The organism is Nostoc sp., from assembly GCF_035638895.1.
In the GTDB taxonomy this organism is placed as follows: Bacteria; Cyanobacteriota; Cyanobacteriia; order Cyanobacteriales; family Nostocaceae; genus Nostoc.
The window spans coordinates 1-50,079 of record NZ_DASQZC010000268.1; the positions used below are offsets into that span (position 1 = coordinate 1).

General features: G+C 40.8%; 48 protein-coding genes and 1 pseudogene. 19 read left to right on the forward strand and 30 right to left on the reverse strand.

Translation table 11 applies throughout. The features are described 5' to 3' along the window. The first annotated feature begins 289 nt into the window (after positions 1-289). Positions 290-1,645, forward strand: coding sequence for a UDP-N-acetylmuramoyl-tripeptide--D-alanyl-D-alanine ligase (locus VE944_RS12915; protein ID WP_324977577.1), 1,356 nt, complete (start codon positions 290-292; stop codon positions 1,643-1,645). Between the two features lie 155 nt (positions 1,646-1,800). On the opposite strand, the gene VE944_RS12920 is transcribed toward VE944_RS12915, so the two are convergent. The 8 genes from VE944_RS12920 to VE944_RS12955 all read right to left on the reverse strand — a co-directional run bounded on the left by VE944_RS12920 (position 1,801) and on the right by VE944_RS12955 (position 8,812). Then, complete coding sequence (locus VE944_RS12920; RefSeq protein ID WP_324977579.1) at positions 1,801-2,136, reverse strand: hypothetical protein; 336 nt, start codon at positions 2,134-2,136, stop codon at positions 1,801-1,803. Positions 2,137-2,340: 204 nt separating this feature from the next. Next, positions 2,341-2,742 (reverse strand): fasciclin domain-containing protein, encoded by a 402-nt coding sequence (locus VE944_RS12925; protein ID WP_324977581.1) that lies wholly within the window; start codon positions 2,740-2,742, stop codon positions 2,341-2,343. A 174-nt stretch (positions 2,743-2,916) separates the two neighbouring features. Continuing rightward, on the reverse strand, positions 2,917-4,233 hold the full coding sequence (gene trmFO / locus VE944_RS12930) for an FADH(2)-oxidizing methylenetetrahydrofolate--tRNA-(uracil(54)-C(5))-methyltransferase TrmFO (protein WP_324977583.1): 1,317 nt from the start codon (positions 4,231-4,233) through the stop codon (positions 2,917-2,919). Between the two features lie 180 nt (positions 4,234-4,413). Then, complete coding sequence (locus VE944_RS12935; RefSeq protein ID WP_324977661.1) at positions 4,414-5,151, reverse strand: Uma2 family endonuclease; 738 nt, start codon at positions 5,149-5,151, stop codon at positions 4,414-4,416. Positions 5,152-5,267: 116 nt separating this feature from the next. After that, positions 5,268-6,095, reverse strand: a complete 828-nt coding sequence (locus VE944_RS12940; protein WP_324977662.1) for an Rpn family recombination-promoting nuclease/putative transposase — start codon at positions 6,093-6,095, stop codon at positions 5,268-5,270. A gap of 131 nt (positions 6,096-6,226) precedes the next feature. Then, positions 6,227-6,997, reverse strand: a complete 771-nt coding sequence (gene panB / locus VE944_RS12945) for a 3-methyl-2-oxobutanoate hydroxymethyltransferase (RefSeq protein ID WP_324977585.1) — start codon at positions 6,995-6,997, stop codon at positions 6,227-6,229. Positions 6,998-7,103: 106 nt separating this feature from the next. Next, the gene (locus VE944_RS12950; protein WP_324977587.1) at positions 7,104-8,207 is read right to left on the reverse strand and encodes a ligand-binding sensor domain-containing protein; all 1,104 of its coding nucleotides are present in this window, start codon (positions 8,205-8,207) and stop codon (positions 7,104-7,106) included. A 356-nt stretch (positions 8,208-8,563) separates the two neighbouring features. Further along, positions 8,564-8,812, reverse strand: coding sequence for a hypothetical protein (locus VE944_RS12955; RefSeq protein ID WP_324977589.1), 249 nt, complete (start codon positions 8,810-8,812; stop codon positions 8,564-8,566). A 204-nt stretch (positions 8,813-9,016) separates the two neighbouring features. Here VE944_RS12955 and VE944_RS12960 point away from each other — a divergent pair, with 204 nt between their 5' ends. The 7 genes from VE944_RS12960 (at position 9,017) to VE944_RS12990 (ending at position 14,187) form a co-directional block, all read left to right on the forward strand. Next, the gene (locus VE944_RS12960; protein ID WP_324977591.1) at positions 9,017-10,447 is read left to right on the forward strand and encodes a form I ribulose bisphosphate carboxylase large subunit; all 1,431 of its coding nucleotides are present in this window, start codon (positions 9,017-9,019) and stop codon (positions 10,445-10,447) included. 100 nt (positions 10,448-10,547) lie between these two features. Continuing rightward, positions 10,548-10,955 (forward strand): RuBisCO chaperone RbcX, encoded by a 408-nt coding sequence (rcbX, locus tag VE944_RS12965; protein WP_190913739.1) that lies wholly within the window; start codon positions 10,548-10,550, stop codon positions 10,953-10,955. A gap of 46 nt (positions 10,956-11,001) precedes the next feature. After that, entirely contained in the window at positions 11,002-11,340 is a 339-nt protein-coding gene (locus VE944_RS12970; RefSeq protein WP_324977594.1) for a ribulose bisphosphate carboxylase small subunit, read from the forward strand. Positions 11,341-11,530: 190 nt separating this feature from the next. Beyond that, positions 11,531-12,154 carry a GDSL-type esterase/lipase family protein gene (locus tag VE944_RS12975; protein WP_324977596.1) on the forward strand — a complete coding sequence of 208 codons (624 nt, stop codon included), beginning with the start codon at positions 11,531-11,533 and terminating at the stop codon, positions 12,152-12,154. 60 nt (positions 12,155-12,214) lie between these two features. After that, positions 12,215-12,442 (forward strand): type II toxin-antitoxin system Phd/YefM family antitoxin, encoded by a 228-nt coding sequence (locus VE944_RS12980; protein ID WP_324977598.1) that lies wholly within the window; start codon positions 12,215-12,217, stop codon positions 12,440-12,442. Positions 12,443-12,572: 130 nt separating this feature from the next. Continuing rightward, complete coding sequence (locus VE944_RS12985; RefSeq protein ID WP_324977664.1) at positions 12,573-12,821, forward strand: type II toxin-antitoxin system VapC family toxin; 249 nt, start codon at positions 12,573-12,575, stop codon at positions 12,819-12,821. A 91-nt stretch (positions 12,822-12,912) separates the two neighbouring features. Continuing rightward, positions 12,913-14,187 carry a RuBisCO small subunit-like domain-containing protein gene (locus VE944_RS12990; RefSeq protein ID WP_324977666.1) on the forward strand — a complete coding sequence of 425 codons (1,275 nt, stop codon included), beginning with the start codon at positions 12,913-12,915 and terminating at the stop codon, positions 14,185-14,187. Between the two features lie 277 nt (positions 14,188-14,464). Here the strand turns inward: VE944_RS12990 and VE944_RS12995 are convergent, their stop codons facing one another. Both VE944_RS12995 and VE944_RS13000 read right to left on the reverse strand, forming a co-directional pair. After that, positions 14,465-14,761 (reverse strand): hypothetical protein, encoded by a 297-nt coding sequence (locus tag VE944_RS12995; protein ID WP_324977600.1) that lies wholly within the window; start codon positions 14,759-14,761, stop codon positions 14,465-14,467. A 12-nt stretch (positions 14,762-14,773) separates the two neighbouring features. Further along, on the reverse strand, positions 14,774-15,241 hold the full coding sequence (locus VE944_RS13000; protein WP_324977602.1) for a VOC family protein: 468 nt from the start codon (positions 15,239-15,241) through the stop codon (positions 14,774-14,776). A gap of 76 nt (positions 15,242-15,317) precedes the next feature. Between VE944_RS13000 and VE944_RS13005 the strand changes: the two genes are divergently transcribed. After that, positions 15,318-15,791 carry a DUF4385 domain-containing protein gene (locus VE944_RS13005; RefSeq protein ID WP_322647719.1) on the forward strand — a complete coding sequence of 158 codons (474 nt, stop codon included), beginning with the start codon at positions 15,318-15,320 and terminating at the stop codon, positions 15,789-15,791. A 365-nt stretch (positions 15,792-16,156) separates the two neighbouring features. Here the strand turns inward: VE944_RS13005 and VE944_RS13010 are convergent, their stop codons facing one another. The 3 genes from VE944_RS13010 to VE944_RS13020 form a co-directional block, all read right to left on the reverse strand. Beyond that, the gene (locus VE944_RS13010; RefSeq protein ID WP_324977606.1) at positions 16,157-17,176 is read right to left on the reverse strand and encodes an aldo/keto reductase; all 1,020 of its coding nucleotides are present in this window, start codon (positions 17,174-17,176) and stop codon (positions 16,157-16,159) included. A 372-nt stretch (positions 17,177-17,548) separates the two neighbouring features. Continuing rightward, positions 17,549-17,884 carry a cytochrome c6 PetJ gene (petJ, locus tag VE944_RS13015; RefSeq protein ID WP_324977608.1) on the reverse strand — a complete coding sequence of 112 codons (336 nt, stop codon included), beginning with the start codon at positions 17,882-17,884 and terminating at the stop codon, positions 17,549-17,551. A gap of 55 nt (positions 17,885-17,939) precedes the next feature. Continuing rightward, a complete protein-coding gene (locus tag VE944_RS13020) occupies positions 17,940-18,164 on the reverse strand; it encodes a hypothetical protein (RefSeq protein ID WP_229482699.1) in 225 nt (74 codons plus the stop codon). Between the two features lie 188 nt (positions 18,165-18,352). Between VE944_RS13020 and VE944_RS13025 the strand changes: the two genes are divergently transcribed. Continuing rightward, positions 18,353-19,153, forward strand: coding sequence for a histidine kinase (locus VE944_RS13025; RefSeq protein WP_324977611.1), 801 nt, complete (start codon positions 18,353-18,355; stop codon positions 19,151-19,153). A gap of 803 nt (positions 19,154-19,956) precedes the next feature. Here the strand turns inward: VE944_RS13025 and VE944_RS13030 are convergent. The 4 genes from VE944_RS13030 to VE944_RS13045 form a co-directional block, all read right to left on the reverse strand. After that, positions 19,957-20,148 carry a YqaE/Pmp3 family membrane protein gene (locus VE944_RS13030; RefSeq protein WP_094353212.1) on the reverse strand — a complete coding sequence of 64 codons (192 nt, stop codon included), beginning with the start codon at positions 20,146-20,148 and terminating at the stop codon, positions 19,957-19,959. 129 nt (positions 20,149-20,277) lie between these two features. Then, the gene (locus tag VE944_RS13035; RefSeq protein ID WP_324977614.1) at positions 20,278-20,673 is read right to left on the reverse strand and encodes a phage holin family protein; all 396 of its coding nucleotides are present in this window, start codon (positions 20,671-20,673) and stop codon (positions 20,278-20,280) included. A 276-nt stretch (positions 20,674-20,949) separates the two neighbouring features. Beyond that, positions 20,950-21,291: a 2Fe-2S iron-sulfur cluster-binding protein gene (locus tag VE944_RS13040; RefSeq protein ID WP_324977616.1), complete on the reverse strand. Its 342-nt coding sequence runs from the start codon at positions 21,289-21,291 to the stop codon at positions 20,950-20,952. Positions 21,292-21,304: 13 nt separating this feature from the next. Further along, complete coding sequence (locus VE944_RS13045; protein WP_324977618.1) at positions 21,305-23,464, reverse strand: Tex family protein; 2,160 nt, start codon at positions 23,462-23,464, stop codon at positions 21,305-21,307. A gap of 538 nt (positions 23,465-24,002) precedes the next feature. Here VE944_RS13045 and VE944_RS13050 point away from each other — a divergent pair. The 7 genes from VE944_RS13050 (at position 24,003) to VE944_RS13080 (ending at position 33,149) form a co-directional block, all read left to right on the forward strand. After that, positions 24,003-24,257, forward strand: a complete 255-nt coding sequence (locus tag VE944_RS13050; RefSeq protein ID WP_324977620.1) for a hypothetical protein — start codon at positions 24,003-24,005, stop codon at positions 24,255-24,257. Positions 24,258-26,214: 1,957 nt separating this feature from the next. Then, the gene (locus tag VE944_RS13055) at positions 26,215-26,628 is read left to right on the forward strand and encodes an EamA family transporter (RefSeq protein WP_324977622.1); all 414 of its coding nucleotides are present in this window, start codon (positions 26,215-26,217) and stop codon (positions 26,626-26,628) included. Positions 26,629-26,631: 3 nt separating this feature from the next. After that, a complete protein-coding gene (locus tag VE944_RS13060; protein WP_324977624.1) occupies positions 26,632-26,988 on the forward strand; it encodes an EamA family transporter in 357 nt (118 codons plus the stop codon). An 85-nt stretch (positions 26,989-27,073) separates the two neighbouring features. Further along, positions 27,074-28,378 (forward strand): NAD(P)/FAD-dependent oxidoreductase, encoded by a 1,305-nt coding sequence (locus VE944_RS13065; RefSeq protein ID WP_324977626.1) that lies wholly within the window; start codon positions 27,074-27,076, stop codon positions 28,376-28,378. A 39-nt stretch (positions 28,379-28,417) separates the two neighbouring features. Next, a complete protein-coding gene (locus tag VE944_RS13070) occupies positions 28,418-29,245 on the forward strand; it encodes a glycosyltransferase family 2 protein (RefSeq protein ID WP_324977628.1) in 828 nt (275 codons plus the stop codon). Between the two features lie 848 nt (positions 29,246-30,093). Then, entirely contained in the window at positions 30,094-31,566 is a 1,473-nt protein-coding gene (locus VE944_RS13075; protein ID WP_324977630.1) for a TldD/PmbA family protein, read from the forward strand. A gap of 242 nt (positions 31,567-31,808) precedes the next feature. Continuing rightward, positions 31,809-33,149 (forward strand): TldD/PmbA family protein, encoded by a 1,341-nt coding sequence (locus VE944_RS13080; protein ID WP_324977632.1) that lies wholly within the window; start codon positions 31,809-31,811, stop codon positions 33,147-33,149. A 69-nt stretch (positions 33,150-33,218) separates the two neighbouring features. Here VE944_RS13080 and VE944_RS13085 read toward each other — a convergent pair whose 3' ends face one another. The 5 genes from VE944_RS13085 to mgtE all read right to left on the reverse strand — a co-directional run bounded on the left by VE944_RS13085 (position 33,219) and on the right by mgtE (position 38,807). Beyond that, complete coding sequence (locus tag VE944_RS13085; protein WP_324977634.1) at positions 33,219-33,659, reverse strand: pentapeptide repeat-containing protein; 441 nt, start codon at positions 33,657-33,659, stop codon at positions 33,219-33,221. 203 nt (positions 33,660-33,862) lie between these two features. Beyond that, positions 33,863-34,855, reverse strand: a complete 993-nt coding sequence (locus VE944_RS13090) for a pentapeptide repeat-containing protein (protein WP_324977636.1) — start codon at positions 34,853-34,855, stop codon at positions 33,863-33,865. 71 nt (positions 34,856-34,926) lie between these two features. After that, complete coding sequence (locus VE944_RS13095; RefSeq protein WP_324977639.1) at positions 34,927-35,817, reverse strand: hypothetical protein; 891 nt, start codon at positions 35,815-35,817, stop codon at positions 34,927-34,929. 498 nt (positions 35,818-36,315) lie between these two features. Continuing rightward, positions 36,316-37,356, reverse strand: coding sequence for an aspartate carbamoyltransferase catalytic subunit (locus tag VE944_RS13100; RefSeq protein WP_324977641.1), 1,041 nt, complete (start codon positions 37,354-37,356; stop codon positions 36,316-36,318). A gap of 98 nt (positions 37,357-37,454) precedes the next feature. Next, positions 37,455-38,807, reverse strand: a complete 1,353-nt coding sequence (gene mgtE / locus VE944_RS13105; protein WP_324977643.1) for a magnesium transporter — start codon at positions 38,805-38,807, stop codon at positions 37,455-37,457. 444 nt (positions 38,808-39,251) lie between these two features. Here mgtE and VE944_RS13110 point away from each other — a divergent pair, with 444 nt between their 5' ends. Then, entirely contained in the window at positions 39,252-39,389 is a 138-nt protein-coding gene (locus VE944_RS13110; RefSeq protein WP_324977645.1) for a hypothetical protein, read from the forward strand. A gap of 346 nt (positions 39,390-39,735) precedes the next feature. Then, positions 39,736-40,530 carry an LmeA family phospholipid-binding protein gene (locus VE944_RS13115; RefSeq protein WP_324977647.1) on the forward strand — a complete coding sequence of 265 codons (795 nt, stop codon included), beginning with the start codon at positions 39,736-39,738 and terminating at the stop codon, positions 40,528-40,530. Positions 40,531-40,699: 169 nt separating this feature from the next. Here the strand turns inward: VE944_RS13115 and VE944_RS13120 are convergent, their stop codons facing one another. The 8 genes and pseudogenes from VE944_RS13120 to VE944_RS13155 form a co-directional block, all read right to left on the reverse strand. Then, on the reverse strand, positions 40,700-42,091 hold the full coding sequence (locus VE944_RS13120) for a UDP-glucose dehydrogenase family protein (protein ID WP_324977649.1): 1,392 nt from the start codon (positions 42,089-42,091) through the stop codon (positions 40,700-40,702). A gap of 147 nt (positions 42,092-42,238) precedes the next feature. Further along, complete coding sequence (locus VE944_RS13125; protein WP_324977651.1) at positions 42,239-43,189, reverse strand: UDP-glucuronic acid decarboxylase family protein; 951 nt, start codon at positions 43,187-43,189, stop codon at positions 42,239-42,241. Positions 43,190-43,756: 567 nt separating this feature from the next. Further along, a complete protein-coding gene (locus VE944_RS13130) occupies positions 43,757-45,895 on the reverse strand; it encodes a cation:proton antiporter domain-containing protein (protein ID WP_324977652.1) in 2,139 nt (712 codons plus the stop codon). A gap of 147 nt (positions 45,896-46,042) precedes the next feature. Further along, complete coding sequence (locus VE944_RS13135) at positions 46,043-46,699, reverse strand: HAS-barrel domain-containing protein (RefSeq protein WP_324977654.1); 657 nt, start codon at positions 46,697-46,699, stop codon at positions 46,043-46,045. 116 nt (positions 46,700-46,815) lie between these two features. Then, positions 46,816-47,013, reverse strand: coding sequence for an NAD(P)H dehydrogenase subunit NdhS (locus VE944_RS13140; protein WP_324977656.1), 198 nt, complete (start codon positions 47,011-47,013; stop codon positions 46,816-46,818). Positions 47,014-47,101: 88 nt separating this feature from the next. Then, the gene (gene rodA, locus VE944_RS13145; RefSeq protein ID WP_324977657.1) at positions 47,102-48,415 is read right to left on the reverse strand and encodes a rod shape-determining protein RodA; all 1,314 of its coding nucleotides are present in this window, start codon (positions 48,413-48,415) and stop codon (positions 47,102-47,104) included. A gap of 173 nt (positions 48,416-48,588) precedes the next feature. Continuing rightward, complete coding sequence (locus tag VE944_RS13150) at positions 48,589-49,659, reverse strand: Mrp/NBP35 family ATP-binding protein (RefSeq protein ID WP_324977659.1); 1,071 nt, start codon at positions 49,657-49,659, stop codon at positions 48,589-48,591. A gap of 254 nt (positions 49,660-49,913) precedes the next feature. Then, positions 49,914-50,079, reverse strand: a pseudogene (locus tag VE944_RS13155) (SRPBCC family protein); the annotation flags it as partial.

Sequence of the window (50,079 nt, forward strand, 5' to 3'; positions counted from 1 at the left end):
TGCTTCACCAGAAGGCAAAATTAGAAGACAAGGAAATTTTATTATTTCCTACTAATCTAGACCCTAATGAACTCTCAAACTCTTTTAACTAAAATGGGTTGAGTAGACTATTTTTCAGACATCTTGGCAACAAATGAATTAACTAGAGAGGCGTACCTATATAAGTACGCCTTTATTTGAATAGCCAAAAAAACTCTTTTTCAAGAATCGCAAATCTTGTGGTTCAATGCAGTATTATGTCATAATTATTCGATTTTATAATTTTGAACAATAAAATTGTAAATTACTTATGCATTGTTCTGCCACCCTAAATCAACTGGTTGAAGTTCTTTTGGCCAGTTCTGTAAACTTATCTGAAAATGCTTTAAAACAAATTAGTTACGGTATACAAACAGATAGCCGTACCCTGAAGCCGGGTGAAGTATTTCTAGCTTTACGAGGCGATAAGTTTGATGGACACGAATTTGTACAAACTGCGATCGCAAAGGGTGCAATAACTGCAATTGTGGATTTTGAATACGAAAATCCGGGACTTCCTGTCTTACAAGTAAAAGACACCCTCAAAGCATATCAGAAAGTTGGCAGATGGTGGCGCGATCGCTTTAACATCCCTGTAATTGGTGTAACAGGTTCTGTAGGTAAAACTACAACTAAAGAATTAATTGCGGCAGTTTTAGGAACAAAGGGGCGAGTTCACAAAACTTTTGGAAATTACAATAACGAAATCGGTGTCCCGAAAACTCTCCTAGAACTTGGTGCAGAAAATGACTACGCCGTGATTGAAATGGCGATGCGGGGTAGGGGACAAATTGCCGAACTGACGCAAATAGCACGTCCAACAATTGGAGTGATTACCAATGTGGGGACGGCACATATTGAATTACTAGGTTCGGAAGAAGCGATCGCTGAGGCAAAATGTGAGTTATTAGCCGAAATGTCTGCTGATAGTGTGGCAATTCTCAACCACGACAATGCTTTATTAATGGCCACAGCAGCAAAATTTTGGCACGGAGAAGTTTTAACTTATGGCTTTTCTGGTGGGGATATCCAAGGGCAATTAATTGATAACGACACTGTAGAAGTTGCCGGAATCCAACTACCTCTACCTTTACCTGGTCGTCACAATGCAACAAATTTCTTGGCAGCTTTAGCGGTGGCAAAGGTGTTGGGAATCGATTGGGCAAACCTCAAAGCAGGTGTAATAGTGGATATGCCCACAGGGCGATCGCAGCGATTTACCTTACCAAACGATGTGGTAATCTTAGATGAAACTTATAATGCTGCACCAGAAGCTATGATAGCAGCATTGCAATTATTGGCAGACACACCCGGAAAACGGAAGATTGCTGTATTAGGTGCAATGAAAGAATTGGGAGAGCGATCGCAGCAGTTGCACCAGCAAGTGGGAGAAACAGTGAAAAATTTGAATTTAGACGGCTTGTTGGTTTTGGTAGATGGACAAGATGCCGAAGCGATCGCTATTAGTGCCGAAGGTATCCCATCGGAGTGCTTTGCAACTCATGCTGATTTAGTAGCTAGATTAAAGACATTTGTGCAAGCAGGCGATCGTTTATTATTCAAAGCCGCTCATTCCGTGGGACTAGATCAGGTAGTCAATCAGTTACGTGCAGAATTTTCCAGATGATACCGCTAGAAACCCAACGTCTCATATTGCGAGACTTTGTAGAATCAGATTGGCAAGCGGTTCATCATGACTTTTGACCCTAATAGCGACAACCGAAGAACCGTCTACGCACTAACGAGTTGCAGAAGTAGTGCTATCAAGACTATGTGTAGATTTCAGGCGTTGTTGGAAAGACTAGGGTTATTACTGTAGCGTCTTTGAAAAAGAATTGCTGCTAAATTCGTCACTAAACAGGTGATTGCTAGCCACAGCAAGATATAAGTAGGAGCCATCACCACGCCAATCTGAAACCAAGTATATACGTGCAATATCATTACAGAAGCGAAAAAGCTAGCAATTCCCGCAGATTGCCACACTTGATACGATGGGCGACGTAAGGCTACCAGGCTGATCGTTAAAATTGTGACAAGTAAGTTCGCTGGTACGAGAAATGCACAAATACTAATGCAGTTGCCACGAGAGAACTCAGCTATAGTGTTTAAATCGAGCATTAATTTGTTGGGATAGGTGTTAGCGTTTTAAGAATTTATTGTATTTTAAAATAACGAAATCAAAATTAATAAATATATGAGTGAGTAATCACATTGCAAATATAACATAAATTAAACTATTGAGTTGCGTTTTGATACTCCCAATAGTTAGTTAATTATAAAGATTTTGGATAAGTAGGGTGGAAAATAACCACCCTAGCTGAATTAACCCGGTAAAATCACCGTATTGATAACGTGTACCACACCATTATCAGCTTCGATATCTGCTGCTAAAACTGTGGCATTTTTAACTTCAAAACCATCAGAAGAACTAATTTTAATGGGTGAACCTTCCACAGAATTAACCGTACCGAGTTCTGCCAAATCAGCCTTTAGCAGCTTTCCTGGCACGACATGATACTTTAATATCCGCGTTAACTGGGGAATATTCTGTAACAAAGTTTGGATAGTTCCCGGCGGTAACTTGGCAAAAGCATCGTCATTTGGTGCAAAGACAGTGAACGGCCCAGGACTTTTTAATGTTTCTACTAAACCCGCAGCTTGTACAGCTGCCACCAGTGTTTTAAAAGACCCAGCCGTAACTGCAATATCAACAATATCAGCCATATATCTTACCTAGAATCTCTGCAAAAGATTTTAAAGGATAATAAACCTATTTGAAGTTTTATTAAACAAAATAAATTTAAAATCAGGCGTTAAAGAAGAGGCAGGGGAGCAGGGGGGACAAGAGGTGAGAACTTGCAACAAGTTTTCTTCCCAATACCCCATGCCCAATGCCCATTAATTATGATTAACTTTCCAGTTTGCTAAATCAGTTAAAGAGCGATCGCGGTAACGTCCATAACGCTCCTGCTTACTTTTGATTTTCGCACCCAGTTCGGGAAAAATCCCAAAGTTGGGCGGCATTGGTTGGAAATGCTTTGGCGAAGCGGAACTAATAAATTCCAATAACGCACCCATCATTGTTGTTGGTGGTAAAACCAAAGCATCTTTACCCAAGGCTAGCCGCGCTGCATTAATTCCCGCCAAGCAGCCACCCGCAGCCGCAGCAGTGTAGCCTTCAGTACCAATCAACTGTCCAGCAGCTAACAATGTTGGACGCTCTTTAAATTGCAGAGTTGGATGCATTAGCTGAGGAGCATTAATAAAAGTATTGCGGTGCATTACTCCCAATCGCACAAACTCGGCCTTTTCCAAACTGGGAATTAGCTGAAATATTCGCTTTTGCTCACCCCAGCGCAGGTTAGTTTGGAATCCTACCATATTCCACAGTTGACCGGCTTTATCTTCTTGTCGTAACTGCACCACAGCATAAGGACGTTCCCCGGTGCGAGTATCTGACAATCCCACTGGCTTTAGAGGGCCGTAGCGCATGGTATCTTCCCCACGCTGTGCTAGTTCTTCAATGGGTAAACAAGCTTCAAAAAATTTCGCCGTTTCCCGTTCAAAACCCTTGAGTTCTGTTTGTTCCGCTTTACAAAGTTCTTCTCGAAACCTTAAATACTGCTCTTTATTCATTGGGCAGTTGAGATAAGCTGCTTCGCCTTTGTCATAACGTGATGCCATAAAAGCAACGTCACGGTTAATCGATTCTCCTACAATAATCGGACTAGCCGCATCAAAAAAGCTGAGGTATTCCATCCCCGTAAAGCGCTGCAAATCCTCCGCTAAGTCGCGACTCGTTAAAGGCCCAGTTGCCAAAACCACAATTCCTTCAGGAATCGCAGACACTTCACCCCGGCGAAATTCAATTAAAGGATGATGTGCTAAAGTTTGAGTCAAATCTTGGCCAAATTGTCCTCTGTCTACCGCTAGCGCCCCACCAGCAGGTACGGCGTGTTCATCAGCTTTCGAGATGACAATAGAGCCAAGTTGGCGTAACTCTTCGTGCAATAATCCAGCTGCGCGATCGCTTGCCATTGCTCCAAAGGAATTACTACACACTAATTCTGCCAAATGTTCTGTATGATGAGCAGGGCTGAAGCGTTTTGGACGCATTTCATGGAGAATTACCGGTACTCCAGCTTGGGCTATTTGCCACGCTGCTTCTGTCCCAGCTAGTCCACCTCCAATTACTTGTATCGGTTGTTGTTCCATAGTTATATTTTTAGTTCCCTTATCATAAGTATCCATCAGCATCACAGAAGTAAAATTAAATAAAAAGTCATGCTGACTATATAATCAGCGTAAAACATGGTGGAGCAACAACACTAGATAATCTTTGCTATGCCTGGATTTTTCGTAACTTTGAAACAAGAATTGATTTGGAGTCAACAATTATAAATTATCTGTATCAATTCCTTTTTCTCTGAGTTTCGCTAACAATTCTTGATAGCGATCGCGCTCTTTTTCTAATTCTTGTGAAGCCGCTTTTAATTCTTGTAAAGCCGCTTCCTTTGCTTGACGTTCCCCTTCTGCGCGTTGGCGTTCTTGTTGCCGTAACTGGTCAATTTCTAAGGGGCTTAAAAACTTTTGTCCGGTGGGAGAAACAATTTCCAGGGTATCTGGTGTCAGTGTAAAACGGATTCCCAAACGCGGACTTACCCAGCCATTCATCTCTTCGATAACTTCAAAACTATCCCCAGAACTGAGTAAGCCATTTAAATCGTTCTTATCAGGATCATAAATATAATATTCTTCCACGCCATAACGTTGGTAAAACTGCAATTTTTTAGTCATTTCTTTGAGGGTATTACCTGGCGATAGAATTTCAAATACTACCTGTGGAGGTATATTCTCTTCATTCCATTGTAAATAGGAACTCCGTTTTCCTTTTGGTCTGCCAAAGACTACCATCGTATCAGGCGCTTGTTTAATATTAGGGTTTCCTTGAACTGGATACCAAAACAAATCTCCGGCGATAAATACATCAGGTTGTAATGCAAATAGGATTTCTAAATTTTCTTTAATTTTGACAATCCATGCAAATTGTTCTGTATTATCCGCCATTGGCTGTCCGTCCCTTTCTGGGTAGATGACTTCGATGGTGGTTTCTGGTGTAACTTGTTGTACCATTGCTGCACCTTCAAGTATGGGGTTTTTAGCTGAGATTTCTAGTTGAGATAGCGATCGCGTTAATCTAAAATGCTTAGATGCAAAAAGGCTTGTCGCCAAACATCGCTTGTCTGAATTTATTCATTTAGAGGCGTTTGCTGTATTGCTTGCTGGACTTGTGCAACATCCAAATCTAACGCCTGTGATATCTGTTCCGCACTTAAACCTAGTGCTAGCAGTTTAGGTACAGCTTCTAACTTTGCCTCAAAACGACCTTCTTGTTTACCTTCTTCCTTGCCTTCTTGTTTACCTTCTTGTTTAGCTTCTTGATAAACCCGTGTTTGCTTCAACTCACTTAACCCAAACATCGCTTCTATCTCCTCTCGACTTATGTTAGGCAATTTATAAACTAAGATTGTCTCTATTAATTCTAGTAATTGTTTTTGTGGTAGTTGCAGATTTACCGCTTGTTTAGTACGGTTAATTAGTTCTCTGGCCGTAATAATAGTTGTATCTTCATTTTCAATTACTAATTTTAAGGTAGCAATGCCTATTGGTAGTGATGCAGCTTCGCCTAATTCATCCAAGTAAATTATACTAATACGATTGCTGTTGAAGAATTCGTGGCAATCTTGTCGTTCACCAGTATCTATATTCCTTCTGGGATAAATCACCACTCCTCGCCAAGAATTTTTAGATTTTTTTTGCCGCAAATAGAGAAATACTTCTGAAACTAGGCGCAAATAAATATCTGAGTCTGGTTGAAATTGAACTTCAACGAAATAAATCAGATTTTCTTCGTCTTGAGTGGGAAGAAATACACCATCTATTCTAAAGGCAGTTTGTTTGATTTCAACTGAAGAGAATTGATAGGTATTTGCAGTTTCAGGAGGATTCCCAATGAGTTCAAAGAAGATACTGGGAAATTCTTGAAATAAACGATAAAATATGCTGTCAGTTTTCACTCTGGATGTTAAGGCACAATTTTGAACTTCAGCAAGTTTATAATGTGCTGCTCTCTGATTGCATAAATTATCCCAGATGGAAAAGTAGCTATTTGGCAGCTTCTTGTATTTTTTGATCGTAAATTCCATACTTATGGAAATTTCCGATCGCGCACTTCCACGGCATAATCTTGCACGGCTTTGGTAATCGTTTCTCGCAAGTTTGTATAAACTTTGGCAAATGGTGGATGCTTGTCGGTAAGTCCGATTACATCTGAGGTAACTAAAACCTGTCCATCGCAGTGAGTTCCTGCACCGATACCAATTGTCGGAATTGTGAGTTTTTGTGTAATCTGCATTGCTAAATCTGCGGGGATATGCTCTAAAACAAGAGAAAATACACCAGCTTGTTCCAGAGCGATCGCTTCAAGTAAAATCCTCTCACTCGCTTCTTGAGTTTTCCCTTGTTGTCGCAAACCGAGTTGATGTACTGATTGCGGTGTCAAACCGACATGACCCATTACCGGAATTCCAGCTTGAACCAAACGAGCGATAGTTTCTGCGATCGCTGGATAGCCACCTTCCAATTTTACCGCTTGAGCGCCCGTTTCCTTGAGTACCCGCCCAGCTGAGTGCATCGCTTGCTGAAGACTTTCTTGATACGTCAAAAATGGTAAATCTACCACAACTAATGCGCGTTTAACCCCACGGCGCACAGATTTGGCGTGGTAGATCATCTCATCCAAAGTTATCGGCAGTGTTGTTTCATACCCTAGAACTACTGCCATAGAGTCACCCACAAGGATTAAGTCTACACCAGCTGCATCGATGAGTTGAGCGATCGCATAATCCCAGGCCGTCAAAGCTACAATTGAACGTCCCTGTTGTTTCCATTGAATTAATTGCTGGGTAGTGATTGCCATTTTTCTAGGTGGGGAGTAGGGAGTAGGGAGTAGGGAGTAGGGAGTGGGGATTAGGGATTGGGGAATTTCACCACTCCCCACTCACCAATCCCCACTCCCTATTTCCTCATTTAACAGCGTGACTGAAAGCAATATGGGGTTTTGCACTGTCGGTTTTAGGCATTAACCAAGCTAGACCTTCACTAGTGCCAATCCATAATTTATTAGCGATGTCAGGTGCAAGGGCAAGAACCCGACTAGAAGGAAGTCCAGCAACTTCTGCATCTAACACAGCTCCTGTATTTGGATTTAATCGTAACAAACCATTGTTAGTCCCAACCCAGACACTACCATCTTTAGCAAAACGTACCGCACTCACGTCACGCCCACGCAGGCGAGTTACAGAACGCAACACTGCACCAGTTTTTGGGTTAATAACTAGCAAATTATTTGGCATCCCCGCCCAAATTAATCCTTCTGGACTTATAGCTAAAGCTTGGACAGTCGTCCCTGGTAAATCCGCTATCCGCTTCATAATCGCAGCACTAGCAGTATTTACCCGTACCAATCCATCAAGTGTACCAACCCACAGTTGACCTTCAGCATCTAAAGTCATGGTGTTAGCGCTGACACCAGGCAGATTTTTTAATGTTGTCATAATCAAGCCTTGGTCGGGACTAATTAGGGCTAAACCGCTATCGGTTCCAGTCCACAAATAACCCCGTTTGTCAACTAACAATGACAACACCCGTTTGGAAGGCAGAAATAAATTCTGCGCGGTGATTTCACTAGTACGGGGGTCTACTCGGAACAGTCCATCATAACTTCCTACCCACAAACGTCCTACTTTATCTTGGGCTAAAGCACCAATAGCAACATTTGGTAAACTAACACGAGAAATAATCTTGCCGGTTTTAGGATCAATCCGCGATAGTCCTCGCCAAGAACCTACCCAAAGATTGCCAGTAATATCTCCCAGTAAGTTACCGACACGATAATCAGTTTTTGGCGAATTTTCTTGCACTCCTCGCTCATCGGGCAAAAGTTCTACTCGCGGTGGCGGTGCAGAAGATGGGTAAGCAGGAGTTACATCAGATGAATTAATATCAGGGGTTTTTTGTGCCCATCCTATACTTGGCACTATCAACCCCAGCAAGATAGAAGTAGTCAATAAACTAGTACGCTTGCAAAACAATACCACGGTGACATTTCCTTTGGAGACAGTACCCATAGCCGTTACCTAAACTGGCTTTGGGTTAGTTCCAGTGTTCCCTTAGTCAGGATTTTTTAAACATTGGGGATTGGGGAATAGGGAATAGAGACTAGGGAATAGGAAATAAATATTTAGAATACTTTCTTATTACCCAGTCCCTAATACTCATTCCCCAGTCCCCAAACACTATTGATGACACCTTGTAAAGCATCTGTAACAAAATGTTAAATCTTTATGTAATAACAAAATTAAATATATAAGTTAAAAACTTTCAAAGAATAACTTATCGAATTATTGATATATTGTGGAATAAGTTACAAATTACGTGGTGTGCAATTTTTTATCTTTACGCTCACGACTCTGCTAAATCTCTGTCAAGTAAATTCTTTTCTAGTATCTTTTCCATCAACGGAAAAGATATAGGGAGTGTAGAGGCGGGAATGTGTGCCAGCCAGCCCAATCCCCTGAATATCCCGATTTGTAGGGGAATTATCTAAATCAAGCCGCAAAAAGCGGAAGTTTTGGTGAAATTGAGAAGGTTTAGTTGGGTGCGAAGAAGAGGTAAAAAAGAATTTTGATTCGTAGGAAGAGGAAACAGTAGAAGCGCTAAGTCGTGTACCCATAGAATGGGATAACACTGGTGAGGAGGGCTACCACCGCTACCAAAGTGTCAGCCGCAAAAAAACTGCTACCCTTTGCCAAAAACAACCCTTAACAAAAATTTTTACCGTTCTTTTCTCCGATGAAGGGGGAAAAATCGGGTGAGGGGAAGTTGCACAAAACGTGATTTGATAATTAACAAGAGTGATTTCAGGGAAGGATAAAATATGTCTTACGCTCAAACGAAGACTCAGAGCAAATCTGGGTATCAAGCCGGGGTTAAAGATTACAGATTAACTTATTACACACCCGATTACACACCAAAAGATACCGATCTTCTAGCTGCGTTCCGCATGACACCCCAGCCTGGTGTTCCTCCCGAAGAAGCAGGTGCGGCTGTAGCGGCTGAGTCTTCCACAGGTACTTGGACAACTGTGTGGACAGACTTGCTCACCGACCTCGATCGCTACAAAGGTCGTTGCTACGATATCGAACCAGTTCCCGGTGAAGACAACCAATATATTGCCTACGTTGCCTATCCTTTGGACTTGTTTGAAGAAGGTTCTGTAACCAACGTATTAACCTCAATTGTAGGTAACGTATTTGGTTTCAAAGCTCTGCGGGCACTGCGTCTAGAAGATATTCGCTTTCCAGTAGCTTACATCAAGACCTTCCAAGGGCCTCCTCACGGTATCCAAGTTGAGCGCGACAAGTTAAACAAATACGGTCGTCCTTTGCTGGGTTGTACCATTAAGCCCAAATTGGGTCTTTCTGCTAAGAACTACGGACGCGCTGTATACGAGTGCTTACGCGGTGGTTTGGACTTCACCAAAGACGACGAAAACATCAACTCGGCACCATTCCAAAGATGGCGCGATCGCTTCTTGTTCGTTGCTGAAGCTATCACCAAAGCTCAAGCAGAAACCGGTGAAATCAAAGGTCACTACCTAAACGTGACCGCTCCTACCTGTGAAGAAATGCTGAAACGGGCTGAGTACGCTAAAGAACTCAAACAGCCCATCATCATGCATGATTACCTAACCGCAGGTTTCACCGCCAATACCACATTGGCTCGTTGGTGCCGCGATAACGGTATCTTGCTACACATTCACCGTGCTATGCACGCTGTAATTGACCGTCAAAAGAACCACGGTATCCACTTCCGTGTATTGGCTAAAGCCCTACGTTTGTCTGGTGGTGACCACATCCACACCGGTACAGTAGTAGGTAAGTTGGAAGGTGAGCGCGGCATCACAATGGGCTTCGTTGACCTATTGCGTGAAAACTACATTGAGCAAGACAAGTCTCGTGGTATTTACTTTACCCAAGACTGGGCTTCTCTACCTGGTGTAATGGCAGTTGCTTCTGGTGGTATCCACGTATGGCACATGCCTGCACTGGTAGAAATCTTTGGTGATGACTCCGTACTACAATTCGGTGGTGGTACTCTGGGACATCCTTGGGGTAACGCTCCTGGTGCAACAGCTAACCGCGTCGCCTTGGAAGCCGTTGTTCAAGCTCGTAACGAAGGCCGCAACTTGGCTCGTGAAGGTAACGATATCATCCGCGAAGCTGCCAAGTGGTCTCCTGAACTAGCTGTTGCTTGCGAACTGTGGAAAGAAATCAAGTTCGAGTTTGAAGCAATGGATACCGTCTGATCTGAGTTAACGGTTAAGAGTTAAGAGTTAAGAGTTAGGATTTGCATTAATTCATAACTCATAACTCATAACTCATAACTCTTCAGGGCTGGGGTCAAGCATGAATCTTAAGCAAATTGCGAAGGACACAGCCAAGACTCTCCAAAGCTACCTGACTTATCAGGCTCTAAGGACAGTATTGGCACAGCTAGGCGAAACGAATCCTCCGTTAGAACTTTGGCTGCATAACTTTTCTGCTGGCAAAATTCAGAATGGTGAATCATACATTGAGCAACTGTTGCGAGAGAAACCAGATTTGGCTTTGCGAATCATGACTGTCAGAGAACACATTGCGGAAGAAATCATCGAATTTTTACCGGAAATGGTTCGCACTGGCATTCAGCAATCCAATATGGAGCAGCGTCGCCAGCATTTAGAACGCATCACACGAATAGACACATCTAGCCCCAGTCTGCAACCAGAACAGCAAACAACTTCAGATCCGAATTTAGATAACTTATCTAATTAGTTCGGTCAACCTAGTAGTCAAAATCGCAACCCATTATCAAAAAGCTATGCAAACTTTACCAAAAGAGCGTCGTTACGAAACCCTTTCTTATCTGCCACCTCTGACTGATGCTCAAATTGCCAAGCAGATTCAGTACATTTTGAATCAAGGTTATATTCCAGCAATCGAGTTTAACGAAACTTCTGAGCCAACAGAATTATATTGGACAATGTGGAAGTTGCCTTTGTTCGGTGCTAAATCTACTCAAGAAGTATTGAGCGAAGTTCAAGGATGCCGTTCTCAATTCAGCACCAGCTATATCCGTGTTGTGGGTTTTGACAACATCAAGCAGTGCCAAATTCTCAGCTTTCTTGTTCACAAACCCAACAAAACCAACAGATACTAAGGCTAGCGTTGCTCTAAGTAATTAGTTGATTATAAATAGGAGAGGTAGAATTATCTGCCTCTCCTATTTACTAGGTTTGTTTTTAAACGCAAAGGAACGCATTCGCAAAGCGTCTCGTAGAGAAGGAAAACGCAGAGAATAACTTGAGCACCCCTTTGTGTAAACCTCTGCTTTTTTTTAAATATAATAAATGGAATTACAGCATCTGCCGGAAGTAAGAATTTGTTTTGTTGGTGACTCCTTCGTTAACGGTACTGGCGATCAAGAATGTCTTGGTTGGACAGGGAGAGTATGTGCTAATGCTAATAAAAAAGGTTATGAGATTACCTACTATAATTTAGGAATTAGGCGTGATACGAGTACTGATATATCAAAGCGTTGGTTACAGGAAGTATTACTGCGATTACCCAAAGAATATGATGGCAGAGTTGTGTTTTCTTTTGGATTGAATGACACAACATTAGAAAATGGTAAAACTCGCGTGGATTTGCCAGATTCTATCAAAAATGCCTATGAAATTTTAAGTGAAGCTCAGAAGTTATATCCTGTTTTGATGGTTGGTCTAGCACCCTACGCAAAAGAAGAACCTCAAAGAAAGCAGATAACTATAGATTTATCCAAACAATATACTTTGATTTGTAAGGAATTAAATATACCTTATTTAAACATTTTTCCGATATTAGAAAAATCAAACATCTGGATTAATGAAGCAAGAGCTAATGATGGTGTTCATCCTAGAGCAGGCGGTTATGCAGAATTTGCTCAAACCGTGGAAAATTGGGACGCTTGGTTAAATTGGTTTCCTCTCACTTAATCGAACATTCAAAGTTAGGATGGTGGTAGCACCTTATTTTTATATCTAAAGGTAGTTATTATGCAGCAAATTAATTTAGCTGAAGCATCTCAAAACTTACCCGACTTAATTGAAGCAGCACTCAGTGGTGAGGAAATTATTATCATCAAAGATAATCAACCGTTGGTGAAGTTGACTCCTGTGCCGCAATTTAAACGCCGCCGTCAATCTGGAAGTGCAAAGGGTTTAATTACAATATCTGATGACTTTGATGAACCACTGGAAGATTTTAAGGAATATATGGAATGATATTACTGTTGGATACACATACTTTTATTTGGTATGTGACTGACAATTCAAGACTTAGTAATCAAGTACTAGAGTTCATCAATGATGAGAATAATGAGAGCTAAGTATAGCTAGTCTATGGGAAATTGCTATTAAGCAAAATTTAGGGAAGCTTAGTTTTAATCAGCCATTTGATAAATTTATCACACAGCAACTCAACCTCAACGATTTTAGGTTACTCGATATCAAAATTAGCCATATTACTGTTGTTGCCACACTACCTTTACATCACTGTGACCCATTTGACCGAATTTTAATTGCACAAGCACTCGCAGAAAATATATCTATACTGAGTGCTGATAAAATTTTTGATGCATATCCAATAAGACGTTTATGGTAGGTGGCGTTGCTTTTCTACCAAAAGATAAATAAACAGTCATCACCAAAAAAACTTAACATTACTTTAAGCAGTGCTAGGCAAAGATAATTTTATGGGTTACTACATCGCTCCTCGGTTTTTAGACAAATTGGCTGTCCACATCACCAAAAACTTTTTAAAGCTTCCCGGCGTGCGAGTCCCGGTGATTTTAGGTATTCACGGACGCAAAGGAGAAGGCAAAACATTTCAATGTCAATTAGTCTTCGAGAAAATGGGTATCGAGGTTACTAACATATCTGGCGGCGAATTGGAAAGTCCAGATGCAGGAGATCCAGCGCGGTTGATTCGGCTGCGCTATCGGGAGACAGCAGAACTGATCAAAGTACGCGGCAAAATGTGTGTACTGATGATTAACGATTTAGATGCAGGGGCTGGACGCTTTGATGAAGGCACTCAATATACTGTAAATACGCAGTTGGTGAATGCCACACTGATGAATATTGCTGATAATCCTACAGATGTGCAGTTGCCTGGAAGCTATGATTCCACGCCTTTACATCGTGTACCGATTATTGTCACAGGTAATGATTTTTCCACTCTCTATGCACCGTTAATTCGGGATGGGCGGATGGAGAAATTCTACTGGGAACCAGACAGAGACGACAAGGTGGGAATTGTCAAAGGGATTTTTGAACCGGATGGACTGTCACAAAAGGAAGTTGAACAGCTAGTTGATACATTTGTCAACCAGTCCATTGACTTTTTTAGCGCTTTGCGATCGCGCATTTATGACGAACAAATCCGCAACTACATCCATCAAGTAGGTTTTGAGCAGGTATCCTTGAGTATCGTTAACAGCGTTGAAGGGCCACCAGAATTTAAAAAGCCAGATTTCAGGCTGTCTCACTTAATTGAGTCTGGTAACTTCCTCGTTAGTGAACAAAAACGGGTGGAAAATTCCCATTTGGTTGATGATTACAACCGACTCAATCGAGGTAGAAATTCTCAATCTACACCACCTGCTCCTGTAACACCAATTAATCAGCCGACAAGCAATGGTGCAACTCAAGAAGTAAAAACTAATGGATTCCAGAAGCAGGAAGCATCGAGTCCACATTTGACCCTAGATACACAAGCTCAAATTAGGCAATTATTGTCTCAAGGTTACAAAATTAGCATTGAACACGTAGATGAGCGCCGCTTCCGCACAGGTGCTTGGCAAACTTGTGCTCATAGCCACATTGATGCCGAGTCTGATGCAATCTCAAATTTGGAATCAACTCTGACAGAATATAGCGGTGAGTATGTGCGTTTGGTTGGCATCGATCCAAGAGCCAAGCGCCGGGTGGTGGAGACGATTATTCAACGTCCAAATGGAAAAAATTAGTCATTAGTCATTAGTAAAAGAAAGTGGGCGGAAAAACTAATGACTATGAACTATAGTCATTTTCAATCCGGTGAGGTACAGCTATACAAATAGAACTAATCCCCTTCCCGCCTTGGGAAGAGGGTTAGGTCTGTATTGAACCTTTATGGCGATCGCCTCACTCGCTACGAATTTGACGCTCCTAGGTCGCTAACGTAATTCGTAATTCCCGATAAAAGACAGGCATTTACTGTGGACTATTAATTAGGAATTATTCGCTTACAGCAATTTTTTGGTATCACTCTATTTTTTTGGGAATGAGACTGGCGCTTTTTGTTACACTATCCCAAACAATCCAGCTAATAGAATGATCTAAATCATCGGGGCTATTGGAAACTTTAAAATATAGCTTTTCTATACCTTTTGTTTCAATAGCAAAGTCGGCATTTTGAGCATAAACGACTATAAAACCTTTATCTCGTAAACAATACATTGCCCAGCCTTTCAATGATTGCTTGTATGGTTCGTGTGGAATTGGTGGTTTTGTGATTGTGTCTTCAATTAGTTTAAATATTTGCGTGATTTTCGCGGTCATAGTAGATTTAAGTTAACTAGCTTCTGGATCACAACGAATTTCAATCATAAAACCATCTGGATCGTAAAAATACACACCTCTACCAGTAGGGCGAGTGACTGGGCCATGTGCGATCGCTATTTTATTTTCTCTGATCACTGTCACCGCGCGATCAAATAACTGTGGATCGATGTCAAAAGCTAAATGGTACGCTCTGGTGAAGGTCTTTTCTGGATCTGGATTTGGTGGTGATAATTCTGGTTCCCCAAATAAATCCAGAATTGTACCATCCGGGGTGATGAAGTTGGCTACTTTCCCAGATGCTACAAGTTCCACCAGGGTTGCGGGTACTTCGTCGCCTGTGAGTTCATGCAAACCCAGGATAGTGCCATAAAAGTAGCGCGAGGCTTGCATATCGTGGACGTTGAGGGCAATGTGATGCACTTTACGCAGATTTCCTGGCGCAAGGACACTGTTCACGGATTGGGTGCTAGATAGCATAATAGAACAAAATCTCAATACTTAGATAGAAGTTGAACTTTGTTTTAAAGTTTATTATTCATAATAAAAATCTATCATGGCTTTTGATTATTCTTTAGACTTTAAAAATATTGATTTTCGCCAACATCCTGAACTCTATCGTGTTGGGAAGGGTGAGCAGGGTGTACTTTTGGTTGAACCATACAAGTCAGAAATTCTTCCTTACTGGCGGTTCAAAACTCCTGATATTGCTAGAGAGTCAAGTGAAAAAATCTACGAAATGTTTCTTGATTATTTAGAGAAAGATGATTTTATTGGCGCGGATATGGCACGAAAGTTTATCCAAATGGGCTATACTCGCTCTCGCCGTTATGCTAATCATAAAAGTGGCAGGAAGTATAAACAAAATTCTGAAACTTCAGATTCTAAAAAAGAAATTCTCCCCTACGAAGTTGACCCAGTTAAAGCGGAATCAGCAGCAATATTTAAAGCCAAGTGGGTAGAAGCAAAGACAAATGAGAAATATCAAAAGCTTTTAGCCAAACATAAGCAGATGTATGAGCTAGAGTAAAACACTATAGCAATCCGATAGCGTTCGCGTAGCGTCTCCCCTTGGGAGAAGCGGTAGCAAGTCAGACGCTCCTGCGTCGCTAACGCTGCGCTATCGAGCGTCTTTGATTTGTGAATCACTCGTAGAGGTAAGGGACTGGGAAGAAGGAATAAAGGTGTACTGAGTTTTGTTCAAAAATCAAATATGAGTTCTATATTAACTTTCAATTGAGCGGCTTTCGGAGAGTGTATTACGTGAATGAACCTCTGAGCTTCGCCAATGAACCTCTGAGCTTCATCGATGAACCTCTGAGGTTTGCGAATGAACCTCTAAGCTTCGTCGATAAACCTCTGAGGTTTGCGAATGAACCTTGGGGAGTAACCTGCTTATCGGCGATATTCGTCGCCACAATCGCCGATTAGCTGGTACAAATCCCGTGATTGGCGAGATACTGCATTGATGCGATCGCGATCGTCAGCATCTAAACTAAAACTAAATACTTTGGCGTTATCTTCTATATGTTCAGATACACCAAGTTTTGCACCAACTATCACACCGCCCACAGTTGGCTGATCTAAAATGTAACGCACTGCTACGTTAGAAATGCTTACCCCATGCTTATTAGCAATTTCCTTCAGAATAGCCAGCAACTCTTGAAATAATCGCCAACCACCCCAAGCATCGATCATATTTTTATATTTTTTCAAACTAGCAGTGGATAAATCAAATCCTTGCGGTTCCGGTTTTCCCAAATAGTTTTCTGATAACAAACCGCCGCACAGTGTACCGTAAGTAAAAAGCTTTATGTCATGCTGTTGACAAAACTGCACCATATTAACTTCGGGACGGCGGTCAACAAGGGAAAATTGCACTTGGTTAGAAACAATTTTGATACCTGCTTCGGTAATCAGCTTCAAGTTTTCTGTGTCAAAATTAGTTAAACCTAGATGCTTAATTTTACCCTCAGTCTGAAGTTCTGCCATATATTTTAGGGCATCCAGGTAATTTTTATCCTGATATTCCCACCAGTGGAATTGCATCAAATCTAACGATTCCACATTCATCCTTCTCAGGGAAATATCAATATTTTCCTCGACAAGTTTTTTCGTCATTTTGCCAGGACGAGGTACCCATTTTGTAAAGGCTTGTACCTGAGATAAAGCATCTTTACCACGAGTGTCAATTAGTTGACAGCGAAACTCACCAATAAAGTCTTCTGCGGGGCCATAGTGGTCTGCTAAATCCCAAGTAGTGAAGCCTGCATCTACATATTTGAACATAGTCTCAATAGCGGCTTGGGGATTGATCCGTCCGTGTCCGCCGGAGACTTGCCACATCCCATTTAAGATCCGGCAAATGTTCAAATCAGGAGTGAATTGGAGACGGCTAGCTGCGGGTAAGTTCATTTTCAAGTTTAGGAGTGAGAAGAGACGCGATTAATCACGTCTGTACAGGAGTGAGAAGAACGAAGAATTAGCGAGTTCGTAAGCACCTTATTAGAGGATGTTTGAAAAGCATTTTTGGTAACATTTAAGCTCTCGGAAAGCTAAACCCCCGCGACTTTTTCCCTACAACAAAATGGGGATTTCAAAGACTCACGACCTTTGGAGGAAAGGAATGGAAGCGGGGTTTTGAGTATCCTTTACAACTTTTCAAACAACCTCTTACAACATTCTTAGACTTTATACTTTCTTAAGAACCATTTATAACAGCGATAATCAATAACTCTTAAATCTTAACCCTTAATTCCTAACTTTGAACTCCTAACTCCTAACTTTCTAACGCCAGTCTTTTTCAGCTTGTTCAAGAACGTAAGCAGCAACATCTTGAATTTGCTGTTCAGTAAGGCGTTCTTTGTAGGCTGACATATTATTTTTACCATTGGTAACTATAGATGTAACTGCCTCTATTGAATCCATACCATACTTTTTCAGCGCTTGCATTTTGAGATTTTTACCTCGCCTGATGATGTTGCTGCCGTTAATATGACAACCAGCACATTGAACACCAAATATTTGTTCACCGTTAACTGTGTCTGCTGCACTAGCAGGTAAAGTAAAAGTACTTATTAATAACAAAAACGTTACTAATACTAATGTAAGTAGTCTTTTCAATTAACTTCTCCTGGTTTTGACATACTGGTTACAGAGATTAGTGTCAGAACTAATACTACAAGGATTCAAAGTCAGTTGTAAATCCAGCAAAATTTGCACAATCTTCTTGAAAAGCTTCTGCATCGCTAACATCCTCAATTTTATAAGACATGATGCGCGTCCCATCTGGCATTTTTTTGGAACCAATCAATTCACCTTGATATTTCTCTGCGATCGCTTTAAATTCAGTACCATAAAGCTTCCAGGCATCGGCTGAACAAGTAATATTTACTCGCCACATATTTGCATCTCAATTACTACTAACAATTAATCATCTCACGAATGGGCAATATGCTACACATCACCTCCTTAGGGTTATTATTTTCTATCTAAAGGAAGTACCGAGCCTTCTCAGGCTACGCCATAATGTGGGTATGGGAACATGTCTAGAAAATATTATCCAAAATAGTTAAACCCTAAGAGTTGAAAATGCCTAACAATATCAAACAACAAATTCAAGAAGACCTGCAACAAGCTAAAGAAACCGGACAATTAAGAACTGAGCGGATTCGAGAAATTGTGAAATCCGCAGTTTCTCAAGTAGCTTCTGAATTTAAACAAGGTTCAAGTGAAGTTCGTAATCTTGTTAAAGATGCTGTTTCTGCTGTAGTTGAAAACTTCCAAGAAAAAGGTGGCGAACTCAAAGATGAAGTGACAGCTTCTATTGAAGGAGCGCTGGAAGGGATTAATAGCAAAAGACACGAAAGCATTGCTCAAACTCAGACAGATATAAAGAAGCTACAGGCTCAACTAGATGGTGAAGAAGAACAACTCCAGCAAGAGGTTGATGTAATTTTGGCAGAGATTGAAGAGACGAGTAAGGAAAAACCTGCTAGTACCAAAACTGCAATTAATTCTGCTATCAATTCCCTTAAAGATAGTGAAGAAGCAGGATTGTTAAAGAAACGTTATGCCCAACTGCAAGCGCAGCTAGCGATTGTCCGAGCTAACTTAGCTGCACGCTATGGCGGACGTAATATGGAGGTTCAAGATTATCTAGACGAGGCTAAACACTGGTACGATAAAGCTCGTCCTCAAGCAGAATCTATGGCTGTGCAGGTAGAAGAGAAGCGATCGCAGCTTGAAGATAAACTGGGTGAAGCTGGTACATCTTTAGCAAGAAAAGAGCGCCAAATCAAACAGACGTTGAGAGAGTTACTCTTAACGGCGGCTGACTTGTTCAAAGATAAGGAACCTGCGAATAAAGAGCGGGATACTATTCATAAATAGACTAGACTGCTTTTCACAAAACTCTGATACATATAGAATTTTAGTAGGGACACTGCAATGCCGTGCCCCTACTAACGTATTTGTATAATTATTAAATACTCAGCTTTATTAGGGTTAGGACGTGTTTTCAAACTACTCGTTTTGCCCCATAACTTTTTAGATCCCCCTAAATCCCCCTTAGAAAGGGTGACTTTAAGAAACCTATTTGTCCCCCAATTTATCGGGAATTGGGGGGATTTAAGACTTTGGAAACACACCTTAGCCTTTGATATAACCCACCGCTTGATAAGCTGAAAAATATCTAAATCGCATAATCAGAGGACTATCGTTATAGCGGTTCTCGACAAGCGTGAGGTACAATTTTGACCTCTCTCCTTTTAGGCTACGGTGTACACACAATTCGAAAAATTCTCTACCCACATTTTTGTCAGAGTGAAACTGTTACACTTACCGACATCCCGCCCAGAAATGAAGTTCTGGGCTGATAGCTGAAGTCCACTCAAGTGGACTGAATTAATCATTTAGTCCACTTGAGTGGACTTTAGCTATGAGACTCGGAATTCATTCCGAGGCGGGATAGAAACGCAGTGCGAGATTTATTAATTAATAAAGATATAACTGCGACAGACTTGTGTGTACACCGTAGCTCCTAAAAGGAGAGAGGCTTTGAATTTTTCCCCCTTCCTGCTTCGGAAAGGGGGTTAGGTCTTATAACCTCTAATTCTGGTAAAAATTAAAATGGTACGTTACGGCTTAAACCATAACGTACCCCACTCAAGATTCACTAAAATTCATCTTGCCTATTAGTAAATATTGCCTTCTCTATTCAGTTGTTCATCATGCTTGGCAATAACCCAAATTGCATGAATACTACCGGGTAGCCAACCTAGAACTGTGAGCAAGATGTTAATAAACAGAGTTGGGCCAACTCCAACAGTCAGGAAAACGCCTAAAGGAGGCACTAACAAACCTAGAAGAAAACGAACTAATTTCATGATTTTGCCGTATTTTTGTGATTTTCTTTAATTACATTCTGCTGAAGATACCGAATCAGGAAATCCATCTTCGGATATTTATTTGGAGTAGAGATGTGAGAAAACTGGTATTTCTACTCTTTATAATACTTATCTAGAAGGTAATTCACCTTGGGTTTTTTCGCCACTGCCGGTTAACAGGTTTTTTTCAACAAAGTAGTTGTTAATGAAGGTGTTAGCAAAAGTTAAAATCACTGGCCCAAGAAGGAAACCAATAATTCCGCGAACTGCGAACCCAGGAACTAGCACTGCTGCTAACCAGAAACACAAACCGTTGACGACAAGCGAAAATGCTCCAAATGATAGAAAGTTAAGTGGTAGAGAAAGAGCAGACAAAACTGGTTTAACTGAACCGTTAATTAGACCAATTACTAAAGCAGCAATCATAGCTGCGGGAAAATTAGCAATATTAACGCCTGGAACAACTAAATCAACAATCAACAGGCTCAAAGCTGTAGCTAGGGCGGTTAATAATGGTGTTAACATTTTTCTTACCTAATCACTAAAGATTTTTTGTAACTTCTTATCTACATCTTCAACTATCTGCTAGGTTTTAACCTCTCTAGCAAGATAGAATTTGCTTCTATCGTTAGGCCGATCATTAAGAAAAAGATAGCGGTTTGAATACTACGTAGGTTTTACTTAAAAAAGCACTCCAGGGTAGGTTGGGTTGAGGAATGAAACCCAACATTTTCACCGCTTTGTCGGGTTTTACTACCTTTAACCCAACCTACAAATCTTCTTAACGGATTAGTATGTCAATCACTTAGATTTTCCAGACTCAGGCTGATAGTAAAGAGCTGATTTATACAAGATTTGTTCTTGATGGGTTTCTAAAGTGCAATTAGACAAAGGGTAAGTTACACAAGTAACAACATAACCAGCCTGTACTTCACTTGGGCGCAAAAATTTTTGCTCACTTTGATCAACTTCACCGCTAATCAGTTTGGCGACACAGGCAGAACATTCGCCTTGTTTGCACCCTGATGGTAGGCGCATACCAGCATCTTCTGCTATATCCAGAATATATTGATCGTCTGGTACTGAAATAGTACGATCTAATCCTAGTGTAGGATTAATGAATTGAACTTGATAAACTGCCATCTGCTGTTTGTAATTATTGTTTAACTGCTTTCATCGACAAACTAATCCGCTTGAGTTTCTCGTTGATTTCTAGCACCTGCACTTTGACTACTTGTCCGACTTTGACAACTTTGTTGGGATCGTCTACAAATCTATCAGCAAGTTGGGATATATGCACCAAGCCATCTTGATGTACGCCGATATCAACGAAAGCGCCGAAGTTGGCGACATTTGTGATCATTCCCTCCAGTTCCATTCCCACCTTTAAGTCCCTGATTTCCTTAATTCCTTCTTTGAAGGTGGCATACTTAAATTCTGCACGGGGATCTCTACCTGGTTTTTCTAGTTCGCTGAGGATGTCGCGCAGTGTGGGTTCGCCGACGCTATCAGTAACATATTTCTTCAAGTTGGTCTTTTTAAGTTTTTCAGCAATTTGTGTGACCTGATTTAATGGCACATTTAGATCAGATGCGATCGCTTCTACTAAAGAATAACTTTCTGGATGCACTGCTGTATTATCCAATGGGTTATCACCGCCGCGAATCCGCAGAAAACCCGCCGCTTGTTCAAAAGCCTTTGGCCCCAGCTTTGGAACTTTCAAAAGTTGTCGGCGATTTTTAAAGGCTCCATTCTGGTTACGATAGGCGACAATGTTATTGGCAACTGTTGCCGTAATCCCAGAGACAGAAGTTAGAAGTTCTTTGGAAGCCATATTCAAGTCTACGCCGACGTAGTTAACGCAGCTTTCTACAGTCTCATCCAATTTCTTTTTCAGCAATTTCTGATCGACATCGTGCTGATATTGTCCCACACCAATAGATTTGGGATCGATTTTCACCAGTTCCGCCAGAGGGTCTTGCAAACGACGGCCAATGCTAATAGCACCGCGCACGGTAATATCTAAATCGGGAAACTCTTCTAACGCTACAGTACTGGCAGAATATATAGATGCGCCAGATTCATTCACCATTACCTTAACTGGTTTGCGTTCTATAGTTTGCAATACTTGTGTGACAAACTCCTCTGTCTCGCGGGACGCTGTACCGTTACCAATGGCGATTAACTCAATCTTGTATTTTTCAATCAGATTTTTGACACTTTGTGCAGCTTTAGCGCGTTGTTCAGCCGCTTGGTGAGGAAAAACCGCTTGGTATTCCAAAAATTTCCCTGTTTGGTCGAGGACAGCAACTTTACACCCAGTCCTAAATCCAGGGTCTATCGCTAGCGTTGGTTTCATTCCTGCTGGTGCAGATAGCAGCAACTCTCGCAGATTAGTTTCAAAGGTCTTGATTGATTCCATGTCTGCATATACTTTAATCTCAGAAATTACCTCTCCCATTAGAGAGACTTTCATTAAACGATTGAATGCATCCTTCAACATCGCCTGATAAAAATCCCGAATTGTCCGAACTTTGGTTTTAATTTCTTTCGACTCAAGATAGTAAAGTATCGTATCTTCATCAAAAGCAATTTCAAAGCTTAATACTTTCTCCGTTTCACCCCGACACAACGCCAGCATATTGTGGGGTGCAATATTTTTTACCTTAATTTGATAGTTACGGTACATCTCAAATTTGGTTGTACCTTCGGGATAATCATCTTTGATGCGGGAGACAAATACCCCTTCTTCTAGAAGATAGTCGCGGATATATGCCCGTAATTCAGCTTTTTCAGCCACTTCTTCCGCTAAAATATCAGCAGCGCCTTTGAGTGCTTCTTCTGCTGTTTTTACTCCCTTGGCTTCAGAAATATACTTAGCCGCTTCTTCTTCCAGGGAAGCCGTTGCAGCATTTTTTACATTTAGCGAATTGATGAATTCCGCCAGAGGTTCGAGTCCTTTTTCTCTGGCGATAGTGGCGCGGGTGCGTCGTTTTGGGCGATAGGGTAGGTATAAATCCTCAAGTTCGGTTTTTTGTAAGCAGGATGAGATTTTAGCTTTGAGTTCATCTGTGAGTTTACCAAGTTGTGCGATCGCACTTAAAATCACAGATTTTCGTTCTTCCAGTTCTGTTAAATAAGTATATCGATCAGCCAGTTCACGTAGTTGCACTTCATTCATCTCATCGGTGCGCTCTTTGCGGTAACGTGCAATAAAAGGAATTGTTGCACCCTCCGCCAAAAGTTCCAGCGCGTTTTGCACCTGATGAGGTTTGAGGTTTATTTCACTTGCCAGTAATTGAGGAATGTTCAGCATTGAGTGTCTAAAATGAAAAAATGAAAATGCTACTTCTAAAGGTAATATGCTAAATCCTTATCCTGGCGCAAGGCCAAAGTTTTAAGCTAATTTACCAGATGATTACTCACAAGAGTGCAATTAGCTAAATAGACAAAACCCACCTTCGCAAGTTTTAAAGCCTTCCAATCTCCGTGGTTAAACAAGAGTTTGTATAGCATAGCGCAGCTATACTGAGTTGGGATATCACCAGAAGGAATTTTGCACTCCTCACCAAGTTACGTCTAGCGTCTGGTAAGCTACTGTTAAAAGGAGTTTGGCTCACCATCGACCACAGAAGAAGGAGTTATTAGCCAAGCTTTTGAGCGCTGCTTCTGTCGCAAGAATTATTCCAATTTGTGTAAGATACGACGTTGCGTAATCTTGATTTTTTATAATATTTATTTCAATGGGCTGTTGTGGCTAAAACCTCATTGGATGTAAAATTAACCACTAATTCCAAAAAACAATTTCAGTTTGTTTTATAAGCGCAATAACTTATAGTTCAGAAGTTAGTAAAATGGCTTTGTTATTTTTGATACCACTATGTACGGCTTTAGCCACTGGCTACTTCTTTAAAAAAAGTAGTGATGAACTTGCATATATTGCAGGTGTATTTGCAGCTATTAGCTTGATTTTCAGTTTAGTATTAGCACCCTGGCAGATTCAGTTTGGATTGTTAATGATTGTCTTAATTATTACCAACAGACTTTTGCAGGAAAATGAGTCAAAACAAACTCAAAGCAAAGAAAAACAATTTAGGGAAATTAAATAAGACCAATTACCACTAAGCATCAAATATCAAGTTTGATAGGAAGGGTAAGGTTTTGAGTTTAATCTTGCTGATTATCATCAGTTATCAGTGAAAAATTGTAAGTCAAATTGAGAGTCAGAGTCCCCCACAACTGACAAGTGGTGTGTTTCAGTTGGGGTCAAATACCCGCACTACTATTGTGATAAATGTTGACTGTTCACTGATTTAATAGTGTCACTTTATGGATAAATGTATAACGGAGATTCAAGGATTTTAAAAATAATTTTCCATTCTTTTCTGTCCATTTGATTCTAGACTCAACTTGTGTATAGACGGTACTAGTAAAAAGAGGAGTTGGGAGTGAGGTTTTGTACTCTATTAAATCCGCCTTCCTAAGAGAATTGAGAAATAGTGGCTTCCGGCTTACTTGGTGTCTAAGTTAACCTTAAAATAACTTTTGTTTAAGATATCTGAATTTGAAAATTTTCATAACTAAAAAACAATTCAGACTATTGGTTAGCATCTATGATTTTACTATTGAGTATATAACTATACTTAAAGTTAATTATTTGTATTAGTATTCAAGTTCCAATTCTGCTTACTCAAACTCTTAGCTTTGCACTTTTAGAGTTTGATACTAAATCGCTACTTCTGCAACTTTATTAGTCAGAAAGTGATACATAAATAATGTACAAATTATTAAAAATAAAGATTCATCAACAGGAAAATATAGATTTCATAAAGTTTCTGTTTAAGTATATTTTCCTAAAATGAATTTTTGATGAAGTGTGGCGATAAATTTGCAACATTGTTATCTCATGGTATTCTAGTAAGTAATTATATGTAAAAATAAATATTGAGATAAAGCTCTAGTTAAAATTACATATAGTTAAAAACAATTAGACAACACTAGTACTAAGATAATGTAAAAATATCTCAAATCTACCTACCTCAACATAAATAAGCTGCGAGTTGCTCGGCAAACGCTAGTTTACATTACCCATTAGTCTCGTCAAAAGCTCCATTTATTTTGACATGCAATAAAATTCCCCAAAAACCTGTAAGGCGTATGACTCTATAGTTATTTATAGATGATTTTCGCTATTACGCAGATTTTTCTTAACCATTGTGTTCCTATGTCCAAAAAAAGTACCTATACACACTATTTTTGATTACAAATTTCCATGAATCGCCTTAGTCTCCAGCCGAGGTTGCAGATATGTGTGTAAGCCTGGATAAATTCTATGGCATGTCGGAGAACTGATAAACACTTCCTAGAGAAAACTAAGAACATTTATCAATCCAGCTTAGTTTTGATGCATAAGCTAACGGCTTTAGAAGTTGAGTAGTGTCTTCAACAAGTTTTCTATAGCAGGATACAACTGATGAAAGTTAATGAATGGATTAATAAAAAATTCCAAGAATCCATCTGTTAAACATGGGGGCCAAATCCGAGTTCAGCATAAGCGATGTCCCACTGCTAAACTTTGTCCACACATTTGTGGCAGAGCACTCAATGTTCCCTATATATGCATTTACTATGACATAGATATTGCGATACGCCATCGCACTCAAACTAGTATGGAAACATAACTGACTGATACGAAAGACATCTGCAATTCACAATTGGGCAAAGGCTAAATTGATTGCGCCAATTGCCAAGCAATTAAACTGTTATGTCTGCGAGTGGAACTCAGTAAACAAATTTAGCATACTCTACTCCGATAATATCGGGTCTTGCCAAAATACAGCAACCGTCTTCCAAGCTGCATAGTATCTACTTACTAACTCTTGGACATAAGCTTCTATGATCATTTTGATATCAGTCCCTTCAAGACAAGCTTCCTAATTATGTTGTCTATTTACTGAAGTGAAAATTGAATTGCAAATAAGGTATTACCAAAATATGAAACTTTTAAAACGATAGATTGTTTACTGTCCGGTTCATACCTAATATCTCGATTGAGGCAAATGTACTATGAAATCTATCTCGCAAAGTTCAAACGTTAAAATAATTCCTTATATTATATTGTTTGTTAGTATTTTATTTAGTATTTCTGGTCAATTGCTTATGAAGCATACCATGAGCCATACAAATGAGGGACTATTTAATTGGGTATTTATTCAAAAATTAGTATTAGCTATTAGTATTTATTGCTTGGGGGTAGTAAATTGGATATTAGCTCTGCGCTCTGTAAAATTGAGTATTGCTTATCCACTAACTAGTTTAAATTACGTCGGTATATTTTTTGGATCATACTACTTTTTTAATGAAGAGATTACACTAACTAGAATAGCAGGAGTAATCACTATTTTCCTGGGTGTTCTTTTAGTAGTTATTCCCTTGAAAAAATCTACATCAATGTACAGCAAATCTCATCAAGAAGATTAAAAAATGAACATCACTACTTGGCTAGTCTTAATGCTTGTGGTTTTATTCGGAACAACAGCTAACCTATCACTAAAGTATGGACTTCACCTTTCTAGCCATGCTAAAGGAGCAAGCGCATCTATCCAAAATCTGTTATTGTCTCGTTATTTTTGGATTTGGTTTGTTTGTTATACATTTATGACTATATTGTGGCTTTATGTATTGCGGACAATTCCTCTGAGCCAAGCATTTCCAGTTTTAGGATTAATGTATGCATTTGTACCAATTGCTTCTCACTATCTTCTAAAAGAGCGGGTTGTATTTAGCCAGTGGTTAGGAATTTCCATTATTATAACTGGTGTAGTTCTTGTTGTAAATTAATAGCTAAAAAGTAGATAGCAAAGCTATTAATACTAAAACTCTTTGAAAATATAATTTCAAAATCATCATTACAAAAATCTAAATTATGAATATAGGCATCATTGGCGGAGGCATAACTGGGCTAGTATTAGCCCAACGTCTTTCAAATCAAGGACATAAAGTAACTGTATTCGACAGTAATAAGCAGCTTGGTGGACTTACCACTTATCATGATTATGGGTTGTTTACCTGGGATAGGTTTTATCACGTTATCCTCCCTTCTGATACTCATTTAATAAATTTCCTCAGAGATATTGGTCTTGGAGATAAGCTGCGTTGGCATCGAAGTTTAACAGGGTTCTACGATAATCAAAAATTTTATTCTATCAGTAACTCTATAGAATTTCTCCGCTTTCCTTTGTTCGGACTTATAGCTAAAATTAGATTAGCTTTCACTTTATTGTATGGTTCACGCCTTAATAACTGGCGGCGATTAGAGAAGATATTAGTTGAAGATTGGCTCTTGAAGCTTGGTGGTAAAAGCACATACGAAAAACTCTGGAAACCCTTGCTTCTATCCAAATTAGGAGAGAACTATAAGCGAATATCAGCAGTTTTTATCTGGGCTTATATTAAACGGTTATTTTCAGCGCGAGATACTTCATTAAACAAAGAACAACTTGGTTATGTCTCAGGCGGTTACAAAACTGTTTTTGATCATATAGAAAAATTAATTTACACGGCTGGGGGTCATATCCACACAGGTGTTGCGGTGGAATATATTGCACCTCATCCAGACGGTGGAATGTGGGTAGAATATCAGGGCAAAAAGGAACATTTTGATAAAGTCATCTTTACTGGCCCAGTTAATATTCTGCAACAAGTTGCTGCCAAAGAATTGGTCAAAGTTTCAGACACCCGCGAAACAGTAGAATACCTCGGCGTAATCTGCATGGTACTTATTACTCGCAAGGCTCTAATTCCTTATTACGTAGTAAATATTGCCGATAGAAATGTCCCCTTTACTGGAGTCATCGGCATGAGTAACCTAGTTTCTTTGCAAGAGACAGCAGGGTATCATATCACATTCCTACCAAAATATATCCTTTCCACCGACCCGTTATTAAAACAGCCAGATGATAAATTGCGCCAAGTATTTTTCCAGGGTATACGTTTGATGTTCCCAGAACTCAAAGCAGATGATATTGTCGCGGCACACATTAATCGAGCTATTAAAGTACAGCCACTACAAGTTTTAAATTATTCAAGCCTTGTTCCAAAAGTGAGTACTGAAAACGATGATTTTTTCGTCGTCAATACCTCACAGTTGGTCAATGATAGCGTCAATAACAACGCAGTCGTCCGACAGGTTGATGAATTTCTCAAGAAATCAACATTACTGAATTCTTGAGATTAGAGAATAATATTTTGAAAATCACACGAGGTACTTATGAGTCTTTTTGTTCTTTTACCCGCATACAATGAGCAAGAATCAATTCGCCCCTTGTTCAAAAAGTTTCAGGTATTGCAGCAAATATCTAATATGGATATCCGGCTGATTCTTGTTGATGATGGTAGCAAGGATGCAACTGCTCAGACTGCAATAGAAGAATCTCAATCGCTGGGGATATCACTGAAATTAGTCCAGCATCTCAAAAATGCTGGTTTAGGTCAAGCAATTAAAACAGGTTTCACAACTTTCTTAGAAATTTCTAAAGAAGGTGATTTTTTAGCCGCGATGGATTGCGATAACACTCAACCACCAGAACTATTAATCAAGATGTATGACACGATGATAGCTGGTAGCTATGATATTGCGATCGCATCTAGATATCGAAAAGGCTCCAAAGTCATAGGCTTATCAAAATTTAGAGAGGTGATGAGCTACGGAGCAAGCTGGCTTTTTAGAATTGCAGCTCATGTACCAGGTGTAAGAGATTACACTTGTGGTTACAGACTGTATAACCGTACTTTCGTCAGCAAACTAGATATCTATTATGGCGAGAGTTTATTCACTGAAAGTGGATTTGCTTGCATGATAGATTTATTGCTGAAAGCCAAACCGCTCAAACCAAAAATCGTAGAAATTCCAATGGTTTTGAGATATGACGAAAAGCCGAGTGCCAGCAAAATGAAAATTATTAAAACTATTACTCGAACTCTAAAGCTATTGTTTAAGAATTTAACATCGCCAGCGCCAACTGCTGCTAATATAGGTCAGACTTTTAATCAGCAAGAAACAGCAAGAATTCCATTGAAAATAACAAATCGTAAATAAACCTGGGTGTACCTTGCTCACTTTGTTATTTTTTATGTTACCACAAAGTATTGAGGGGATATCTTTTCCCCTTAACCTTTTCCCATACAACAAGGTAATTTGTTAGTAATTGTCCGATAAGCATTGAATGAAGCTCTATATTTTATGGTCTGTATTCCATAGCTGACAAAAAGACTCCACTCGTCCACGATTGACCAGTTTATTATAAGAGGTTATTACCTCATTTTTGAATTTACGTAGCAAGTTTGGAGATTTAAAACAAGTTTTAAAATCAAAATTATCGCCTCCTTTTTATGAAAACTCACCATTTATATCTATTATTAAATCTCATAGAATTATATTTATACAAGTACAGCACTTCCGGCAGCTATGAGGTACATCCTAAAAGCTGAAAGCAATGATAGGGGAGGGGCAAAGAGAAAACTATATTGCATAATAGCCGGAAGCGCTGTAAGCTAAACCACATCTAGTTTGCATATCTAAAATTTATATAACTCTTGTGGGGTGGGCATCTTGTCCGCCGCAATTCTGCAATTTAAATGTGGAACAGCTTATGGCTGAACAATTTCCAAAAAATTAGTATAATCTAGGTCAATCATGGGGGAATTAAGTAAAACTTTATTCCTAGTATTGCAATAATTTATCTCGTATAAATTATTAAAATAGTGCGTTAATTTACGCTAATTATTATTTTATGCACAGATACCGAGAGATAACGGGGTGAGATTGTAAGGTGAGGAAACCCCTACTACTTAATTGCCGACTCTGGCTTTCACTGATTTGTTAGACTGAACACACCAGGATTTTTCAGTCAAATCTCTGAACTACGCCAGCAGACGAGGCTACACATGCTTACAAGTACGCTACTTCTCTCGAATCAACTTCCCACCCTGCAATATTCTTCCACACCAGAGCGTTTCGATGAAACCTGGGAAGCCCCCCTGGCTACCCTCCTGGGACTAGGACGCGCCGCAGGTGCTGACTTCATCGAATTATTTTTAGAGCGTCGCAACTATATTAGTTGTCTTGCAGAAGACGACTCCATCACTAGTATTTCACCCAGTCTGTCTACAGGCGCGGGAGTCAGAGTATTTCGTGGCAAAGCTGATTGCTATGTCAGCACCAATGACCTTTCGTTTTCCGGTTTGAAAGCAGCTTTAGAAAAAGGTCTTTCTATCCTGGGATTGCAACTACCCACTGCTAAAGCTTTCATCCCAGAAATCAACCTAGAATTATTGAGAGATTACGCCACCAAAAGAGGTAAAGATGCCTGGCTACCAGTGTGTAGCTCCATCCGAGAAATGGGAGAAGTCCTCCTTGATGGTACTACCAACCTGAAGCAAAAAGCTAGCCACGTCCAATCGCGCCGTGCTACCTATTTCCGGGATTGGCAAGAAGTTTTAATCGCCGCCAGTGACGGCACTTTTGCCCGTGACATTCGCCTCACTCAGTCAGTAGGATTTAACCTGTTGTGTGCTGATGGTGCTAATCGTGCTTCCATCGGTGAACGCGCTGGTAACACCAGTGATGCCAACTTCTTGAGGACTTGGGATTCTCAACAAGCCGCCGAAAAAATAGCAGAATCTGCTGGCAAAATGCTCTACGCCGATTACGTAGAATCAGGTACTTACCCGATTATTATGGCCAATCACTTTGGCGGTGTAATCTTCCACGAAGCTTGCGGACACCTGCTAGAAACCACCCAAATTGAACGCAATACCACACCCTTTGCTGACAAAAAAGGCGAAAAAATTGCCCACGAAAGTTTGACAGCCTGGGATGAAGGGCGCTCTGAAAATGCCTTCGGGACAATTGACATGGATGACGAAGGTATGCCTGCTCAAAGAACTCTATTAATTGAAAAAGGCGTTCTCAAAAACTTCTTAGCAGATAGAACAGGTTCTGCACGTACTGGACACCCCAGAACTGGAAGTGGACGCCGCCAAAATTATACCTTTGCTGCTGCTAGCCGGATGCGTAATACCTATATTGATTCTGGCGAATATAGCATTGATGATTTATTTACCTCTGTTGATAAAGGTATTTACTGTAAAAAGATGGGTGGCGGAAGCGTTGGTGCTACAGGCCAATTTAACTTTAGTGTTGATGAAGCTTATTTGATTGAAAATGGCAAAATCACCAAACCCCTAAAAGGAGCAATTCTTATCGGTGAAGCTAAGGAAATTATGAATAAAATTTCTATGTGTTCCCAAGATTTGGAAATTGCACCAGGTTTTTGTGGTTCCGTCAGTGGTAGTATTTACACCACAGTAGGGCAACCCCACATCAAGGTTGATTCTATTACCGTCGGTGGAAGATAATAATTTTGGACTTGAGATTTTGGATTGTGAATGAAGGATATTGCGTCAATAAAAAGATACGAGACAAATATAAGTCATAAGCTAAACCACATCTAGCATAATACTCAGTTGTGGAGCGGGCGTCTCGCCCGCCCAAGAAATACAAGCAAGTTTTCTGTAGAAAAGCTTAACATCCAAAATCCAAAATCTAATATCCAAAATAAAATTGCTTCCAATCTAAAATTCAAAATCCAAAATTGACTATGCCAAATATCAATGAGATTGCAAATTCTGCCAAGAACAATGCTGAGAAGCTTGGTATTAAGAAATTCGACATTTATGGCTCAACAGTAGATGATACTAGCGTGCAAGTAGACCAAGGTGAGCCAAAACAAGTCAAAGCCTCAAATCGCTCTGGTGTTACTGTTCGTGTCTGGAATGAAGATAATACAATGGGTGTCACCAGCACGACAGATGTAGACTCCAAAGGACTGGAATTAGCTTTGAAAACTGCCTACGAAGCCAGTTTCTTTGGTGTTAAAGAAAATGTTCCTGATTTTAGTCCAGAAGCGACTGCTCCTATTGAAAATAAACCCCAAGATAAGGCACCCCAAGCACCAGTTGCTGAACTCATAGAAAGATTATTGGTAGCTGAAAAAGAACTACTGGCAGCTCATCCAGCAATTAAAGGTGTGCCTTATAATGGGTTATCACAAAGAGATATTGACAGATTTTATCTCAATAGCGACGGTGCAGTGAGAACTGAATCTCACTCTTTAGCATCAGTTTATCTTTACAGCAAAACTGAGGAAGAAGGAAAAAAACCTCGCAGTGCAGGTGCTTTTAGAATCAACCATAGTTTAGATAATCTAGACATCAATGGTTGCATCAAAGAAACCGCAGATAAAACTATCAGTCACTTAAATTATGAAAAAATTAAAACTGGTAAATATCGAGTTGTTTTTTCACCGGAAGCTTTCTTAAGTCTGTTGGGTGGTTTTTCTAACTTATTCAACGCTCAAAGTATTTTGGACAACCAAAGCTTATCTACTGCTGATGATTTAGGTAAGGAAATTGCTTCTCCTCTTCTTTCAGTGTTTGATGATGCACTTCACCCAGCTAACGTAGGTGCAGAAAGTTTTGATGGTGAAGGAACTCCTACTCGTCAGGTTTCGCTGATTGAAAATGGTGTTTTAAAAAGCTTTCTCCACAGTGCAGGCACTGCTAAAAGGTTCAATACTCAGCCAACAGGTAATGCCAGTATTGGTGCAAAAGTTAGTGTTAGTCCCAATTTTTATCACGTTTTTTCAACAGCAACTCCTGAAGAAGAGTTGAGTTTAGAAACTGCTGAAAATGTAATTTTTATCGATGATTTACAAGCTCTCCATGCTGGAGTTAAAGCCTTGCAAGGTTCGTTTTCTTTGCCGTTTGATGGTTGGCTAGTTAACAAGGGTATGAGGACGAGTATTGAATCAGCAACTGTAGCTGGCGATTTCTTAGAAGTTCTGAAGTCAATTATCTATGTAGAGAAAGAACCAGAGTTAACGCCAGGGGGAGTTTGTCCGAAAATCTGGGTTAATGAACTATCGATTACTGGTGAGTAAAAGTTAAAAGTAGAGGGTTAGGAGTTGAATTTAACTCTTAACTCATCACTTTGAAATCATTACTCACCATTAGTATTCACCACCAATACTAATGGCAGTATTAAATACATCAGCACCCCTTAAATTAATATTAGCCATAATAGCGCCATCTACGTCACTATTATATAAATGAGCATTACTCAAATCAACATTGGTGAGATTAGCGTTATTTAGGCTAGTACCACTGACAAAAGCATCTGTGAGATTAGCAGACTTCAAATTGGCACCAGTTAAATCAGCACCCTCTAGGTTAGCACTTTCAAGATTAGCTCCTTTTAAATTTGCATTTCTGAGGTCAACACCTATTAGGTGAGCGCCTTTGAGGTTTGCTCCTGCTAAATTACATCCAGAACATTCTCTAGTTTGCAGCAAGCGCCGGACAGAAGCGGAGTTTTCTGCTTTGACGGAAAGGGGAGCAGCTAAAGATAGCGTGCTGAGTATGGCTGCTGCCGTCAAAAAAATTGCTTTCATATTTACCTCCGACACTTCTAGAAGTCATTAAATTTTTAAACTTCTACGATACCAGTGTGCCAAGATTACAGAATTCTGTACTCATGCGATCGGAGTAATAGATAATTTCTATGAGAATAGGTATTTTTCTGTAAGCTAGTCCGATCGGACTAATAGTAATATTCTTGGACTCAACTGCAACAACTGCAAACCGCTATATATTGTTAGTCGTTAATTGTTCCATCAGGCATGACCGCACCACGCAAATCTGCACCAGTCAGATTTGTACTACTCATTTCTGCTCTGATTAAATTTGCTTTACTTAAATTAGCACCAGTCAAGTTTGTTCTAGCAAGATAGGCATCAACCAAGTCTGCTTCAGTGAGGTTAGCCCCACATAGGTTAGCCCGACTTAAATCAACTCTATTTAGCCTTGCAAAACTCAGGTTTACTCTACTCATCTGGCATCTAGTCAGTTTAGCATCTGGCATAATTGCACCATACAAGTTAACACCTGTAAGTTCAGCATCAATGAGATTTGAGCGTTCTAGTCTAGCGTTCATCAGGTTAGCACCTTTCAAATTAGCGCCCCCGATGTTAGTATCTGCCAAAGATGCATTATACAGAATCGCTTCACTCAGGTTGGCATCACTCAAATCGGCATAACGTAGCGTTGCCTCGCTCAAGTTAGCACCACTCAAATCAACTTTAGATAAGTCTACACCAGTTAAATCAGCGCCCCGCAGGTCAGCCTTATGGAGGTTAGCACCCCGTAGACTAGCAGAGTACATTCTCCTTTCTTCTCTGAAGTTAGCACCACGCAGGCACGCACCAGTTAAATTTGCACCACTCAAATTTGCACCACGCAAATCGGCGTCCATCAAGTTACTATCTAGCATATACGCCAAAGTTAAATTGGCATTATGCAAATCAGCACCCTGTAAAGTTGCACCATGTAAATTAGCATCATGCAAGTTGGCATCGATTAAACTTGCCTGATTTAGGTTTGCACCACTTAGCTTTGTACAAACTAGATTTGCCTTATTCAGGATTCCCCGATTTAGATAGCTAAAAATTAGGATTGCATTAGACAAATCTGCCTTGTTTAAACTTATACCAATCAAGTCTGCACCAAACAAATTTACGCCGTTTAAGTTTGCTTCAAAAAACTTTGTTTCTCCATTTTCATATCGTTTAATAAGTTCATTGGCATCCATATTTATTCTCCCTATCAATTACCACAATCGTTTCAGATTTTCCCAGGATTAACAATAGTCAAAAGTTGCCATTATTCCTTGATAGGGGGTACTATAAATTGACAGGTATTATTGTCATCATTGAATGCCATTTTATGATAAGGATTAACCAATGTTTTCGTTTCTAGAGATGAATCGCTGTTAAACGGTTGAGATCCGTTGTCACTGGATGATATATTGCCATATAGACCTCGCATAGATTGGATGATTGCACTAGCTGCTTGAATATTTTCATCCGGTTTGCCTAGAGATATAACGGCATTATTTAGTTTAGATTCAAGCTCTCTGGTAGTTGGACAAGTATTAAATAATTTCAGCAATAAATCATCAAGTTTTTCAGTCTTCACTTTCAACCAGTCTTCTTCATTGAAAGTAAATTTTTTGTAAAGTGCAGAAAATAGAACTATCTTAGCCCTAAGTGGGTTAGTATACTTCATAATATTTTGCCGTAAATCAAACTGATTATATTGATATTTGATTTGACTGTTTTGAGATTTATCTATAGGATTTGATGAGATTTGTCCAGAATTATAAAATGTCTGTTCCTCTTTACAAGGTTGATTTAATAATATTCCTGTTAATTCTTCTTGATGAGGTTGATTCAATAATATTCCTGTTGATTCATCAGATGTTATATATAACTTCTGCATCTCATGAGAAATAACACTGGCTATTAGGGCGTATTCGTCTTGTTTATTAAGGGTTTTTACAACTTTAGATAAACTATAATTTAAGTTATTTATAGTTGGATTTAATCTGCATAATTCTTGAATTAATTCTTGTAGTTTAAAGCGTTCTAGCGTATCTTCATCATTCTCCCAAATATTTCTACAAGCTGAGTATATTAATTTTTTAATCCGTTTTGAGTTTTCATGATGTTCTAAATTTTTAGTTACTGCATCGAGGCTAGATATAGTTTTCATCGATAAATCTCCGGCATAGGTATTAGGTAGTAAGAAATGATAGAATTAGCTTTTTAAACGTGACTCGTAAAATCTCTTTTTCTCGGAACATTCTCTGTGTGAAAAGTGGTTTATAAGTTACTTATTTAACCGCCGAGGCACAGCAGAAAGTCTGAGAGCATTAGGCTTTTTAAGACAGAAAATACGGAGAAAACAGATTTATATTATGTCTGTTTGATTACTTATTAAACCCGAAGAACCCCACCCCGCCGAAGCTACGCTTTGTTTCCCCTACCCGCTTGCGGGTAGGGGATTTAAGGGTGGAGTGCAACGGCTCTGGGAATCACAGGACATAATATTAGAGAGAAATTCTCGCAGGTGAATTTCTACTTACTTTAAAAGGGCTGGTCTTATGTTATACCCTTTTTATATAGCTTGTGTAGTCATGTCGAACCACTTTACCCACGGCTGGCTCAACAGCCGAATTCTGGTGGCCATTGCCTGTGAGAGTTAAATTATTTAGACCTTACTGCTTCCTATCAAATACAACAGCGCCATACGAACGGCGACACCACTAGTAACTTGCGATTGAATGAGACTAAATTCTGGGTCATCCATCAATTCAGAACTAATTTCAACACCACGGTTAACTGGGCCTGGATGCAAAACTTTGACGTTAGGTTTACAAAGTTGTAACTTTGTACGAGTAATGCCAAATAGCTGATGATATTCTCGCAAACTTGGCAGTAAATGAGCCGTCATGCGTTCCTTTTGCAGGCGCAAAGTCATTACAAAATCGGCATTTTGTAAAGCTGGTTCTAGTTGCCAATGTAGAAATAGTTGGGGAATGGGGAGTGGGGAGTGGGGAGTGGGGGATGAGGGTGATGATGAGATACCTACCTCTTCCAAGATATACTCAGTAAATAATTTGGGTAAGAGAGTGGGTGGGGCTGCGAGATGCACTTCGGCACCACTGGCGATTAAACTCCAGATATTCGATCGCGCCACGCGAGAATGGAGAATATCCCCAACAATGGCAATCTTTTTACCCTTTAAAAGTTCTAGTCGGGGACTAGCTGGATCAATTAGAGTACAAATGGTAAATAAATCTAGCAGTGCTTGGGAAGGATGCTCATGTTGACCATCACCAGCATTGAGGACGCTAACTTTTACACCTAAACGATCCATTTCAGCCGCGATCGCATTCGGTACTCCTGCCTCTCGATGGCGGACTACCATAATATCAGTTCCCATTGCCAAATAGGTTTTCGCCGTGTCGAGAATTGTTTCTCCTTTAGTCATAGAAGATGTGGCTGCGGCAAAATTCAGCGTATCTGCACTTAAGCGTTTCGCTGCGAGTTCAAAACTGCTGCGAGTGCGGGTAGACGATTCAAAAAATAAATTCGCCACCACCTGTCCCTGTAAGGTTGGTACTTTCTTTGTCCGCCGTGATAGCACCTCTTGAAAACTGGCAGCAGTTTGCAAAACAGTATTATATTCAGCCGCCGTAAAGTCAGCTAGGGAAAGAACGTGATGACGATTCCAGGTGGTAGTAGGCATATTTGGGGTGTGGGGACTGGGGGCTGGGGATTGGGGACTGGGGGAGATAAGGGAGAAATAATCAATGTCCAATGCCCCATGCCCAATGCCCAATCCTTTTAGGTTGGCAAATGGAAAACGTTTAAAGCTAGAGAAATTAAGCTGAGGAACGTTAAAAACCCAATTGTATCTAGCATTGTAGTCACTAACGGGCCACTAACTAAAGCAGGGTCAAGCTTCAGCCGTGTCAAAGCCATTGGCAGTAAAGTGCCGAGTGTAACAGCCACAATTGTATTAGTTGCCATTACCATCCCGGCAATTAAAGCTACCCATCGTTCTTGGGGCCGCGCCCAAATTAAGGAAAGCAAGATCATCGTTGTGGCTAAAGCTAGGGCTGTACCTAAACCAGCTAGAAGTTCCTTACGGAGAATTTTCAAGGTATCTTTGGGTGTTATCTCGCCCACTCCCAAGCCGCGAATTGTCACCGTTAATGATTGAATCCCAACAGTACCACCAGTGTTAGAAAAAATCGGCATGATTACTGCTAAGACTGGCACTGCGGCAATTACAGATTGAAAAGGCGCGATCGCACTGGCAGCACCAATATACATTGCCATGATTCCCAACAGCCAAGGTAAGCGGTTGCGAATGGTGAGTAAGGGAGAGGATAAAGCTGCTTCATCACCACTGACACCCGCCAGTTTTTGGATGTCTTCTGTGGCTTCCTCTTGCAAAATATCCATGACATCATCAATGGTGACGATGCCAACCAATCGGTCTTCTCGGTCAACTACGGGGATAGCGATTAAGTCGTAGCGCTGCATGATTCGCGCCACTTCTTCTTGGGGAGTTTCAGTTCTAACTTTGATGACGCGATCGCTAGCAATATCTTTGATGAAAACTTCGGGAAAGGTAAATAGCAATTGGCGCAGTGAAACTACTCTCACCAGCGTCCGATTGTCATCTGTAACGTAGGCGTAGTAAATCGACTCTTTGTCTTCGTCCTGACGGCGGATTTTGCTTAGGGCTTCACCTACAGTCAGTCCTTGGCGCAACCGGACATATTCAGTTGTCATTACTCGCCCAGCAGTACCTTCTGGATAGCCGAGAATCGTTGCTGTTGCTTGCCTTTGTTCTGGACTCAGTTCTTGTAATAGCCGTTTGATTACCCCAGCAGGGAGTTCATCAAACAATTCTGCCCGTTCATCGGGACTCATCGCTTCTACAAGTTGCACTACCTGGACATTATGCAGAGAATTAATTAGTTCTTCCTGCACCTCTGTGGGCAGATATTCAAATACATCAATTGCCTGAGCTTTATTGAGTAAACGGAATGCGATCGCGCGTTGTTGTTCAGGCAATTGTGTAATATAGTCTCCCACATCCACAGGTTGCAAGCGATTTAAATCCCATTTTAACTGGTTTAAATCGGTAGTATCAGTCAGCAAATCACGAATATCTTGTGTGAGCATGAGATATATCTCCTAAGTCTCCCCCGCGCTGGGAGACTTCCTCGCCAGTTCAGAGGAGGTTGATACTGCCATCTGGTGGACTATGGCCCATAAAATTTCAACAATTCAATATCGATATCTAAATTAAGGCATCGCTAGTCATCATCCTAACCCGGAATAGCGCTCTCCAGGAAATACTGAATATTAGCATTCAGTATTAGTGATATTTACCACTAACAGTTAAGTTAATTACCTCGAATTTTAGGTAATTTTCGGCTAGCTTAAAGTAGATTTTACTATTGCTATGAGCTATGTGTCTTGGCAATCAACGAATTTTTTCGCAAACTTTATACAGTTAAAATATTTACAACATCAATAAGCAATATTTGGTAGCAAGCAACTTCATGCATAGTCACCTGGACGACGGAGAATCAGAAATGGGTTAGCAGGTTTCACTTCATAGTCATGGTAAGGTGTTTGAGCTTTGGCGATCGCTTTGAATCTCTAAGAGGAGATAGAAAAGGTCAGCCCCAAATCTTGGCGGCGGTGTGTTTCGGTTCTGCTCAAGATAAATTCACGTTCGGGGAAGTCAAAAGTCAATAATTTTGAAACCCATAAATAAATAAGGATAAAAGCTTTCGCGGACTCCTTGACTACCTTGAAAACAAAGAGCAGTCATTTAGTCAACTAAAGATTTACTTTAGTCGCTCAAGGGTAAGGTGTTTACTCTGAACCCTTTAACCCATATACTTCAACGTATAATTGCTAATGTTATAAATGCTGCAAGGTTTTCCCTGTCTAAATCTGGATCGTAACATTTAATACATTTAACTATCAACCATCAGTCATTCTATACTTACCTATCAGCATAATTAATCACGGGATCGCTTGCTGTATTCTTCACAGTTTGTTACAAAAGTACAAAGAACTTCTAGAGACCCAAAACCACATGTTCGGCGGACTTACTGGTTTACAAAATCCTAAAGGCACAGATTGGGGAGAGCGGATGCTCAACACGGTCGCCAGCCAAACGATTCGCCACTTGTTTACCCAAAGCGAGTCAGTAGAAGTCTTTGTGCGCTGCTACCCCTCCAGCAAACTGTTGCAAGGCAGCATTGATAGCTTTAAGATGAGCGGTCGTGGCTTGGTGATTCGGAAAGATTTTGCGGTAGAGGAGATGTCTTTTGAAACCGATGCGGTTGCCATTGACTTCGGCTCGGTTTTAAGTGGCAAACTCAGCCTTAAGCAGCCTACTCAAGCGATCGCCCAAGTAATTTTGTCAGAAGCAGGCATAAACCAAGCCTTTGATGCGGAACTGGTGAAAAAGCGCCTGCTTAACCTCACCGTACCATCACTGACAGAATTATCTGGTGGTGAACCAGTTTCCTTTACGGAAGTACAGGTACAGCTATTGCCGGAAAATCGCTTACAGCTTGTAGCAAAAGCAGATTTAAATAATGGCGAACTCGTACCCCTGAGCATGATTTTAACTATAGCCATTGAAAGGCGGCGACGAGTTTCTTTCAAAGATCCGAAAATCCAACTTGATCAAGTGCCAGAAGCACAAAGAGAAATCTCGCAAACCTTGAGTGTGGCGTTGGTAGAAATTTTAGATAATATGGTCGATTTGGATCGTTTTGACCTTGATGGAGTGAAAATGCGGCTCAATCGATTGGAAACTGAAGGTCAAAAACTTATTTTCAGTGGATATGCTGAAATCGAACGTATTCCACATAGCGCTTGACATTAAATTATCACGTAAAAACACAAAGTAAAGTGAAGCTTTAAACAAATTAAATACCGCCTAGAGTATTCTAGGCGGTAGTTTAAATCTTTAGGTTTTGGAGGAAGTTAGGAGTTATTTATTATGGGTTGTAATTAATTTTTATTGATGACTCCTAACTTTTAACTCTCTATCTTCCCACCCCTACATATTGGAATCCAGCGCGGATCATCACTTCAGGGTCGAGAAAGTTACGACCGTCGATGATAACGGGGTTGGTCATCAATTTTGCCATCTTCACATAGTCAAGAGTGCTGAACTGTTGCCATTCGGTGACAAGTACCAATGCATCGCAGCCATCAGCTAGTCTTTCGGCATCGGTTTCTACTAGCACCCCAGAAAGCCCATGACGTAAACCTGTTTGAGAAACAATCGGGTCAAAGGCTTTAACTTTGGCTCCCAATCGGTTGAGTTGCTCAATTAGGTTGAGGGCTGGGGCGTCGCGCAAGTCGTCAGTATCGGGCTTGAAGGTCAGTCCGAGTAGTCCAACTGTTTTACCTTTGAGGATTTTCAGAACTTTTTGGAGTTTTTCTAAAGCAATCAATCGCTGGCGTTCGTTGACACTGACAGCAGCTTTGAGTAATTGAGCTTCATAGCCATAATCATCAGCAGTGTGAATCAGGGCGGAGACATCTTTGGGGAAACAAGAACCACCCCAACCAATACCAGCTTGTAAAAATTTGTTACCAATACGGGAGTCTAGACCAATACCTCTGGCTACTTGGGTGACATCAGCACCGACGCGATCGCAAATATTAGCAACTTCGTTAATAAAACTAATCTTAGTGGCTAAAAAGGCATTAGCGGCGTATTTAATCATCTCCGCCGAACTCAGGTCTGTTGCCAGAATTGGCACAGGGGGTAAAGATTGATCCTCAGCGTACTTGCGTTCTACAATTGGGGCATAGAGCTTTTGCATTAAGGCTACTGCTCTTTGACTATTGCCTCCTAGTACAATGCGATCGGGGTTGAAAGTGTCATGAACTGCCGAACCTTCGCGCAAAAATTCTGGATTGCTGATTACATCAAATTCGGCTGCAAACTCAGGTAATTTTTCATTACTTGGAACCCCACCTGCGGGTACTAATGTTTTCTGCCGTTCAGCCACACCATCTAGAACAAGCATCCGCACCCAGTCACCAGAACCAATGGGTACTGTAGATTTATTTACTATGACTTTATAACCACCGTTGAGATTTTCCCCAATCCCACGGGCTACAGCTTCAACATAACGAGTATCACTTTCCCCAGTGGGTAAAGGTGGCGTTCCCACAGCAATAAACAGAATTTCGCCGTGGGAAACTCCAGCAGCGAGATCGCTAGTAAAATGAATTTTCTCTGTTTGAATAGCAGACTGGATAATTTCTGAAAGTCCTGGCTCAAAAATGGGAGACTGCCCAGACTTCATTAACTTAACTTTTTCTTCGTTGTTGTCTACGCAAATTACATCATGCCCAATATGAGCCAAGCAAGCACCTGTAACTAAACCAACGTAACCAGTACCAATCACGCAAACACGCATTTTTTAACTCCTCACTTTTTTGGGGTTAGTTTTCTAAAAGAAGTATCAATATGACACTTAGACACTGCCAGTAAAGTCAGCTACTAAGCATACTAGCTACCGATAGGGTAGAGCCTGCATGAAATTTAGAGCAACACTAGGCGCTACTCAGATGGTTGAATTATTCACATCGCTTTGAATGCGATCGCGAAAATCTTCTATTGTTAGTTTTAACCCCTCTTGCAGAGCAATAGTCGGTTCCCAATTTAACCAAGTTTTTGCCTTTGTGATATCAGGTTGGCGACGCCGGGGATCGTCCGAAGGTAGTGGCTCGAATTTAATCTGCGCGTCTGGATTAATCATATTTTGCACAGCTTGTGCCAATTGCAAAATCGTATATTCACCAGGATTACCCAGATTCATTGGGCCTATGTAGTCGCTATTCATTAGACGGATGAATCCTTCGACTAAATCGGAAACGTAGCAGAAACTACGAGTTTGCGAACCATCACCGTAAACGGTCAAAGCATTACCCCGTAAGGCTTGAACTATAAAATTGCTTACCACCCGGCCATCGTTTTCTAACATTCTCGGCCCGTAAGTGTTAAATATCCGAACAACTCGAATATCAACTTTATTTTGCCTATAGTAATCAAATGCTAAAGTCTCAGCAATTCTTTTACCTTCGTCGTAGCATGAACGTATGCCAATGGGATTGACGCTACCCCGATACTCTTCAGGTTGGGGATGAACTTCTGGATCACCGTATACTTCACTAGTTGAAGCCAAGAAAAACCTAGCTTTCACACGTTTAGCCAGCCCCAACATATTGAGTGTTCCCATCACGTTAGTTTTAACGGTTTTAACTGGGTTGTACTGGTAATGTACTGGTGAAGCAGGACAAGCTAAATGATAAATTTGATCCACTTCTAACCGAATTGGTTCGGTAATATCGTGGCGGATCAGTTCAAAGTACGGATGACCTAACCATTTAAGGATATTCCTTTTGTGACCAGTGTAAAAATTATCCAAGCATATTAATTCATGCCCATCATTCATTAGTCGGTCGATGAGATGGGAACCAATAAACCCAGCACCACCCGTCACCAAAATTCTCATAGTTTCCCAGTTATTTACAAATATTTTCGGTAGCTATTGCACTCAGCTTTAGATTACCCAGATTGGGGACAAAAATACAAAACGAAAAAAAGAACAAAGTTCAATCAAAAAGTGCTGTTGAATTTACGTATTTCTCTACGGTTATATTTTTGTTATTTTTTACTTGCTTCCTTAATAATTTAACTAGTAAAATAACAGAAATTGCCAGTCTTCCACCCAAAGTTCATCAAATCTTTAACAATACAAAGTGTTTTTATGAATACTACTGTTTTCAGTTGGATGCAGGAATAAGTTGACACTTTCCACAGTTCAAGGTCTTACAATTACCCATATTTTTACAATATTCAAGTTGTCGGATTCACCAACATTCTGCCCTTTATTTAAGTGCAGAGACTTATATCATTTCACGATATTCCTGTTATAACTACATACATAAATTTGTAGGGGCATACATCTATACGCCCCCACGGATGATTCATTTCTTGCAAAGTTTGTTGTCAATGCGATGCCTCCGGTGGACTACACCAACGCAGCCTAAGTCCATTTGACTGGACTAAATACCTCATATCATACAGCAGAGGTAATGCCAGTAACCGTTTTAGATATAACTAAATTTGTGGTTTGAGTGCGTTGCGGTTCTCCAAGCATGACAATGGAGCAGGTGAGTTGTCTAGCTAACTGAGTTGTGACATCGCTAATGGCTAATCCTCCAGGGCTGGTACGATTACGTATAAAAGGTAAAACTACTAAATCATATAATCGTGCTGCCTGCAAAATTGCTTGGGCAACATTCTCATGAGCGATAATTTGAATTTCTGGGGCATTGGTCAAAGCTAATTGAGATACCAATAAGGAGAGATGCGATCGCCTCCAAGCAATTTTACTCGAACTAGTGCGGCGATCGCACACATTCAGTACAGTAATGTGGCTCTGATTTGCCTCTGCCAACATCTGGGCAAATTGTACAGGCTGTAATGTCGGTGCTGTTAAGTTTTCTATTGGTACTAAGATGCGCTGAATTTTTTTCGGTGATTCTACTAAACGTGTTACCGCTACTGGACAATGAGATGCCCAAAGCACACCATCAATCACATTCCCAAATAAACGCGCTCGTAACCCAGTCCGTTTACCCCAACCCATAACGATTAAATTAGCCTTTTGTTCACGAGCCGCTCTGCTAATTCCTTGAGCAAAAGCATCATCAATCCGCAGCATTGGTTCTGCGGCTACGCCCAATACTCGACTATGTACTGTGGCTTTTGTTAATAATTGCTCACTCCGTTGTAGAGATGCTTCTAACTGCGGTGCATCCATTTGAGCAGTGGCATTAGCGATCGCAAGCGGTATAATTTTGCCTTTACACTGACGCGCTAATAACGCCGCCATTTCAATCAAATACTGCTCAGTATGAGGATTATAGACAGGTACGACTATAGTAAAAGCACTGTCTGTTTTTGGTGCGTTCTGGTCAGGTTGGGGTGGTGGTGGATCTTCGGGGGCTGAGGAATTTAAGCCAACAGCTATTCTATTAGTGATCAACGGCCCCAAGGTTGATGTGACAACCATTAAGACAATCACGCTGTGTAATACTTCTAGTGGCAGCAACCCAGCCCGGTATCCCACTAACGTTGCTGCTAACGTTGTAGCAACCTGGGGAAGTGATAGCGACCAGATGGTTAGCATTTCTTGCCAGTTGTAGCGGTAAACCAGTTTTGTGAAAAAAGCTGCAATCAATTTACTGACAATTAAACTGACTATCATCAACAGCGTTAACTTGAGCGTGTCTAGGTTGTTCACAAAGGCGGGTAGATTTATTGTTAAGCCAAGGTCAACAAAGAAAATGGGAATAAATAGCACGCTGCCAATAAATACCATTTTTTGTTTGACTGGGCCTTCCCCTACAGCTTCATTTACCGCCAAACCCGCTAAAAACGCACCAACAATTTTCTCTATCCCAATCAATTGAGCGCCCACAGCCGCCAGAAACACAGAAAGCAACACAAACAAAAACTTGTTTCCTTCGTCGTCTCCAGACCGTTTGAAAAATTCTTTGCCTGCCCAATCAAAGCCTGTTACAACGGCAACAGAGTAAATAATTAACCAACCTGAGAAGCTGAGTAGTTTCGCAAAGCTGAATGTTCCAGCATGAGCGACACCTACACAAACGGCTAATATCAGTACTGCGCCAATATCTGTAAAAATTTTAGCTCCAATTGTTACCGTAACAGCTTCGTTATTGCTCACTCCCAAACGGCTGATTATGGGATATGCCAAAAGAGTATAGGAAGCAAATAAAGAGCCAACTAATATTGAAGTATTCCAGCCATAGCCTAAAATCAGCCCTACCAAGGTTCCCATTACCAGGGGTACACTGAAAGTTAAGCTAGCAAACCCGAAGGCACGACTTTTTTGCCGACGAAACTGTTCTAGATCAACTTCTAGCCCTGCGACAAACAGCAAGTAAATTAACCCAATGTCTGAGAGCAGGTTAATCATCGACAAGTCCGACTGAAATAGATTCCAGCCTGAGGGGCCGAGTACTAGCCCTGAGAAAACCAAACCCACTAATCCTGGTAATCTTAGCCGCTCAAACATGATCGGTATAACTAAGATCACCACCAGCAAAATAGCAAAGGGAACAATTGGTTCCTTGCCAAGAACTTGGGAAGTTGGCTCTAGAGCAAGAACTTGTGATATGAGTTCCATAGGTAGGAATGAAGGGGCTATGGTAAAACTACGATTCCCTTGCTTGGGGCGATCGCTTAATCAATATAAATAAATAGAGAAGCCACCTGAGGAAAAATCAAATATATTAATTTACACTAACTAGGCAATTGTCTGTGAACTAACTACCTACGGATGGATTTGACTCAAAATGAACCGTAAGCGATCGTAGTCGTCTTTAAGTAGCACACTTAAGCTACGTCCAGCTTTAATTAGCCATTCTCGGTCAGCTTTGCGTAACTGGTATATATCTCGAATGGCAGCTGCGGCCAAAGACTCTACTGGCGCACCGTTAATACAAAGAAGTGTCCGCAAAAAATCTAGTTCTTCAGTAAATTTAATGATTGCTTCTGGTTCACACCGATAAACAGCTTGATGAATTTGCGGGGGACGCGGTGGTAGATATTGATATATTCTTTGGTTATAACCTCGATCCTGGGAAGATTGCTCAAATCCTACGATCGCAGCCCTAAATTCTGTTCTGAGCATGGCAAATATCTGGGGTTGTTCTTCGCGTAAGTCTTGCAATGACAACCCCAAAGCTCTAGCCCGATGTACAGAATCTATGGGCATAGTTGTGGCATAATACACAACAGCGTAAACTTGATTGCCCGATTCTTCATCTACAGAACAGACCCAACTACCAAAGGGTGGCATGGAGGGAAAGCTCAAATCGTCCGGTTCCAAACACTGAGCTAAAAACTCAGTACTAGTAGTTTCAATCACCTCCGCAATGTGGTTGGGATGGCGATCGCCAGTTGCAAACTGTGGTAAGGGGAGGCGCATAGTAATTTAGTCATTGGTCATTAGTCACTTGTACTGAGCTTTGCCTCTAGCGCAGCCTAAAAAGAGAAGTATTAGTTTTTGCCAAACGACAAAGGACAAATGACTAATGACTAATATTATTTGGCTTTTTTACGTCCGGCTGTGGTTTCTACGAGTTCCAATTCCTTCAGGCGAAAGGTAATTAATTTATCCCAGTTACCACCTTCAAATAATACGGCGACTTTGCCATCACTCACCCGTTGCACGAGTCCTTCGGAGCGATAATAGGTATCTGCGGGATTGTTGACGCGAACAGTTGCTCCAGGCAGAATCATGTTTTTAGCCTCGCTTGTTTCCTTTTAATAGCTTAATACTTCTTATTGGTCATTTGTCCTTGGGGAAGTGCAAATGACTAATGACGAATCAATAATACTTCTGCCTTTGGCGAAAATTTGCTACTGATTCTACTATTCCCAAGGAAATGAAGTTGGTTAGCATAGCAGAACGCCCGTAACTCATCCAAGGTAGCGGGATTCCTGCCACAGGCGCTAAACCAACTGTCATACCAATGTTGACAATTAGCTGAAATACAATCATGGACAAAACGCCAATAGCCAACAAGGAACCAAAGTTATCTTTGGCGGTTTGGGCAACATGCAGTAGACGGAAGCAAATTAAGCAGAAGGCAAACAGCACTACCAAACAACCAACAAAACCGAATTCTTCCCCCACTGCGGAGAAAATAAAGTCTGTATGCTGTTCAGGTACGAAATTCAGTTGTGTCATTGGCCCCTTGAACAGACCCCATCCCCAAATTTCACCAGCACCAATAGCAATACGAGATTGGATTAAGTGATATCCAGCACCAAGTGGATCGTGATCGGGGTTCATGAATACAGTTAGCCGATCTTTTTGATACTCTTTCAAAACATGGTTCCAAGCGAAGACTCCTAATTCGCCACCCAGTATATTGAGAGTCCACGCACTAATAGCACCTAAACCAAATCGACGCCAGGGAAGAGTTTGCCAGCCCACAATAGCCATCGCAAATGACCAAACTATTCCTAATGGGCCAAAAGATAGTTGTTTGAATAAAACTATTGGTTCTGATAAGGGCCAAGATATACTAAACAAAATGGCGGCAACCACAGGAGAAATCATCAGAATTAACCAGCCTGGGTTAGCATTTGCCCAGTAAAGCATTCCTAAAACGATCGCACCAAATACCAGTGATGTTGCTAAATCTGGCTGCAAAAATATTAATCCCCAAGGTATAGCGGTGATTGCCAGAACGCGAAAAACACTTTCGAGGGTAGAAGCAGTACGCCTATGTAGTAAAGCTGCTAACGTGATGATCATGCCGATTTTGGCAAATTCTGAGGGTTGCACGTTAAAGCCGGCGATACTAATCCACCTTTGCGCCCCTTTGGCGCTAGTACCAGCAATCATCACGGCAATTAAGCTGAAGTTTGTTAGTGCATAAGTTACCCAGTGCCACTGCATCAAGACTTCATAACGGATGCGAGCTAAAAACAGGGCTATAAGCACGCCGATACCCGCTACCATCCAGTGCCACCACCAGTCAGTTACTGGCTGCTTCAGTTCCGTACTGAGAATCATGAGGCCGCCAAAGATACTGACAGCAATCGGCAAACAAAATAGTAGCCAATCTACATTCTGCCAAGGCTTAACCCAAGACTTCCAGCGAATTTTGGGGAGCGATCGTTTTAATAACATTGTGTAAGTTTAGACTTTAGCTTTAATTGTTGGGAATTCAAAAGAGGCAGAGGGGCGGGGGGCAGGGTGCAGAGGGGAAAATTCTTCTTTCTTGCTCCCCTGCTTTTTCCCCACTCCCCAGTCCCTAGTATTCCCAAGAGATAGCCCAGGAAGTAGATAGAAATTAAAATTAATTATGTTAAGGCAGCAACTGATACTTTACCAGCAATGGTAAGAGCGATCGCTGTTAATGCTTTTGCTGAAGCTGAATCTGGTTCGCCAACAACTATTGGCACACCACTGTCACCGCCAACTCGTGTTGAAATTTCTAGCGGTACGCACCCCAAAAGTGGCACTCCCAATTCGGCGGCTGTTTTTGAGCCACCACCGGAACCAAATATGTCATACTGCTTATCCGGTTGATCGGGGGGGATAAAATAGCTCATATTTTCCACGATTCCCAATACCGGGACATTCATCTGCTGGAACATCCGCAATCCCTTGCGAGAATCTAACAGGGCTACATTTTGTGGCGTGGTAACAATTACTGCTCCTGCCATTGGCACTGCTTGGGTTAAAGTTAACTGAGCATCTCCGGTTCCCGGTGGCATATCTACAATTAAATAGTCCAGTTCTCCCCATTGCACTTGATAGAGGAACTGGCGAATTACACCATTGAGCATAGGCCCCCGCCAAATTACTGGCTGATCTCGGTCAATCAAAAAGCCCATTGAAACCAATTTGACGCCGTGATTAAAAGCAGGTTCCAGGATGTCACCTGTTTCACTGGAACGCACAGTAATTTGGGCATCAGCCAGCCCCAGCATGGTGGGGTCATTGGGGCCGTAAATATCAGCATCTAGCAAACCGACTTTCGCCCCAGTTTTAGCTAGAGCAACTGCTACATTCACTGCCACCGTACTTTTACCAACGCCGCCTTTGCCACTGGAAACAGCAATGATATTTTTCACCCCAGAAATACCAGTGCGGTCAGGTAAACTTTTTTGTTGCGGTGTTTCTGCCGTTACTTCTATGCTGACATCTGTAACGCCTGAGAGTTTTTTGACAGCTTTCTTACAGTCTTCAACGATAAATTCACGTAAAGGACAGGCGGGAGTAGTCAACACCAAAGTGAAACTAACCTTGCCACCGTCAATTTTTACGTTGCGAATCATATTCAGTTCCACCAGACTTTTGCGGAGTTCTGGGTCTTCCACTGGTCGCAACACTTCTAAGACAGAGCGAGAATCGAGGACATCGTACATAAAAATTCAAAATTCAAAATGAATAAATACACTTATAGCGAACATCTTAGCTATTAACTGGATGCTTTCTTAAGTAAGGTCAGCTTAGTGTTTTCACTGTCAATGCCGTAATAAAACTTAGCAAATTGCATTATTACCTAATAGAATCTTAACTTTCTTTGGGCATTGGGAAGATGCAGAGGGGCAGGGAGCAGAGGCGAAAGAGGTAATTTTTTATTCTCCTCCTTGTCGCTTTGTCCTTTTGTTCCCAGTACCTAAAAATCCAAACAACTATCATTAAGGGATTTTTTCTTACCAGATACCGTTGGCAATGCCGTCTTTTCTACCGCTTCTACTAAAGACCGGGCTACGCGGTCTGCATAAGGACGGGATAAAGACCAAATGAGGGGCGATAACCAACCCCGTAGTGTTACAGAATAA

What these genes read in the sequence shown, in the direction of transcription:
- VE944_RS12915 (WP_324977577.1), top strand. Translation starts at nt 290, where the DNA reads ATGCATTGTTCTGCCACCCTAAATCAACTGGTTGAAGTTCTTTTGGCC.
- VE944_RS12920 (WP_324977579.1), bottom strand. Translation starts at nt 2,136, where the DNA reads ATGCTCGATTTAAACACTATAGCTGAGTTCTCTCGTGGCAACTGCATT.
- VE944_RS12925 (WP_324977581.1), bottom strand. Translation starts at nt 2,742, where the DNA reads ATGGCTGATATTGTTGATATTGCAGTTACGGCTGGGTCTTTTAAAACA.
- trmFO (WP_324977583.1), bottom strand. Translation starts at nt 4,233, where the DNA reads ATGGAACAACAACCGATACAAGTAATTGGAGGTGGACTAGCTGGGACA.
- VE944_RS12935 (WP_324977661.1), bottom strand. Translation starts at nt 5,151, where the DNA reads ATGGTACAACAAGTTACACCAGAAACCACCATCGAAGTCATCTACCCA.
- panB (WP_324977585.1), bottom strand. Translation starts at nt 6,997, where the DNA reads ATGGCAATCACTACCCAGCAATTAATTCAATGGAAACAACAGGGACGT.
- VE944_RS12950 (WP_324977587.1), bottom strand. Translation starts at nt 8,207, where the DNA reads ATGGGTACTGTCTCCAAAGGAAATGTCACCGTGGTATTGTTTTGCAAG.
- VE944_RS12955 (WP_324977589.1), bottom strand. Translation starts at nt 8,812, where the DNA reads ATGGGTACACGACTTAGCGCTTCTACTGTTTCCTCTTCCTACGAATCA.
- VE944_RS12960 (WP_324977591.1), top strand. Translation starts at nt 9,017, where the DNA reads ATGTCTTACGCTCAAACGAAGACTCAGAGCAAATCTGGGTATCAAGCC.
- rcbX (WP_190913739.1), top strand. Translation starts at nt 10,548, where the DNA reads ATGAATCTTAAGCAAATTGCGAAGGACACAGCCAAGACTCTCCAAAGC.
- VE944_RS12970 (WP_324977594.1), top strand. Translation starts at nt 11,002, where the DNA reads ATGCAAACTTTACCAAAAGAGCGTCGTTACGAAACCCTTTCTTATCTG.
- VE944_RS12975 (WP_324977596.1), top strand. Translation starts at nt 11,531, where the DNA reads ATGGAATTACAGCATCTGCCGGAAGTAAGAATTTGTTTTGTTGGTGAC.
- VE944_RS12980 (WP_324977598.1), top strand. Translation starts at nt 12,215, where the DNA reads ATGCAGCAAATTAATTTAGCTGAAGCATCTCAAAACTTACCCGACTTA.
- VE944_RS12990 (WP_324977666.1), top strand. Translation starts at nt 12,913, where the DNA reads ATGGGTTACTACATCGCTCCTCGGTTTTTAGACAAATTGGCTGTCCAC.
- VE944_RS12995 (WP_324977600.1), bottom strand. Translation starts at nt 14,761, where the DNA reads ATGACCGCGAAAATCACGCAAATATTTAAACTAATTGAAGACACAATC.
- VE944_RS13000 (WP_324977602.1), bottom strand. Translation starts at nt 15,241, where the DNA reads ATGCTATCTAGCACCCAATCCGTGAACAGTGTCCTTGCGCCAGGAAAT.
- VE944_RS13005 (WP_322647719.1), top strand. Translation starts at nt 15,318, where the DNA reads ATGGCTTTTGATTATTCTTTAGACTTTAAAAATATTGATTTTCGCCAA.
- VE944_RS13010 (WP_324977606.1), bottom strand. Translation starts at nt 17,176, where the DNA reads ATGAACTTACCCGCAGCTAGCCGTCTCCAATTCACTCCTGATTTGAAC.
- VE944_RS13020 (WP_229482699.1), bottom strand. Translation starts at nt 18,164, where the DNA reads ATGTGGCGAGTAAATATTACTTGTTCAGCCGATGCCTGGAAGCTTTAT.
- VE944_RS13025 (WP_324977611.1), top strand. Translation starts at nt 18,353, where the DNA reads ATGCCTAACAATATCAAACAACAAATTCAAGAAGACCTGCAACAAGCT.
- VE944_RS13030 (WP_094353212.1), bottom strand. Translation starts at nt 20,148, where the DNA reads ATGAAATTAGTTCGTTTTCTTCTAGGTTTGTTAGTGCCTCCTTTAGGC.
- VE944_RS13035 (WP_324977614.1), bottom strand. Translation starts at nt 20,673, where the DNA reads ATGTTAACACCATTATTAACCGCCCTAGCTACAGCTTTGAGCCTGTTG.
- VE944_RS13040 (WP_324977616.1), bottom strand. Translation starts at nt 21,291, where the DNA reads ATGGCAGTTTATCAAGTTCAATTCATTAATCCTACACTAGGATTAGAT.
- VE944_RS13045 (WP_324977618.1), bottom strand. Translation starts at nt 23,464, where the DNA reads ATGCTGAACATTCCTCAATTACTGGCAAGTGAAATAAACCTCAAACCT.
- VE944_RS13050 (WP_324977620.1), top strand. Translation starts at nt 24,003, where the DNA reads ATGGCTTTGTTATTTTTGATACCACTATGTACGGCTTTAGCCACTGGC.
- VE944_RS13055 (WP_324977622.1), top strand. Translation starts at nt 26,215, where the DNA reads ATGAAATCTATCTCGCAAAGTTCAAACGTTAAAATAATTCCTTATATT.
- VE944_RS13060 (WP_324977624.1), top strand. Translation starts at nt 26,632, where the DNA reads ATGAACATCACTACTTGGCTAGTCTTAATGCTTGTGGTTTTATTCGGA.
- VE944_RS13065 (WP_324977626.1), top strand. Translation starts at nt 27,074, where the DNA reads ATGAATATAGGCATCATTGGCGGAGGCATAACTGGGCTAGTATTAGCC.
- VE944_RS13070 (WP_324977628.1), top strand. Translation starts at nt 28,418, where the DNA reads ATGAGTCTTTTTGTTCTTTTACCCGCATACAATGAGCAAGAATCAATT.
- VE944_RS13075 (WP_324977630.1), top strand. Translation starts at nt 30,094, where the DNA reads ATGCTTACAAGTACGCTACTTCTCTCGAATCAACTTCCCACCCTGCAA.
- VE944_RS13080 (WP_324977632.1), top strand. Translation starts at nt 31,809, where the DNA reads ATGCCAAATATCAATGAGATTGCAAATTCTGCCAAGAACAATGCTGAG.
- VE944_RS13085 (WP_324977634.1), bottom strand. Translation starts at nt 33,659, where the DNA reads ATGAAAGCAATTTTTTTGACGGCAGCAGCCATACTCAGCACGCTATCT.
- VE944_RS13090 (WP_324977636.1), bottom strand. Translation starts at nt 34,855, where the DNA reads ATGGATGCCAATGAACTTATTAAACGATATGAAAATGGAGAAACAAAG.
- VE944_RS13095 (WP_324977639.1), bottom strand. Translation starts at nt 35,817, where the DNA reads ATGAAAACTATATCTAGCCTCGATGCAGTAACTAAAAATTTAGAACAT.
- VE944_RS13100 (WP_324977641.1), bottom strand. Translation starts at nt 37,356, where the DNA reads ATGCCTACTACCACCTGGAATCGTCATCACGTTCTTTCCCTAGCTGAC.
- mgtE (WP_324977643.1), bottom strand. Translation starts at nt 38,807, where the DNA reads ATGCTCACACAAGATATTCGTGATTTGCTGACTGATACTACCGATTTA.
- VE944_RS13110 (WP_324977645.1), top strand. Translation starts at nt 39,252, where the DNA reads ATGGTAAGGTGTTTGAGCTTTGGCGATCGCTTTGAATCTCTAAGAGGA.
- VE944_RS13115 (WP_324977647.1), top strand. Translation starts at nt 39,736, where the DNA reads ATGTTCGGCGGACTTACTGGTTTACAAAATCCTAAAGGCACAGATTGG.
- VE944_RS13120 (WP_324977649.1), bottom strand. Translation starts at nt 42,091, where the DNA reads ATGCGTGTTTGCGTGATTGGTACTGGTTACGTTGGTTTAGTTACAGGT.
- VE944_RS13125 (WP_324977651.1), bottom strand. Translation starts at nt 43,189, where the DNA reads ATGAGAATTTTGGTGACGGGTGGTGCTGGGTTTATTGGTTCCCATCTC.
- VE944_RS13130 (WP_324977652.1), bottom strand. Translation starts at nt 45,895, where the DNA reads ATGGAACTCATATCACAAGTTCTTGCTCTAGAGCCAACTTCCCAAGTT.
- VE944_RS13135 (WP_324977654.1), bottom strand. Translation starts at nt 46,699, where the DNA reads ATGCGCCTCCCCTTACCACAGTTTGCAACTGGCGATCGCCATCCCAAC.
- VE944_RS13140 (WP_324977656.1), bottom strand. Translation starts at nt 47,013, where the DNA reads ATGATTCTGCCTGGAGCAACTGTTCGCGTCAACAATCCCGCAGATACC.
- rodA (WP_324977657.1), bottom strand. Translation starts at nt 48,415, where the DNA reads ATGTTATTAAAACGATCGCTCCCCAAAATTCGCTGGAAGTCTTGGGTT.
- VE944_RS13150 (WP_324977659.1), bottom strand. Translation starts at nt 49,659, where the DNA reads ATGTACGATGTCCTCGATTCTCGCTCTGTCTTAGAAGTGTTGCGACCA.